Origin of the sequence: Methylobacterium sp. Leaf102, from assembly GCF_001422425.1 — a bacterium.
In the GTDB taxonomy this organism is placed as follows: domain Bacteria; phylum Pseudomonadota; class Alphaproteobacteria; order Rhizobiales; family Beijerinckiaceae; genus Methylobacterium.
Genome location: NZ_LMMX01000001.1, coordinates 57,466 through 113,789 on the forward strand (window position 1 = coordinate 57,466; position 56,324 = coordinate 113,789).

Consider the following 56,324-nt stretch of genomic DNA (forward strand, 5'->3'; position numbering starts at 1 on the left):
CTCTCGATCGGCTTGGAGAACGCCGAAGATCTCATCGCCGACATCGATCAGGCACTGGCACAGGTCGGCTGAATTCGTCTCGCGGTCCGCTCCTCATCTGCGCACACCTCGTGCTCCATGGGCGACGAGGATCGCAGCCTTCTTTCCATGCTCCCGATGGTGACCGGCACCGGCAAGCGGCGCGTCAGCCTTCCGAAAGGGTGGAAGCCGAGACTGATCGAGCAATACCAGCCTACGTCCGCCAATCACCCTCGACGATGACGCCCGCCGTTGAGGGCGCGAAGGGCGCCGCGCAAAGTGCGTACGTCCTGCTCCGTCATCGCCATGCGGTGCAGCATGTCCCGCATGTTGCGGGCGATGATCTCGCGCTTCTCCGGCGGATAGAACCCGGCCGTCGCCAGGCTGTCCTCCAGGGTCCCGACGAGGGACGCCATAGCCTCGCGGGTCGCAGGCGGCGACAGCATCTCGCCCGAGAACGGCAGCTTCGCGAGCCCCGCCGCACGGCGCCATTCGTAGCCGACGAGGAGGACCCCCTGGGCGAGGTTGAGAGACGGGAACTCCTCCGTCACCGGGAACGTCACGATGGCGTCGGCGAGGGAGACTTCATCGTTGCTCAAGCCCGCCCGTTCTCGCCCGAACAGGATCCCGGTCCGCTGGCCGGCGCGGGCAGCGACGTCGCGCATGGCGTCCTCGGGCCCCACGACGCGTTTCATCTGCCCGCGCTCGCGCGCCGTCGTAGCTAGGACATAGTGAAGGTCGGCGATGGCCTCCGCGACGGTGTCGAACACCGCCGCACCATCAAGGATGTGGGTCGCGCCCGAAGCCGCCTCGCGCACACCCTTCTTCGGCCAGCCATTCTTCGGCGCAACAAGCCGGAGTTCGGACAGGCCGAAATTTGCCATGGCACGCGCGACCATGCCGATGTTCTCGGCCAGCTGCGGCTCGACGAGGACGACGACAGGCGCGCTCGGCATCGGACTAGATTTTCCCGTCGAGACCCATCTGGTAGTACTTGTGAATGATCTTGTCCTGGTTCTCCAGAAGCCAGTCGATGGACGGCTCGTTGGACATCGCCTTGCGGATAGCCTCCGTCATCCCCTTCCGCTGGATTTCGAACAGGGCCTTGTGATCGACGGTCTCGGCCTCGATCACACCGGGGCTCAGCCAGACCGAGCAGATGATCCCGAGATCGTTGGCTCTGTCTTTGGGAATGTAGCCGAGCCGCACAGCGTCCAGCACCCCATTGGCGATGGCGAACTGCACGGTGCCCATGAGGATCGAGGTGTATTTGCTCTCGGTCACGCTGACCTTGGACACGCACAGGGTCACCGGCCGGACCATGATGTCCGTATTCAGCAGCGCAAAGACGCGGCTGTGTCCCACCACCTGATCGCCCGTCAGTGTAGCGAGCGCGGTGCCGACGGGCCCATCGAGTTCCCCGATGATGACTTCCGGCTCGGCGGCGGTGTTGGGCGGGCCACCCGCGACCAGGGCCTCGCCGGCTCGCAGGATGATGCGTTCGCTCATGGGCTTTCCCGTTCCGTCTCGTTGCGTGATGGTAGCCAGATCCCCCCTTGCGCACCGAATGTCCAGCCCCGGCCCCCACCTGACAGATGCCGTCCCCTGTCACGGCGTGATGGGTCCCTGGCGGCTTTCGCCGTTGGAACGCCCGCGCTATGACCCTGCCCGCGGCCGCACGGCATTTGCATGGGGCCCCTCGGGATTTTTGCGGAAGGCCTGACACGCGATGGATAAGATCAAGGTAGCCAAGCCCGTCGTCGAACTCGACGGCGACGAGATGACCCGGATCATCTGGAGCGAGATCAAGACCAAGCTCATCCATCCCTATCTCGACCTCGACCTCGAGTACTACGATCTGGGAGTCGAGCACCGCGACGCCACGGGCGACCGGGTGACCGTCGAGGCGGCCGAGGCGATCAAGCGCCACGGTGTGGGCGTGAAGTGCGCCACCATTACCCCCGACGAGCAGCGGGTAAAGGAATTCAACCTCAAGGAAATGTGGAAGTCGCCCAACGGCACGATCCGCAACATCCTCGGCGGCGTGATTTTCCGCGAGCCGATCATCTGCAAGAATGTGCCCCGCCTCGTGCCGGGCTGGACTCAGCCCATCGTCGTCGGCCGCCACGCCTACGGCGACCAGTACAAGGCGACCGATTTCAAGGTGCCGGGCAAGGGCCGCCTGACCATCAAGTTCGAGGGCGAGGACGGCACGGTCATCGAGCGGGAGGTGTTCAACTTCCCCTCCCCCGGCGTCGCCCAGGCGATGTACAACCTCGACGATTCGATCCGCGATTTCGCCCGCGCCTCGATGAACTACGGCCTCAACCGCAAGTATCCGGTCTACCTCTCGACCAAGAACACGATTCTCAAGGCCTATGACGGCCGCTTCAAGGACCTGTTCGAGGAGGTGTTCCAGAACGAGTTCAAGGCCAAGTTCGATGCCGCCGGCATCACCTACGAGCACCGCCTCATCGACGATATGGTGGCCTCGGCCCTCAAGTGGTCGGGCGGCTACGTCTGGGCCTGCAAGAACTACGACGGCGACGTGCAGTCCGACACCGTGGCGCAGGGGTTCGGCTCGCTCGGCCTGATGACCTCCGTGCTCCTCACCCCAGACGGCCAGACCGTCGAGGCCGAGGCGGCTCACGGTACGGTGACGCGGCACTACCGAGAACACCAGAAGGGCAAGGAGACCTCGACCAACTCCATCGCGTCGATCTTCGCATGGTCGCGGGGCCTTGCGCACCGGGCCAAGCTCGACGGAAACGCGGATCTGGCCAAGTTTGCCACGACCCTGGAGACCGTCTGCGTCGATACCGTCGAGGCCGGGTTCATGACCAAGGACCTCGCCCTTCTCGTCGGCCCTGATCAGAAATGGCTCTCGACCACAGGCTTCCTCGACAAGGTCGATCAGCACCTCAAAGCCGCGATGGCCTGATCCGAAGCCGAGCGCGGCCCTGCATCGGGCAGGGCTGCGTTTCAGGCGTTGGCGGCATTCCGCTTGCGCGTCTCGGCAGCTTTTTTCGCCGAGGCCGAGCGCTGTTCCGCCGTACGCGCTGCGGACCCCTTGCCACCAATTTCGCCGCCTTTCCTGGCAGCCGGATGATCACTCGAGCGGCCGCGGCCGGCTCCGCCAGGCTTCTTTCCACCACCGTCGTCCTTGTTCACGGTGGCCCAGGCACGAGCCTTGGCTTCATCCTCCGGAACACCGCGGGCCTCATACGACTCCGCGATGTGGTCGGCTTTACGCACTTGCTTATCGGTGTAGCGCGACTTGTCTCCCTGCGGCACCGCCTTGTCTCCTTCCGTCGCTCCCCGCCCCAACGACGCTCCCTGATCCACCAAGCGAAGATGACGCAACAATCGGGCTTTCGAGAATGCCTGACCTTCACGAACTCAACTCGCCTATCGCATCTTCGGTTCACTGCAGGGCTATGTCCGATAGCATGCGTGCGTAGACGACAAGCGGGACGATGCGAACGAAGCACCGTCCCGGACCCACATCAATCCTTGCGCGCGCCGAAGCGGACGCTGTCGATGTTGGCGCGCTCGAACGCCTGCATCACATGCTGGTACGAACGCTCCATCTCGGTCACCTCGGCGTCCTCGACCTCCTCGGGCTTGAGCACAAACATAAGCATCGAGCGACCCGTGACATCGTAGCGTTCGCCGATCGGTACGCTGACCACTTCCTGACTGTCAGGCAGATTGGTGTCGAGGAGGCGCGTCCACGCGGAAGCGCCTATGGTTGCCGGCAAAGTGAACGACACGAGATCGTGGTAGGCATTGTAGAGCAGCAGCAACGTGGCGTCGCCGCCCCGACGCTGGATACCCGAGACCTGCGCCCGGCCGTCGAGAACGACCGCCAGTGACCGAGCATCACCCTGCGACCAGTTCTCCGGCGTCATCTCAGTGCCGGCCGGGGTTAGCCACGTCACGTCGCGTACACCGAGTTCCTCGTCGAACTCACCGGTGAGGAACCGCCCACGGGTGAGAATCGGCAACGATTCACGAAGAATCATCAGCCGCTGCGTGAACTCGGTGAGGTCGCGCTCCTCTGGGCCGATGGCGCCCCAATCGAGCCAAGAGATCTCGTTGTCCTGACAATAGGCATTGTTGTTGCCGTTCTGGGTCCGGGCGAACTCGTCACCAGCGAGCAGCATCGGCGTGCCTCGAGACAGAAACAGCGTCGCCATCATGTTGCGCATCTGGCGCAGGCGCACGGCCCGGATTTCCGGATCCTCTGTCGGCCCTTCCACGCCGTAATTGTTGGAGAGGTTGTGGGAGTGCCCGTCTCGGTTGTTCTCCCCATTCGCCATGTTGTGCTTGTCGTTGTACGAAACCGTATCGTTCAGCGTAAAACCATCATGGGCGGTTAGGAAGTTCACCGATGCCCAGGGCTTGCGCCCTCGCTTGTTGAATTTGTCCGCTGAGCCAGTGATTCGGGACGCAAGCGACGGAAGCAAGCCGAGATCCCCCCGCCAGAAGCCGCGAACGTCGTCACGGTACCGGTCATTCCACTCGGCCCAGCCGGGTGGAAAACCACCGACCTGGTAGCCGCCGGGGCCGCAATCCCAGGGCTCGGCGATCAGTTTGACGGAATTGAGTACGGGATCCTGGCGACAGGTATCGAGGAAGCCGCCCCCTTCGTCGAACCCATGGGGCTCGCGGCCGAGGATCGTCGCAAGATCGAACCGGAATCCGTCGACACGCATCTCGGTCGCCCAGTAGCGTAGCGAGTCGGTAACGAGTTGCAGAACCCGCGGGTGGGAGAGATTGAATGTATTCCCGGTGCCGGTGTCGTTGATGTAGTAACGCGGCTCCTTGGGCATCAGGCGATAATACGAAGCGTTATCGACACCTTTGTAGGAGAGCGTCGGCCCCTTCTCGTTGCCCTCCGCCGTGTGGTTGTAGACGACATCCAAAATCACTTCGAGACCGGCGCCATGCATGCGCGCGACCATCTCCTTGAATTCGGAGAAGGCAAAATCAGGCACTGCCGAATAACGCCGGGCTGGGGTGAAGAACGAGATCGTGTTGTAACCCCAGTAGTTCACCAGGTCTTTTTCCTGGAGATAGTCGTCCTGCACGAAGGCGTGGACCGGCAGCAACTCGACGGACGTGACGCCAAGGCTCTTGATGTAATCGAGCACCGCCGGTGTCCCAAGACCTGCATACGTGCCGCGCAGCTTCTCCGGAACGGCCGGATGAAGCTTGGTGAAGCCTTTTACGTGCGTCTCGTAGAAGATCGTCTTCTCCCACGGCACATGCGGCTTTCGGTCCCGCCCCCAGGTGAAGGCCGGATCGATCACCCGGCTACGGCGGGTGAACGGCGCGGAATCGCGCTCATCGTAGGTCAGGTCGTCGCCTGTCTCCATCTGGTACCCGAACAGGGCCGGGTTCCAGGTGATGGAGCCAACGAGACCTTTGGCATATGGGTCGATGAGCAGCTTGTTGGGATTGAAGCGGTGACCGGCTTTCGGATCGTATGGACCGTGTACGCGGTAGCCATAAATGGTACCTGGCCTCGCATCGGGTAGATACCCGTGCCAGATCTCGTCCGTGTACTCCGGCAGTTCGATGCGCTCGAGTTCCTGTTCGCCCGCATCGTCGAACAAGCAGAGCTCGACCTTCGTGGCATGGGCCGAGAACAGGGCGAAATTCACCCCAAGCCCATCCCAATTTGCCCCCAGCGGATAGGGTGAGCCTTCCTTGATACGCGAGCGGGTGGCGGACGCCTTGCCCGTCTGAGAAAAATCGTCGGCCATAACTGCTCCAGGGACGGCGCCCTGCCCGATGCGGCGCTCTCATCGGGCACGTCGGCACGCCAAAACCGAAACGGGAACGCTCACGCTTCCCTCGAAGGTCCGCGCCCGAGAAAACTTTTTGCGTTGCGAAGCCTGGCGCGGGGCACCATTCTGGGGTCGAGGGTGCATCACGGAGTTCGGCGGGATCGATCGCTTCCCGATGCATCGCCTCACCCTCCCATGGGGTACTCAACGATGACCGACCAACCGAACGGCCTGCAAACCATCGCCGACCGGTACGGAGTAAGCCTCGACGCCATCCGCCATCTCGTCGATGCCTTACAGGCCGGAAACGGCACCATGGCACAGTTCAACCACCGCGAACTCGGCGGCTTCGGTCAGTGGTCGTCGGGTGGCATGACGATGATCGGCAACATGTTCGACGCGGAGCTCAAAGCCCGCGTCGGTGCATTGTGCAGCACTCTGGCCGAAGCCCTGCCGGCAGTCGGCTTTCCAATCACCAGCGTCACGTCGGAAGCCTGGTGGCCGCAGCACCTCGGACGGCCCGCGACTTCGGGCTCCCAAAACGGTCTGCGCTATGCTTATTTTCCGCATGCCCAACGCCTCGCCATCGCGATGGATGGGAATGTCATTCTCTATGGAACGGCAGGGCAGCACATCACCGGGGTTTCGCAGCAGCAGGGTGGCACTGGCGGCCTACGGTTCTCCGGTCCTGACGGGGCCATTCCTCTCGAATCCCTGCGTCGGATCGACGACGATCGTGGCGAATCGTTCGTTTCCTCATCGACCTCCACCGAACCCGACACGCCCGTCCAGCGAGATACCACCCTTCAGCCCAAGCCGTTCACGCCTGAACCCATTCATCGGGTGGAAGCGGGCCCGGCGCGCGCGCAATCCCCGGCCGACGAGGTTCTGACGACCCTGGAACGACTGGCCGAACTCCAACGCAAGGGAGTGCTGACGGAAGCGGAATTCTCGTCCAAGAAAGCAGAGCTGCTGGCGCGCCTCTGATGGGTGTCGATGTCCTGCGCCGACGTGTCCACAGCCAGCAGGTTGCATGCGGGTCGCCACCGGCTCGCCGAGTCCCATGTCTCCTCGATGGGACTCTCGCGCGACTTCATCGATGTTCGGACGATCTATCACGAGGCGGCAGTCACGACGTTTCCGCGCGGCCGTGAGATCTTGGATCGCTTCCCCGACGCACAGCGCATCCAGGTACCGTCACATTGGAACATCCCGGACCTCCACGGCAACGCCGGCTCGGTTGACGATTGGGTGCGGATCAAGCGCTCGACACTTGTCCTGGGGGTGAAGAAGGGGCTGGCCATGCGTCCGAATGGGCGCAGTGCTCACTTCATTGCCCCTTCGACATCGAACGGCTGCGCTATGGCGTGCGCCTATTGTTATGTGCCGCGCCGTAAGGGATTCGCCAATCCGATCTCACTGTTCGTCAACGTCGAGGCGGTTTGTGCCGCGATCCGTCGGCATGCCGAGCGTCAGGGGCCCTTGTCCGCGCCGGACAGCGTCGACGCCGCCCTCTGGGTCTACGATCTCGGCGAGAACGGCGATCTTTCGGTCGATGCCGCGATCAGCGACACCGTGCGCGACCTCATCGGCCTGTTCCGCGCATTGCCCAACGCAAAGGCGTCCTTCGCAACCAAGGCGGTGAACCGCGACCTTCTCGCCTACGATCCGCAGGGAAAGACCCGCATTCGGTTCTCGCTGATGCCCGAGCGCATCGCCCGTATCGTCGACGTCCGCACGAGCCCGATTCGAGAGCGGATCGCCGCCATCGACGACTTCGTGGCCGCCGGTTACGAAGTCCATTTGAACTTCTCGCCGGTCATCCTTTACGAAGGCTGGGAAGCGGACTGGGCTGAGCTCTTCACAGCGATCGATGATGGGATCGGGCGCGCAGCGCGGGCGCAGGTGAAAGCCGAGATCATCATGCTGACCCACAATGCCGATCTGCATGCGGTCAATCTGGGTTGGCATCCCAAGGCCGAGGATCTCCTCTGGCGCCCCGACATTCAGGAAGCCAAGATCTCCCAGGGTGGGGGTACCAATCTGCGCTACCGCACAGGCTGGAAAGGCCGGTGGCTCGCCCGTTTCACCGCACTCCTCAGCGAACGGATGCCGTACTGCACCGTCCGCTACGCATTCTGACCATCCGTTTTGAAGCCCGGCCCTGGAGAGCCTTCAGCCATGACCCATGAAGCCCATCTTCTCGACGCCGTCACGCTGGCCCACGGCAATGTGCTCGCCGAAGGCCGTCCGTATGGGGCCGTGATCGTGCGGGACGGGGCTGTCCTCGTACGCGCCGTCAATCGCACGGCCGAGACGCGGGATCCGACTGATCATGCCGAGATGGTTGCGATCCGGGAGGCGAGCCGCATTCTGGGATCGGCAAAGCTCGACGATTGTGTCGTCTATGCCAGCGGACGTCCCTGTCCGATGTGCCATGCCGCCATGCGACTCGCAGGCATCCGCGAAGCCTACTTCGCCTATACAGCGGAGGAGGCCGAAACCTACGGCCTCATCAGTGCGGGCATCTACGCCGAACTCTGTCGCCCCTTGGCTGACCAACCGATGCAGGTGACGCATCACCCGGTACCCGCCGAAGATCATCCGTACGCGGCATGGCGAGAACGCCAAAAGACTAGAGATTAAGTCATTGGCTTTGTAAGTTGCCGGCGCTAGCCTGGGGCCATGACAGAGAACGATCTTCGCGAATCGCGCGCTGCGCTGATCCTGTTGGCTGTGACGGTTACCGCAGTGCTGATCTTCGGTGCAGTGACGATACTGATGCAGCTCTGACCGGAATAGACTCGGCTGCGCTCAATGCGTCCAAGGCGCCGTACGATTGAACTTGAAGTTATCGGAGTAGGACAGCCCCTTCCGAACGATCGGTTTCTGAGGCTCCTCGACCCGGTAGGATAAGCCGGCACGCGCGGCATAGGCGATGGCCTCGTCGCGCGTCTCGAACTCCAAGCGGACCTGCTGGAGCATATCCGAGGAGCTCGTCCATCCCATCAGCGGGTCGGTCTCACGCGGTGCGCTTTGGTCGAATTCGAGGACCCAAACCTTCGTGCGGGCGAGCCCTGACTGCGACGCGTCCTTCGCAGGTTGATAGATCCGGGCGCTCGACATCGGACGATTCCCAACGGTCTCGGGTTACCAGTCGAAAAATGGTCGGGGCGATAGGATTCGAACCTACGACCCTCTGGTCCCAAACCAGATGCGCTACCAGACTGCGCTACACCCCGACGCGTTCTCGACGCCCTTGGCTCTTAGGAGCTTTGCGTGTTCCCGGCAAGGATGGAAGCGGTCAGGCGAGAATATCGAGGACACGCTTCTCCATATCGAGCGAGGAGCGGAGCATCACGGTGTTCAGGGAAACGTCCGTCTTGGCCGCGAGAAGCTGCATCGCCGTGGTCGACAGATCGACCTGTGCCGCCGCAGGCAGGCTCGTGCCGATCCTGGCGATCCCCTCCGCGGCTTGGGCGAACCGTTGGGTGGCCGCCGCTATGCCGCCGCTGCTGATCGACACCGCACTGATCATGTGCCGCTCCTCGCTTTTCCCGGACGCCCCCCATCAGGCTGCGGCTTCAAGGCCGACAACCTGCGGCGGTTGGAGAACTCATTGGTCTCGGACAGAAAGGTGCACGGACCTCGTTAAGCGAAGCGATCCGGGACGCATCGGATTCTAATGATTCGGTGGAAAAAACGTCTCACATCGACTGGGCAGCGGGTTAGATGATCGACCAGCAAGTCCGGTCCTTCGAGCCGCATAGGGAACGCTGGACCATTCCGAAATCGAACTCCGGAGCAAAGCCGGACGTCACAGGCACGATCGATGCCCCTTTCGATGGTGACGACGATACTGATCGATTCACGATCGAAACGGACGGTTCTTCCTGTTGACTGTCGTGTTGACTGAATGTCCAACGGTCCCGAGCGCGTACGCAACGGGAGCACGCACCGGCCGCAACGATACGGCGGCGCGAGCCCCATTGCGGACCGCGTCAGGCAGCGTCGGCCCGGCGCGGCAGCGTCCAGTTCGGCCGTATGAAGTGACAGGTGTAGCCGTTCGGAATGCGCTCCAGGTAGTCCTGGTGCTCTGGTTCGGCCTCCCAGAATGGCCCGACGGGCGAGACTTCAGTCACCACCTTGCCGGGCCATAACCCGGATGCATTGACATCGGCGATGGTGTCTTCGGCCACTGCCTTCTGCGCTTCGCTCTCGTAGAAGATCGCCGATCGGTAACCCGGTCCCCGATCGTTTCCCTGCCGATCGACCGTGGTCGGATCATGAATCTGGAAGAAGAACTCCAGAAGCTTGCGATAGCCGATCACCTCAGGGTCGAACAGGATCTCGATCGCTTCGGCATGACGGCCGTGATTGCGATAGGTTGCGTTCGGCACCTCACCGCCGGAATAACCGACCCGCGTCGCGATGACGCCCGACTGTTTACGGATGAGGTCCTGCATCCCCCAGAAACAACCTCCTGCCAGCACAGCGCGCTCGGTGGTCATGCATGGGTTCCTTCCATCTGGGCGGCAGGCTGCCGCCGCTACTCAGATGGTGAATCGCGTGGTCGTTTCCAGCACCCTAGGCACCGACCGTGGCATCGCGGCAAGAACGGAGGCGCTCTGAACCGCTCAGGCGGCGCGGACCCTGGCGAGGAACCGCTCGACCTCGGCACTGAGATGGCCGGACTGACGCGACAGGTCGGAGGCCGACGCAAGAACCCGAGTGGCGGCCGTACCGGTCTCCTCGGCGGCCGACGCGACAGCGGCGATGTTCACCGTCACCTCGCCCGTACCCGCAGCCGCCTGGGAGACGTTTCGGACGATCTCCTGGGTTGCTTCACCCTGTTGTCCCACGGCCGCCGCAAGCGAGATCGCGACGGTGCTGATCTCGCCGATTCGACCGCGGATCCCGGCGATGGCGGTCACGCTGTCTCCCGTCGCCCCCTGGATGCGGGCGATCTGGCTGCCGATCTCCTCGGTTGCGCGTGCGGTTTGACTCGCGAGCTCCTTGACCTCCGCCGCGACCACCGCGAATCCGCGTCCGGCCTCGCCAGCTCGCGCCGCCTCAATGGTTGCGTTCAGGGCAAGAAGGTTGGTCTGCGACGCGATATCGGCGATGAGTTTGACCACGTCGCCGATCCGGGCGGTGGCGCCACTGAGATCTTGCACCAGGGCGGCGGTTGCACCAGCCTCGCGCACGGCGACCTCCGCCAGGTGGGCCGAGCCCTGGACCTGCCGTCCGATCTCTTGGACCGTCGAACCGAGTTCTTCCGCCGCGGCCGCCACGGTCTGAACGTTGATGGCAGCCTCTTCGGCCGCCGCTGCGACGGAGACGGACCGAGTGCCCGCCTGAGTCGCCGTCGCGGTCATTGTCTGAGCCGTCGCCTGGAGCTCGGCTGCAGCGCTTCCCACCGAACCGACGATTCCACCGACCGCCCGTTCGAACGAATCGGCCATGTCACGCATGCCTTGCCGGCGCTGGGCCTCGGCTCCGGCACGCGCCAAAGTGGTCTCCTCCTCCAGATGCTTCATGCGGATGAGACCGTCCTTGAAGACCTGAACGGCGTCGGCGATGCGGCCGATCTCGGTGCCATTGCCCTGGTTCGGGATCACGGCGGTGAGATCGCCTTCCGCGAGCGCGGTCATTGGCCGGACGACGGCACCGATCCCGCCGGAAATGCCTCGAATGATGAAAACTGCGAGCAAGATCGACAGGACGAGCCCGCCTCCGACCACGGTCAGCACGATGGTTTCAGTTCGCTCGAACGCCTGCTCGCTCGCGAGGCGTGATTGTGCGGCGAGGCTGCTGTTCAAAGCGGCCAACTCGTTGGATGTGTCGATCGACGAGCGTTGGAGTTCGGAGGCTTTGCCCTGGAGGCGCTCGAAAGCATCCTCGTTCAAGCCTCTGCGTGACAGCGCCAGGATCTCCGTGACCTCAACCCGATAGGCAGCCCAATTGGCTTTGATCCGGTCGTACAAGACTCGCTCTTCGGGCGAACTGATGAGAGCCGCGTACTCCCCGACCACCTTCGCCACATGAGCCCCACGCTCATCAAGCTCGGTGTCGGCCCGCTTCTTGGAATCCGGGTCGAGGAGCGCGCTGTGGCGATAGACACTGATAGCGTAACGCGCCATCCAGGATGTAATTTCGCCAGCCTTCGCCACGCTCGGCAAAGAATCCGACTGAACCTGCACGAGATAATCATTGATGGTACGCGTGGCCTGCAGCGCCACCACCCCGATACCGGTCATGAGAACGATTACGATCGCGAAAGCACCGATCAGACGAGTCCGGATCGACAATCTGAATTGTGTCATCGATATTACCCGATCGATTTCGGAAAGAGCATCGATCTGGTCTAACCATGAGAAATGAAGATTTTCTGAAATCGGTCGCGACTTTGACTGCCATTAAATCGCAGGCCGCACCTTTAATTTGAATAAACCCAGCATTTGAATGCAAGATACTTCCAGGCTGGCTAGGCAAGCCGCGTGCTTTGTGCGTCGCGCACTCGGCGTCGCTCGGACATCCGTGCAATGTGTCGGGTCGGCGGACCTTTCGGATCAGCCGAGGAACAACCCGGCCGGAGCCGAGAGTTCTCAGGCTTCTTCCGCGTCGTCCGATCGCCGCCCACCACGATAGCCCGAGGCGAGAACGTAGAGTTCGCTCGAATCGGCACGGCTGGCATTCGGCTTGACATGCCGCACACTGGCGAAATCGCGCTTCAGATCAGCGAGAAGGCTGCCTTCGGTACCGCCTTGGAAAACCTTCGCAAGGTAAGACCCACCGGGGGCGAGAATCTCACGGGCGAACTCGGCGGCCGTCTCGGCCAAACCGATGATGCGCAGGTGGTCGGTCTGCTTGTGACCGGTGGTATTGGCAGCCATGTCAGACAGGACCAGGTCTGCCGGCCCGCCAAGCAGGCCGGTGAGCAGTTGTGGTGCCGCAGGGTCGAGAAAGTCGAGGGTGATGAACTCGACACCGGCCATGGGCTCGATTTCGAGGAGATCGATCCCGACGATGCGACCGGTGTCGCCGACGATCTTAGCCGCCACTTGCGACCAGCCGCCGGGGGCGGCGCCCAGATCGACGATACGCTGGCCGGGCTTCAGGAGTTTGAAGCGCTCGTCGATCTCGATGAGCTTGAAGGCGGCCCGCGAGCGATAGCCCTCGCGTTTCGCACGGGCGACATAGGGATCGTTCAGCTGGCGCTCCAGCCAGCGTTTCTGCGAAGCCGTACGACCGCGCCCGGTCTTCACCCGTTGCTTGAGTTCGCCGCGCAACCCTGCACCGGCACCACGCCTGTCACTCACCGGTAACCCCCACGGCGCCACACGCCGTCCTCACGCATCATGTTCATCAGGAGCCCCTCGCGAAGGCCGCGATCGGCGATCCGCAGGCGATCGGATGGGAACGCCCGCCGGATTGCTTCCAAGATCGCACACCCCGCCAGCACCAAGTCGGCCCGGTCACGCCCGATGCAAGGATTGTCCGCCCGCTGGTCGAGACGCGTGTCGAGGAGGTCGTCGATGGCGCCCCCGACCTCGCCGTCGCTCATCCACAGGCCATCGACGCGGCGACGCTCGTAACGGGCGAGGCGCAGATGCATGGCCGCGAGCGTCGTCACCGTTCCCGACGTGCCGAGCAGGTGGAAGTGCCGGGCATTGGCGGCGGGCGCCGCACGGATCGCGAAGCGGGCGAGCATGTCGGCCACTTCTTCCACCATGCCTTCGAAGGTCAGGCGCGTCACGTCGGCGCCGCCGTGACGCTCCGCGAGAGTGACCACGCCCACCGGCAGGGAGTCCCAGGCGCGGATGCGCAGGGTCGGGTCGGTGGACGGGTTCGTGGCCGCGCCGTCGAGCCATGCGATCTCCGTGGAGCCGCCGCCGATATCGAAGATCACCACCGATTCGGCATAGGGGTCGGCCAAAGCCGCGCAGCCCGTGACCGCGAGGTAAGCCTCTGTCTGACGATCGACGATCTCGAGATCGAGACCGACCTCGTCGCGTACGCGCTCGACGAAAGCCGCGCCGTTCACTGCGAGCCGGCAGGCTTCCGTGGCGATGATCTTGGCGCGTACGACACCGCGCGCCTGCATCTTCGCACGGCAAACACGAAGGGCATCAATGGTACGCTCGATGGCGGGCTCACTCAGGCGGTCGGCATTTCCGAGGCCTTCGCCGAGGCGTACGATGCGCGAGAACGCATCGATGACTCGAAACCCGTGGGATGCGGGCTCGGCGATAAGGAGACGGCAATTGTTGGTGCCGAGATCGAGGGCGGCGTAAGCGTTCCGCCGCGGCGGCCGGTGGGTGGTGGCCTGCGTTCCGGATCGTTGCATTTCCCCCGGCGCGACCGTGGGGGTGATCGGGCCGGCCATGGAGCGGGCCGGGATGGTCGCGGCACTCTCTTCCCGCATCGGCTGTGCCGAAGTCCTTCCGCGTGATCCCAGGCGGAGAGCCGGATCATCATTCAGGCTCCACGCTACAGGTGTCGCGGGCAAACTGCAAAGCCCTGGATTCGTTGCGCGGATCGCCCTTGGCGCGGCGCTTCTGCGTCGGTCAGGCTACGCCTTGCCGGCGGCGGCGAGCCGCGGCACTGGCCGCAGCAGGCTCTTGACCTGGGAGAATGGGCGCGGCCGGTGGATCACCTCGTCGAGGCGCGACCAAAGGGTCTTCGGGGAGAAGGGCTTGGCGATGATCTCGTTGACGCCGAGCGAGATCGCACGGTCGACCACGTTGCGGCGCGGCTGAGCGAGCATCAGAATGATCGGGACCGTCGGAGAAGGCGATGTGGTCGGTGTGCGGGCGAGACGAATGAACTCTTCACCCGAGAGAATCGCCAGATCCCAATCGATGATGGTGATGTCCGGCTTGCTCTCTGCCAGCACCCCGAGCGCCTCGGCCCCGTCGGGAGCCTCGAGGACGCGCTTGATGCCGACGCGCATGAGCATGTCCCGCACAATACGGCGGATGTACAAGCTTTCGTCCACGACCAGGGCGGACAGGTCCGGAAACGTTGGTGTGGCGATCATGCGGCAGCATTCGGCTCCGGTCCGCTCACTCGGATCGGCCCGGCATCACCCTTAACCCACGAGCCTTTTCGCTTTCCTAACGTCGGACCCAAATCCGCCCGCGTTCGACGTACAAGGGCGATCGGAACCAAACCTTCCCACAGTCTTTCTGCACCCACCCCGATCCGCTACGCATTTTGCCGCACAAAATTAAGGGAACCGTCGCTCGGGCGCCGAAATGGACCTTGCGAGAGTGGCGCGTTTCAGTCAGGACTAAGGCGTTATTCTTGGTCACCGCTGCCGGGGGTAATGATAGTGCGGAGCGTGGGCTGTCTGGGATGGCGCGCACGCGGTATTCACAAATGATGGTCGGCGGACGGTTTTTGCGAGCTTTCTATGGGACGTGGTCGTGATTTCAGGGGGCCGCAGAAGCGCGGCTTCGATGAGGGTGGAGCCGAGCCGCGTTGGCCCGATCAGGCTCCGCCGAGCGGCGGTGGCTACGGTGGCGGCTTCGGCGGTGGCGGCGGCTTCGACCGCGCCCCGTCGCGCGCGGCGGCAGCCCCCTCGGGACCGGAGCGCGATGCGACGGTCAAGTGGTTCAACAAGGAGAAGGGCTTCGGTTTCGTCGAGCTGGCTGACGGCTCGGGCGATGCCTTCCTCCATATCCGCGCCGTCGAAGCCGCAGGCCATGCCGACCTTCTGCCCGGCACGCGCCTGACGGTCCATACGGCCCAGGGCCAGAAGGGTCCGCAGGTGACCGACGTCACCAGCGTCGACACCTCCACGGCCGAGGCGGCCCCCATGCGCGATGCGCGTCCGCCCCGTACCGGCGGCTTCGGCGGCGGCGACCGCTTCGGCGGCGACCGTGGTGGTTATGGCGCCCCCGCCGGTGGCGGCGATCGCTACGGCAGCGCTGGCGGCGGCGACCGTGGCGGCGGACGCTTCGCCAGCGGCCCCTCCACGGAGATGAGCGGCACCGTGAAGTGGTACGATCCGGCCAAGGGCTTCGGCTTCGTGTCGGTCAACGATGGCGGCAAGGACGTTTTCGTGCACCGTTCAGCCCTGTCGCGCGCCGGCCTCGAATCACTGGCCGAAGGCCAGCAGGTCGTGCTCGGTGTTGTCGAGGGTCAGAAGGGTCGTGAGGCTCAGAGCATCAACGTCGACGATTGATCCGTGAGCCCGGCCGTCCTTTGGCCATGGTTCCAAGTTCAGTTCGAGCGAGCGGCGGTCCCCCGGGGCCGCCGTTTCGCGTTTCAGCCCCGAAATTCCAGGTGGAGAGACCATGCGAATCGTCCCGCTCAGCCTGATCTGGCTCGCGGCCCTGGCCGTCCCGGCCTGGCCGGAAGACTTTACCGGTGCCTATGCGGGCGTGAACGCAGGTTATGCCTTGTCCGGTCGGGACCGGACCGACGCGGGACCCGGTCTCCTCGCTCCGGATGGCGCCCGCGCCCAGGAGATGCCGCCGAGCGCGCAGCAGGCGTCGGAGGCGTTGCGCGTTCGGAACCTGAAGGATCGCCCCTCTCTTCCCCGTTAGACATCGGCCAAGCGTGGATGCCGGGTCTCGGCAAGGGCCGATGCGAAACGGCGCCCACCAAACCCACGCCTCGCGAAGGAACGCCCGACCAACGAAAAGGGCCGCCCCATGGGGCGGCCCTTTTCACATCGGGGGCGATCCGGGCGGATCAGCGCGAATAGAACTCGATCACGAGGTTCGGTTCCATCTGGACGGGGTAGGGCACCTCGCCGAGGTTGGGGATGCGGGTGACGCGGGCGGTCATCTTGGCGTGATCCACCTCGATGTAATCCGGTACGTCACGCTCGGCGAGCTGCGATGCCACGACGACGATTTCGAGCTGCTTCGAGGAATCCTTGACCTCGATCACGTCGCCGGTCTTCACGAGGTAGCTGGCGATATTCACCCGCTGGCCGTTGACCTTGACGTGGCCGTGGTTGACGAACTGGCGCGCGGCGAACGGGGTCGGCACGAACTTGGCGCGATAGACCACGGCGTCGAGGCGACGCTCGAGCAGGCCGATCAGGTTCTCGCCCGAATCGCCCCGGAGACGGATGGCCTCGGCGTAGTAGCGGCGGAACTGCTTCTCGGTGATGTTGGCGTAGTAGCCCTTCAGCTTCTGCTTGGCGCGCAGCTGAGTGCCGAAGTCGGACATCTTGCCCTTGCGGCGCTGGCCGTGCTGGCCTGGGCCGTACTCGCGGCGATTGACGGGGCTCTTCGGGCGGCCCCAGATGTTCTGGCCCATGCGGCGATCGAGCTTGTGCTTCGCCTGAATGCGTTTTGACATCGCGGTTCCTCTCGCAACGGAGATCTATCGAGGAACGCGCCCTCCTCTTTCCGGACCGGCCCTATGGCCTGACCCGGAACGACAGAGCGGCCGAAGCCGACTCACGGGTGCGCTTGAAAACGTTTCGGGGCCCCTCGTCGGGACCCCGTCACGTGCGTTTCCCTAGAGTAGGGCCGTGCCCTCGTCAATGCCGAGCCGGCTTCGTCGTCGGGAAAGTGCTCTCACTGGAGCCCGAGGGGCATCGCCTCGACGGCGACGGAGGTGACGTCGCGCAGGGCGAGGGAGGCCCGCAGGGGCTCGGTGAGCCCGGCGCCGCCCGTGAAGGCGCCGAGTATGGAGCCAGCGCGGTGTTCCATACCACGCGGCGGCGCGCCGAGGAGCTGCGTCACCCGGCGGGCGATGGCAGGAGCGGGGTCGATCCACAGGACCGGCCACGGCGCCAGGGCCTGGAAGCGGGCCAGCAGCAGGGGGTAATGCGTGCAGGCGAGGCACACCACGTCGGTGCGGCGCCCGTCGTCGCCGATACTGAAGCACGGGGCGATCTCTGCGGAGAGCCGCGCATCGTCCACGGGGGTACCGGCAAGCTCCGCCTCGGCGAACCCGGCGAGGTTCGGGGCCCCCACCAGGGTCACGGCGCAGGCCGCGGCATAGGATTCGATGAGTTCGTGGGTGTAGGTGCGCGCCACCGTGCCGGGGGTGGCGAGCAGGCTGATCCGGCGCGAGCGCGTCGCTTCGGCGGCTGGTTTAATTGGTGGAACGACGCCGACGAACGGAATCGTGAAGCGCTGGCGCAGGGCCGGCAGGACGAGGGTCGAAGCGGTGTTGCAGGCGATGACCACGAGGTCGGGCCGGTGGAGCGCGACGAGGCGGTCCATCACGGCGAGCACCCGGTCGACGAGGGCTGCTTCGTCCAGGCGGCCATACGGGAAGGCGGCGTCGTCGGCCGCGTAGACGTAGGCCGCGTCCGGGCGGGCGCGGCGCACCTGCTCCAGCACAGTGAGGCCGCCGAGTCCCGAATCGAACACGAGGATCGTCGGGGTCGGGTTCGCGCCCGTCGCCACGGGAATCGTGGCCGTGCCCGCCATGAGATTGTTCCGCATCCGAACCTGGTCCGACGTCCCACCCAAGGGAGCAAGTGTCGATGGCGCCCGGTTAAGAGGATGTGACCACGGCACGAAAAAGGCGATCGTCCTCGAACACCGCGTCGCAAGCTTGACGAACCGCGACGAACCGACCGGCCCGGCGGCCGTTGCCGAATGTCGCGTCCACCATATGTTCCGAAACCACGAGCTTCTGGAGACATCGGCATGGCAGCGACCGCAGCGTTTCGCGACACCGGACCTGCGTTGTCCGGCCGCCCCGCTTTCCCGCCCCCGAATCTCGGTTCCAAGCCCGTCGACCGCACGGCCTGGATCGCTGCCTTCCACCATGTCCGTGACGAGACCGAGCGCCGGGCCGCCCCCCTGTCGCCGGAGGACCAGCAGGTCCAGTCCATGGCGGATGCGAGTCCGACGAAGTGGCACCGCGCTCACACGACGTGGTTCTTCGAGCAGTTCCTGCTCCGAGCGCACCTGCCGGGATACGCGCTCTATGACGAGCGCCTGCACTACCTGTTCAACTCGTACTATGTCGCCGCCGGTCCGCGTCAGCCCCGTATCCTGCGCGGCCTCATCACCCGGCCGACGACCGCGGAGGTGGCGGGCTACCGGGCGCATGTCGATCGCGCCGTGGACGCGCTTCTCGCGCAGGCCTCGGCGGCGGCCCTCGAAACGCTGCTGCCGATTCTTGAAATCGGGCTCTATCACGAGCAGCAGCACCAGGAATTGCTGGTCACTGATATCCTGCATGCCTTCGCGCAGAACCCCCTTGGCCCGGCCTACGACGCGGACTGGCGTTTTCCTGCGCCATCCGCCGCGTCGGGCAAGGTCGACCTGGCCCGGGGCATCACCCGGATCGGGCATGGCGGCGAGGGGTTCTCGTTCGACAACGAATCACCCCGGCACGACGTGCTGATCCAGGGCGGCACCCTCGATCGCGCGCTCGTGACGAACGCCGAATGGCTCACTTTCATGGCCGATGGGGGCTACACCCGGCCCGAACTCTGGCTTTCCGACGGCTGGCTCGCGGTCCAGGCCGAGGATTGGAACGCGCCGGGCTACTGGCGCCAGGACGAAGCCGGCTGGGCTTCCATGACGCTCGCCGGAATCCGGCCCATCGACCCGTCCCTGCCCGTCAGCCACGTGAGCTACTACGAGGCCGACGCCTACGCGCGCTGGGCCGGACGCGACCTGCCCACGGAGTTCGAGTGGGAAGTGGCGGCCCGCGACGGTTGCCTCGCCGATGCCTTCGGCTCCGTCTGGCAATGGACCCGCAGTGCCTACACGGCCTATCCGGGCTACCGGCCCGTGGACGGGGCGCTCGGCGAATACAACGGCAAGTTCATGTCGAACCAGTTCGTTCTGCGCGGCTCGTCGGTGGCGACGCCCGAAGGCCATGCCCGCGTGGGCTACCGGAACTTCTTCTATCCGCATCAGCGTTGGCAGTTCACGGGCCTGCGCTTGTCCGACATCCGCATCTGAACTGAAGCCCGCGTCCCGGAGACTCCAGCGTTGACCATCAATCCCGTCTTCACGAACGCGAAGCCCCTGGCTGCCCGGGACGCCCGCCAGCAATTCGAGGACGACGTCGTCGCCGGCCTCTCGGCGCCGCAGAAATTCCTGTCCGCGAAGTATTTCTACGACGCGGCCGGGTCGGACCTGTTCGAGGCCATCACCCGCCAGCCGGAGTATTATCCGACCCGTACGGAACTCGGCATCCTCGATACCAGAGGTGCCGAGATCGCCGCATGCCTCCCGGCTCGGGCCAATCTGGTCGAGCTCGGCAGCGGCTCAACCGTGAAGGTGCGTCGCCTCCTGGTGCACCGGCCGGACCTCGCCGCCTACGTGCCGGTGGATGTCTCCGAGACGTTCCTGCACAGCGAGGCCGAGACCCTGGCCGCCGACTTCCCGAACCTCGCCATCGCGCCCGTGGCGGCGGATTTCACCCGCGCCTTCACCCTGCCGGACGGGCTGTCGCACGATGCCGTCGCGGGGTTCTTTCCCGGCTCCACCATCGGCAATTTCGAGCCGCCCCAGGCGACGTACCTGCTGGCGCATTTCGGCCGGGTGCTCGGGCCTGGCGCCACCCTCATCGTCGGCGTCGACCTCGTGAAGGACAGGACCGTGCTGGAGGCGGCCTACGACGACGCGGCTGGGGTGACGGCGGCGTTCAACTGCAACCTGCTCATTCGCATCGCGGGCGAACTCGGGGCGATCCTCGACGTCGAGGGGTTCGGCCACCGGGCCTTCTTCAACGCGGACGCGTCGCGCATCGAAATGCATCTTGTGAGCCGGCGGGCGCAGACGATTCACCTCGCGGGCCACACCTTCGCCTTCGCCGAGGGCGAGACGATCCACACGGAAAACAGCTACAAGTACACGCTCGACAGCTTCCGGACCCTGGCTGTCGCGGCGGGCTGGATGCCGCAGGCCGCCTGGACCGATGCCGAGGGTCTGTTCTCGATCCACGCCCTGACGCGGGCGTGAGAAGTCGCGCCTGAAATTTCGTCCCGGACATCGTATCCGCGAAGAGACCTCAGCTGCGCTTCTCCATCATCGCCTTGACCTGCATCAGTTGATCCCAAACCTGTCCCGGCGACGTGCCCAGCGCGTCGAAACCGGCATTGATTCCCCAATAGAGTCCCACGACCATGATCGGGACGAGGATCCAGCCGAGAATCTCCTCTCCCCTGTGGCGACGGCGGCGGCGCGCGCGTCGATCGTCGCGCCGTGTCGCAGCAGGCGCGGACTGATGTTGTACCGGCGTGAGGGGGCCCTCATGCAGATCGCTCATTCGGATGCCCCCTGATGGTTGACTGGACCACACGCACCGTGCGCTGAACCGAAGCGCCGGCGCCTCAAGGCCCGCTTGCTAACCATCGCAAGCCCGCGTGTCGACCGCTTGAATCGAGGTGCCGTTCGCCTTCCTGAAACAGCAGCGGGACCGGCCGGCACGACCCGACCGATCCCGCTCCATGTCTCGACGGCTCAGGCTTTGACCAACGGTACTTTCGGCACGGTGCGAACGTTTCCGGAGCCCCCGTTGCCGGACCCGTCGTCCTTCTTCCGCGGGGAGACCTTGGCCCGCGTGCGCTTGTGCTTCTTGACCGCGTTGGTCACGTCTTTTTCGGGCTTCGGGGTCACCGGACCGGCCGGGAACTCGAAGCCCAGGGCCTGCTTCTCACCCTCCTCGGGCGTCTTCACCACCACCCGTACGGCACCGCCGTCCTTGAGGCGTCCGAACAGCACCTCGTCGGCGAGCGGCGTCTTGATTGTGGACTGGATAAGGCGCGCCATGGGGCGGGCACCCATGGCATCGTCGTAGCCGTGCTCCACCAGCCACTCGCGCGCCTCGTCGGACAGTTCGATGGTGACGTTGCGGTCGGCGAGCTGCGCCTCGAGCTGGAGGACGAACTTGTCCACCACCTTGGAGACGACCTCCTTCGGCAGGTGACCGAACGAGATGATCGCGTCGAGACGGTTGCGGAATTCCGGCGCGAACAGCTTGTTGATCGCCTCCACATCGTCGCCCGTGCGCTTGGTCTGGGTGAAGCCGTAAGCCGACTTCGCCAGATCGGAAGCGCCCGCATTCGTGGTCATGATGATGATCACGTTGCGGAAATCGACCTGCTTGCCGTTGTGATCGGTGAGCTTGCCGTGGTCCATCACCTGCAACAGGATGTTGAACAGGTCCGGATGGGCCTTCTCGATCTCATCCAGCAGCAGCACGCAATGCGGATGCTGGTCGATGCCGTCGGTCAGCAGGCCGCCCTGGTCGAAGCCGACATAACCGGGGGGCGCGCCGATGAGGCGGCTCACCGTATGACGCTCCATGTATTCCGACATATCGAAACGCAACATCTCGACGCCCAGGGAGGCCGCGAGTTGCTTGGCCGCCTCGGTCTTGCCCACACCCGTGGGGCCGGCGAAGAGGTACGAGCCGATGGGCTTGTCGGGATCGCGCAGGCCGGCGCGGGCCAGCTTGATCGCCGAGGTCAAGGCCTCGATGGCGCTGGGCTGGCCGTAGACGACGCGCTTGAGACTGTCAGTGAGGTTCTTCAGCACCACCGCGTCGTCCTTCGACACGGTCTTGGGCGGGATGCGCGCCATCGTGGCGATGGTGGCTTCGATCTCCTTGACACCGATGGTCCGCTTGCGGCGCGCCTCCGGCACCAACATCTGCGAGGCGCCGGTCTCGTCGATGACGTCGATCGCTTTGTCGGGCAACTTACGATCGTTGATGTATCGCGCCGAGAGTTCCACGGCCGCCTTCACCGCCTCGGTGGTGTACTTGAGCTTATGGAATTCCTCGAAGTACGGCTTCAGCCCCTTCACGATCTCGATGGCGTCCGGGATCGACGGCTCGTTGACGTCGATCTTCTGGAACCGGCGCACGAGGGCGCGGTCCTTCTCGAAGTACTGGCGATATTCCTTGTAGGTGGTCGAGCCGATGCAGCGGAGCGAGCCGTTGGCCAGTGCTGGCTTCAGGAGGTTCGACGCATCCATGGCCCCGCCCGAAGTGGCGCCGGCGCCGATCACCGTGTGGATCTCGTCGATGAACAGCACCGCGTTGGGGTGCGCCTCGATCTCCTTCATCACCTGCTTGAGGCGCTCCTCGAAGTCGCCGCGATAGCGGGTGCCGGCGAGCAGCGTGCCCATGTCGAGGGAGAACACCGTGGCGTCGATGAGGACTTCCGGCACCTCCTTGTGGATGATCTTGCGCGCCAGCCCCTCGGCGATGGCGGTCTTGCCGACGCCGGGATCGCCCACCAGCAGGGGGTTGTTCTTCTGACGTCGGCACAGAATCTGGATCGTGCGTTGCACCTCGGTCTCACGGCCGATGAGGGGATCGATCCGGCCGTCGCGGGCCTTCTTGTTGAGGTTGATGCAGTACGCCTCGAGGGCATCACCCTTCTTCTTCGGACGGGCGTCGTTGTCCTCTCCGCTCGGGCGTTCGGCTGCGGATTCCTCTTCGGCACCCCGTACGGGCTTCGGCTCGGACGACCCGGGCCTCTTGGCGATCCCATGGCTGATGTAGTTGACCGCGTCGTAGCGGGTCATGTCCTGCTCCTGCAGGAAATAGGCGGCATGGCTCTCGCGCTCGGCGAAGATCGCCACGAGCACGTTGGCCCCCGTCACTTCCTCACGGCCCGAGGACTGCACGTGGATCACCGCGCGTTGGATCACGCGCTGGAAGCCCGCCGTGGGCTTGGCGTCCTGGCGTCCATCGCCGATGAGGTTGGCGAGTTCGGTGTCGACGTACTCGACGAGGCTACGCTTGAGCGTGTCGACCTCGACGTTGCAGGCCCGCATGACTGCCGCGGCGTCCTGATCGTCCACAAGGGCGAGGAGGAGGTGCTCCAGCGTCGCGTATTCGTGCCGCCGCTCACCGGCGAGCGCCAGGGCGCGGTGGAGAGCTTGTTCAAGGCTGCGAGAGAAGCTGGGCAAAGCGTGGCCTCTGTGTGGGGGTGCCTATTTCTTTTCCATAACGCACTGGAGAGGATGTTGGTGTTTGCGGGCGAAGTCCATCACCTGCGTCACCTTGGTCTCGGCGACCTCATAGGTAAATATGCCGCATTCGCCGACACCATTCTGGTGTACGTGCATCATGATCTGGTAGGCGTCTTCCTGAGATTTGTTGAAGAACTTTTCGACGACGTGCACGACGAACTCCATCGGCGTGTAATCGTCGTTGAGCAGCAGAACGCGATACAGACTCGGGCGCTTCGTCTTCGGCTTGGTTCGGGTGATGATCGCCGTGCCGGACCGGCCGTCATCGCCGTTCCCCGGATCGTCGGGATTCGAGGCCGCCCTTGGCTCGGGTCGGAGCGGCGCATCGCGTGCGTTGCGATAATCCTCGCGCCGTTGCGTCATGGCTATGCCCTGCTTCAGGACGTCGGACATCTGAATCGCATCGACCCCATGAGGCGGCACGGCACCGTCGAGACACCCCGTCTCGCGAGCCGTGCGGGTGGCGAACACAATCTATAGGGCGATGGGCGACTTCGCCAGTCGGCTGCGCGCACTTGTCCGCTGGCCGACCCCGGCTCGGGGTCGAGGCAAGCGAAAAAAAGCCCCACGCGTCTGTGACGCGCGGGGCCGATGGAACGATGGGTCCGGGAGGACGATCAGATGGTCGCGGGCAGCTTTGCACTGGAGCCCTGGGGCTTCATCGTACCGGCGAGGCCGGAATAAAGGTCGCGCATGACTTGGGTCTGGGTCATCAGGCGCTCGTACGAGCCCTTGAGGTAGGCGGCCTGGATTTCGAAGACGGCCTGCGGGGTGCGCGCGGCGGCGAGCTTCTTCATGGTGGCACTGCCCTCTGCAAGGGACTGGCGGGCATAATCCGCCCACTCGATGCTGGCGCTTTGGTTCGCCTTGGCCACGGCCGTGAAGCCTTTGATTGCGGTGCCCAAGCCAGCCTTGTCGTCGGCGCCAGCCTTGAAGAGGGCGGAGGTCTTTTCGAACGCTTGCGTCATCATGTTCATCGTCTGGCACTGCCCTGGCGGGCATCCCCTTGGCATCGACATCGGTCTGCCGCGGACAGCGGCCCGCCAGGCGCGGACCGCCGGCTCCGCTTATTTGTGCGATGCAATATAGAACGTCAAGGGTTATGATGCATCGCAATATAACTGGCAAAATCCAGCGCACCTCATTAACCCGGCCGTAACTGCATCCACCTAGCCTGATTGACAGATGTTGCGGGGTAACGGTGGCGCAGATGCCTCCCCGCCCCGATGTTGCGGTGCAAGCCGGCCCCGTGCCGTGCCTGTCGAGGCAGTGAGTCGTGATGCGTAGCGTTCCCAACCACGCGATGGCCGACCCCGCGCGAGCCCCGCGTCCGGGCCTGAAGCGATCCCTGCCCGCGTTGCTCGCGGCGGCGGCGGTCCTGGCCACGATGGCCTCCCCCGCAGAAGCCAAGCGGCGCGCCCATCATCGTGGCGGCGGCGGCTATAGCCCGCCTTACGCGGCGATGGTCGTCGACGTGAAGACGGGCAAGACCCTGCACGCGGTCAACGAGGATTCCCTGCGTCACCCGGCGTCCATCACCAAGGTGATGACCCTCTATATGCTCTTCGAGCAACTCGAGCGCGGTCGCTACACCCTCGAATCGCCCCTCACCATCTCATCCTTCGCCGCGTCGCAATCACCGTCGAAGCTCGGCCTGCGTCCCGGTTCGACCATCTCCGTCGAAGACGCGATCAAGGCCATCGTGACGAAATCGGCCAACGATGTGGCCTGCGCCATCGGTGAAAACATCGCCGGGTCCGAGCCGCGCTTCGCCGAGATGATGACCGCGAAGGCGAAGGCTCTCGGCATGGGCCGGACCAATTACGCCAACGCGTCGGGCCTGCCGGATTCCGATCAGATCACCACGGCCCGCGACCTTACGGTGCTCGCCCGTGCCATCCAGGATCGCTTCCCCCGCTACTACCGCTATTTCCAGACCCGCTCCTTCGCGTTCCGTGGTCGCGTGATCGGCAACCACAATCGTCTCCTCGGCAATGTCCAGGGCGTCGACGGGATCAAGACCGGGTACACGCGCGATTCCGGCTTCAACCTCATGACGGCTGCCCGGCTCGACGACCGCCAGATCGTCGCCATCGTCCTCGGCGGCAAGTCCGGGGCGAGCCGCGACAAGATCATGGCTGATCTCGTGCGAGCCAACCTTCCCCGCGCTTATGCGGGCAACCGCCAGACCCCGGCCACGATCGAGGTCGCCGAGCGCGCGCGCCCTGCCGTGGTGGCCGACGGCGCTTCGCGCACGCGCACGCAGATGGCATCGGCGGACGACGAGGATGTCGAGACGACCGCCTCGACGGCGCAACCCCTCGACATTTCCCCGAGCCGGGCAACCACCACTCCGGGTAGCGCCGGCGTCAAGGGACGCCTGCCGGCCAACGCCCAGGCCTACGCCCCGACGGCACCGGGTTCTCCGTTTCCGATGGGCGTGAAGAGCCCGGCGCGGCTCGCCTCCGTCGACGGTCCGCGCACGGAATCCGCGCCCAAGACCGTCTCGGGCGCCAAAGTGACCCCCACCGCCTGGGTGATCCAGCTCGGTGCCATGGACGACGAGGACAAGGCGAAATCCATGCTCGCCGAGGCGCGCAGCCGTGCCGGCGGCTCCCTGTCCCGGGCTGCGCCCTACACGGTGAAGGTCGAGCACGGCGGCGCCACCCTGTACCGCGCGCGCTTCTCGGGGTTCTCCGAGCAGGATGCGGCCCAGGATGCCTGCAACACGCTGAAGCGCAGCGGTTTCAGCTGCTTCGCCACCCGAAGCTGATCCATCCGCGGATTCGTCGATCCCGTCCGGATCGGCGCTCGACCCGAACCGTCCCTCGCGGCGGCGCGGGGCCGGCTCGTCATGCCGGCAGACACGTCCCTACGATCCCTCTGGCACGCGCGTGGAGTATCAGCGATGTCGGTTCGTCAGCCTGTCTCGGGCCGCGTTGACGCGCGCCGCCTGCTCGGCCGTCCCCCCCTGGTCGGGATGGAGCCGCTTCATCAGCGTTCGGTGAGCCGTGCGGACGTCCTCCAGGGACGCCCCGCGCTCAAGCCCCAGGACCTCATAGGCCTGCTCCTGCGTCATCGCCCCTGGGTCCGCCGGACGGCGCGACCGCGGGTCGGCGTCAGCCTCAGCGTGTTCACGCCGGCCGGCGTGCCGGCGGTCGAGATCCGCCTGTAGGGGAAGCTTGCCGCGGACCCGCCGCGACAGCGCGCTCCACCGGTGGCGCAGGCCGGCGTCACCCTCGAGGAGCCAGAGACCCGCGACGACGAGGATCATCCCGAGCTCAGGCCGGCCCCGGACCAGGACCAGTCCGGCCGCAGCCAGGGCCGCGTACCCCCCGATCCGCCGCAGGAGCCGCGTCGTGGCGGCGGGCGAACGGCGCAGGGCGTTTCGGCCGAGCCACCACATCAGCAAGAGGCCGAAGCCCGCGAGCAGCAGGGTCATCGGGCGCTTCCGTACTCGGCGCCAACGCGGCCCCCGACACGCAGACGCACGCCCCCGACATCGCGAAACCCATCCCCATCGGGCGGCCTGGCCGTCGGCAGGGTCGAACAGCCCGGCCGGTCCGGCAGGCGCACGCCCTCCGGCGCATCCTGCGGACAGGGCAGCCGCGCCGCGCGCGGTCGTGCCCCCTCCCCCGCCTGTGCGCTGGAGTTCAACAGAATCAGTGTGAGGATCGCCAGAAGGCGAGGGTCAGGACGCATCGGCCGCTCTCGTGATCTTCGACCTTAGACCATTCGCGCGTCCAAATGACATGAAGGGCGGCGTCACCTGTCAGCGTCGCGCTTCGGCGACATCCGTCGTGGTGACGCGGACGCGCCGAGGACGGCCGTCGCGCTCGACTGTGAGATCCATGGTGGCGTCGATGCCTGCGGCCGCCATGGCGGCGGTGAGGTCGGCCAGGCGATGGATCGGCCGATCCCCGGCCGCCACGATGACGTCGCCGATGGCGCCCGTCTGTGGATCGACGCCGCGCAGGCCGGCTTGCGCCGCCGGCGACCCCCGGATCACCCGTACCACCACGACCCCGTCGATTCCCAGGCGGGCGGTGACCGATTCCTGTCCGGCGATGATGCCGATACCTGGATTGCGCGTGCGCCCGTTCCGGATGAGTTCGGGCACGACGCGGTTGACCACGTCCACCGGGATGGCGAAGCCGATGCCGGCGCTGGCCCCGGACGGCGAGAAGATCGCCGTGTTGACGCCGATGAGGCGCCCGGCCGAATCGAGAAGGGGCCCGCCGGAATTGCCCGGATTGATCGCCGCATCCGTCTGGATCACACCCGAAAGTTCACGGCCCTCGGCCGTCGGCAAGCGGCGCTGGAGTGCACTGACGACGCCGGTGGTCAGGGTGTGGTCGAGGCCGAACGGATTGCCGATGGCATAGGTGGCTTGGCCGACCTTGAGGTCGGCGGAGGTGCCGATGGCGAGCGGCGGTGGGGGCGTGGTGCGGCCGAGTCGGAGTACGGCGAGGTCGTAGCTCGGCGCGGCCCCGACGATGCGAGCCGGCACCACCACCCCGGAGGAGAGCCGCACCGAGACGGAGCCGCCCCCCTGCGCCGCAGCGGCCACGACGTGGTTGTTGGTGACGATGTGCCCGCCCGCATCCCATACGAAGCCCGTGCCCGTTTGCGATCCGCTGCCCTCCCGCTCTCCGCCATCCTCGGACTCCGCGCCGAGGAGCGCACGCCCCTGTGCCGCGGCCTGTGCGAAGACATGAACCACGGACGGGCTCGCTTGGGCGAAAAGCGCAACGGTGGCGGTCTCCACCGATGCCAGATCCCCCCGAGCCGTGATGGCGCGTGGGGTTCGTGCCGCGAACAGGAAAGCCGTCACGTAGGGCTGCGCCACGAGGAGCGCGAGCAGGACGAGCGCCGCGCCCGCCGCCATTCGCACGAACCGGTCCGCCATCACCATCCTCTTCCAAAAAATGGGAGAACCCATTTGCTGCACTGCGGCATTAACCGCTCGGTGACGCCTCTAGGGTCAACTGATGCTCAAGCGCAGGGACGATCCGGGTGCGTTCGCACACCGTTCAATTCCAAGGCGACAGCTACAGCCTACCTATAGGGCAGACCCAGAGAAGACCCGTATCCCGACAAAGCGGTATCTCCAAAGCAGCAGCGGACGCAGCGAGGCTCATACCGTCGGTCTGAGCCTGCGTCGAAACGGACGCAACCTCCAGGATTTCGCCCGAAAAGATCGCAAAGCCGCCCCAGAGATGCTGCCATTGCCAATCACTTTCCGCAGCGGCCGTTCAGGTTGCCCCCCTTACAACGGGTGAGACCGAACAGCCGGCATCGCGGGGAGCGACCCTCTCGATCAAGGAACAGGACCCATGGAAACCGAAGCCCTCGAACGTCCCGCCGATCTGACCATCTGGCGGACTGCGCCGATCCCGGCTCCTCTCGCTCAGCCCGAGCGCTACGACACCCTGCGCGAGGCCATCAAGGCCGCCGCCGGCGCCCTCACCGATCCTGCCAAGCAGCCTTGGATCATCACCGAGGAAGGCGAAATCCTTTCCCCGAACTGGATTCGGACGTACCTCAACTGAGATGATCGGCGACGCTACCGGCCTTTGCATTGGCCGGCCTTCCCCGCGAGCCGACCGCCGGACTTCCCGCGGCCGGCTCACGAGGGTGACGAGCACATAAGACGCGATCATCAGACGGTCCCACGAGCCGAACTTCCCCCAAGGGTACCACTTCCCATCCGGCGCGCTGGTCGGGATAGCGCCAGACCCGTGCGATGTAGAAGCCGAGGTAGAAGCCGAGGCTGGCATAGGAGAAGCCCGTGAAGGGCGGGACGCATGAGAAGCGTGGAACCCTGGCCTCCGGTTAGATCCAGGATCCGACCCCGGTCTCGGAGATTTTCACGACGGTTCCGATCACGTGATACGGGGCGATGACTTTCGCCTCCTCCCAGGTTTCCCTCCGCACTGCGAGCATCGCGATCCAGATCTTGACCACCGCCAGGGTGAGGGCATCGTAGCGGTGCAGCGAAGCGTCCGCCGGATCGAACAGGACGCTCGCGATAAGCGGCATCCAGATCGAGCCCCCGGAAGAGGCAGGCCCGGGCCTGCTTCACGCCGAACCTCAAGCTCGGACACGCCTCCGACGAGGGGACTTTGTGCCTGCGCCCTAGCTCCCAGCCCTGCCTCGGTAGCGGTAAAATGGGTGAGCACTGGCCACAGCCGAGCGGCGCCGTGATCCAAATCGAAACTTGAATCGTGATCTCAGCGACATTTGCCGGTCTGGGCGGCCGCCGTATCGGACACAGGGCGCTCATCGCGCGTGGCTGGTTCACACAGAAAAAAAGGCCGCTCCGAAGAGCGGCCCGAAGTCTAGGGAGGAAACGCCCAAGAAGGGCAACGGGAGCGCGACGCCATCGCGCTCCCGCAATGCACAAACTAGTGTGCGCCGCACAAAACGCAAGTGTTTTCGGAGGATTTGCTCAGCTTTTCCCTGAGGCCGTCCTTCGCTCGCGAGCGGCGCGGGTGCCGGCTACGCCTCAGCCAGCAGACGGGCGATCTCGGCCCGCAACGGACCGCCGAGGTCTTGGCGTTCCAAAGCGTAGGCGAGGTTGGCCGTGAGGAAACCGAGTTTCGAACCGGTGTCGTAGGTCCGACCTTCGTAGCGCATGCCGAAAAAGTCCTGCGACTGCGCCAGCTCGATCATCGCGTCGGTGAGTTGGATCTCGCCGCCAGCGCCCTTCCTGCCATGGGACAGCACTTCGAAGATTTCCGGCTGAAGGATGTAGCGACCCGAGATGATGAAATTCGACGGGGCGGTGCCCTGCTTGGGCTTCTCGACCATACCGGTGATCTCGAAGGTCTGACCGAAGGTGTCGCCGACGCTGACGATGCCGTACTGGTGGGTCTCCTCGGGGGCGACCTCCTCGACGGCGATCACGTTGCCGCCGTGGCGTTCGTAGGCCGACAGCATCTGTTGCATGCAGCCGCGGCTGAGCATGTCCGGCAGGAGAACGGCGAAGGGCTCGTCGCCGACGATCTCGCGGGCGCACCATACGGCATGGCCCAGGCCGAGGGGTTCCTGCTGGCGGGTGAAGCTGGTTTGGCCAGCCGCGGGCAGATCGCGCTTCAGGTCGTCGTAGGCCGCCTGCTTTCCGCGCTCCAGGAGCATCCGGTCGAGTTCGAACGAGATGTCGAAATGGTCCTCGATCACCGCCTTGCCGCGCCCGGTGACGAAGATGAAATGCTCGATCCCGGCTTCGCGCGCCTCATCGACGACGTGTTGCACCACGGGGCGATCGACGACGGTGAGCATCTCCTTCGGCATCGCCTTGGTCGCGGGAAGGAATCGGGTCCCGAGGCCAGCGACGGGAAGAACGGCCTTGCGAATCGGTTTCATCGAGCGGGACCCGGTATCGAATGGGGTGGGACGAGCCTCGGAGGCGTCGCACGACAGCATCCCGAGACCGGTCTTACAGCGTGACCGTGAGACGGCATAACCGATGCGAAGGTTTTACGATATATCGGGTGTCCACGGTCCTGAGCAGGTTCGCATCGGCCAGCCAACGCCTCACCCGCTTAAGAGTTGGTGGACCGGAGGTTTTCGATGCAGACCCGGTGACCACTCTTGCGCAATCTGCTTGGGGATGTCGGCATGGCTGTTCTGGTGACGGGTGGGGCGGGCTATATCGGTAGCCACATGGTTCTGGCCCTGCTCGACGCAGGTCATGAGAGTGTCGTGGTGCTCGACGATCTCTCGACGGGCTTCGACTGGGCCCTGCCGCCGGAAGTGACCCTCGTCACCGGTGATATCGCCGATCAGACACTGGTGGCCGGCATCATCCGCGAACATGGCATCGACGCCTTGGCGCATTTCGCCGCGCGCATCGTCGTTCCGGATTCCGTCGCCGATCCCCTGGGCTACTACCTCGCCAACACGGTCAAAACCCGCGCCCTCATTGAGACGGCCGTGCGTGAAGGCGTCCGCCACGTCATCTTCTCGTCCACGGCAGCCGTCTACGGCGAGCCCGATATCGTACCCGTGCCGGAAGATCTCACGACCGCTCCGATCAATCCCTATGGGCGTTCCAAGCTCATGAGCGAGTGGATGATCGCCGATGCCGCGAGGGCGCACGGCTTCACCTACGTGATTCTGCGCTACTTCAACGTCGCGGGTGCGGACCCGCGCGGACGCACCGGACAGTCGACCCCGAACGCGACCCATCTCATCAAGGTCGCGACGCAAGCCGCCCTCGGTCAGCGCAGCCACCTCGACGTCTACGGCACCGACTACCCGACGCCGGACGGATCGTGCCTGCGGGACTACATCCAGGTCTCGGACCTCGCCGAGGCGCACCGAGTCGCCCTCGACCACCTGCGCGGCGGCGGCGAGAGTCTGACTATGAATTGCGGCTACGGCCAGGGCTACTCCGTCCTCGACGTCATCGAGGTGGTCAAACGCGTGTCCGGCAAGGATTTCGAGGTTCGGCTGTGCCCGCGCCGTCCTGGCGACCCGGCGCGGATCATCGCCCAGGCGGACCGGATCCGGGGGTTAGGCTGGACGCCGCGCCATGCCAGCCTCGAAGGGATCGTCGGCCAAGCGCTCGCCTGGGAGGATGCCCTGACGAAGCGCAACCGCACGTGACGGGCCTTCGCCTCGCCGTCGTGCTTCTGTTCGCGGCCTGCGGTACCGCGAGGTCCGAGCCCACGAAGCCCACTCCGAAGCTGCCCGCAGCGGAGAAGCCTCCGGCGCCTACGGACCTCCGTGCCTTCATCGAAGCACTGCGCCCCGACGCCCTCAGCCGCGGGGTCTCGCCCAGGACCTTTGCCGCAGCCTTCTCCGGCGTGACCACGGCGGACCCGGATGTCCTCGCACGGACCCGGCGCCAGGGCGAGTTCGCCCGTCCCGTCTGGGAGTATCTCGTCGGCGCGGTCTCTCCGGGCCGCATCGCACGTGGACAGGCACAGGCGGCGCGCCTCGCCCCCACCCTCGCGGCGATCGAGGCACGCTTCGGCGTACCGCGCTGGATCGTCCTGGCATTCTGGGGGGTCGAGTCCGATTTTGGCGCCAGCGCCGGCACGGTGCCGACGGTCCGGGCGCTCGCCACCCTGGCTCAGGCGGGATTCCGCGGCACCCTATTCCGAGATGAACTCCTGGCGGCGCTCACGATCCTGGAACGCGGCGACATCGCGCCGTCCGGGATGAAAGGTTCCTGGGCCGGGGCGATGGGGCAAGTCCAGTTCCTGCCCTCGAGTTTCCTCGCCCATGCCGTCGATTTCGACGGCGACGGCCACCGAGACATCTGGGGCTCGCAGGCCGACGCCTTGGCCTCGATCGCGAACTACCTGAAGTCCCTCGGCTGGAATCCGGCCCTCTCCTGGGGTTATGCCGTCACCCTGCCGCCGGGCTTCGACCTGACAGCCTACCGAGCCGACCTGTCGGACTTTGCCCGGCGGGGCGTGCGCCGAACAGATAACGCGCCCCTGCCGCCCTCGGGAAACGCCAGCCTTTTCCTGCCCGGAGGCCTCGGGGGGCCGGTCTTCCTGATCACCGACAATTTCGAGGTGGTGCGGGCCTACAACACCTCCGACTCCTACGCCCTCGCCGTCGGCCACCTCGCCGACCGTCTCGCCGGGGGACCTTCCCTCGTCGCGCCATGGCCGAGCGACGCGGCCCGCCTCGACAAAGCCGGCCTCCAGGCCCTGCAGACGGGCCTGTCCGCCCGAAAGCTCTATGCCGGCGAGCCCGACGGCCGGGCCGGGCCGAAACTGCGCGAGGCGGTACGCCGCTATCAGATCGAGCAAGGATTGCCGGCCGATGGTTACGCGACACCCGCGCTCCTCGAACACCTGAAGCACCGTCCCTGACGACGTTGCCCTTAGACCGAGGGCCCGTCCTCGGTTAGGATTAGGTCTACCGCACCGGCCCGTCCGGTTCTCGAGAAGGTTCGTCATGACGCTGCCGGCACCTCGCGCGGCTTGGTCCTCCCTCGTCGGCCTCGTCCTGCTCCTCGGTGCAGCTCCGCCCGCCGCTGCGCAATGGGGCGATTCCTACGACGCGCCTTCGCGAAGGGCGCGGGAGTATTACCGCGACGACGGCGGCTATGGCGCCCGGCAGTCGAACCGTCGTTACGCGCCGCCGCCGCAGGAAGCACCGCGCCAGTTCTATTGGCCGTGGGAGGACCGGCCCCAGCAGGCACAGCCGGCGCCGACGCCGACCATTCGTCCGACGCCGCGGCCGCGCACGCCCACCTATGCCGACGATCCCCGTGCGGTCCGGCGCAAGCCGCGCCCGGCGCCGGTCATCGCGCAGCCGAAGCCCACCGTGCCCAAGGCCGAGCCCGCCACCCGGATCGCGGTATTCGGGGATTCCCTGGCCGGCTCCCTCGGCACCGGACTCACCGATGTGTTCGAGGACAACACCGAGATCGGCATCGTCGACCGATCGCGCGCCGACAGTGGCCTGGTACGCAAGGATATCGTAGATTGGCCGAAGGCCGTCGAGGACACGCTCAAGTCCACTCCGAAGGTCGCGTATGCGCTGGTGATGGTCGGTGCGAACGACCGTCAACCGATCCGGGATGGCGACCAGACCATCGAGCCCCTGAGCGAACGTTGGCGCCAGATCTACGGGGAGCGCGTCGAAGCCCTGGTGAAGGTGTTCTCCGACCACAAGATCCCGCTGATCTGGGTCGGAGTGCCGCCGATGCGCAGCGAATCCCTCACCAAGGATCTCGCCGAAATCAACGATATCGCCCGCGAGCGCGTTACCAAAGCGGGTCAGACCTACGTCGATATCTGGCCGGGTTTCGTCGACGACCGCAACCGCTACGCCGCCACGGGGCCGGATCTCGACGGACAGGAGGCGAAGCTGCGCGCTGGCGACGGCGTCCATTTCACCAAGGCCGGTGCGCGCAAACTCGCGCACTTCGCCGATGTCGAGTTGAAGCGGATGATGGGGACGAGCGCGACGCCGGCCGTCCCGGTCGCGACCGCTCCCGCTGTACCGGCCGAGGGTGAGGCTCCTCGCCTCGACGATGCGGCGGCCATCGACCGCCAGATCACCGCCATGCTGCCGAGTCTCCCAGAGCCACCCGGCATCCCGGCCCTGCCGGTCAAACCGGCCGCCGGGCCGGTGATTCCGCTTGGAAGGGCTGAACTCGCGCCTGGAGGAACGCTTGTCAGCGGGCGGCCCCGCGACGCCGATCCATCCGGCAACGTCGAGCGGGCACTCCTACGGGGTGCCGCACCCGTGACGCAACCGGGACGGGCAGACGACTTCCGCTGGCCGCCGGGCTGAACCGGCGACCCTGCTTTCCTATCGCGGCAGGACGCTGGCGCCCATGAGCGCCTCGTCGATGGACCGCGCGGCCTGCCGGCCCTCGCGGATCGCCCACACCACGAGAGATTGCCCACGGCGCATGTCGCCGGCGACGTAGATCTTTTCGTTCGAGGTCCGATAATCGACGGTGTCGGCAGTGACGTTGCCACGCTTGTCCATGGTCACACCGGATTCTTCCAGCAAGCCCTTACGAACGGAGCCGGCGAAGCCGATCGCCAGGAAGACGAGATCGGCCGGCAGCACGAACTCGCCGCCCGGGACGGGCTGGCGCTTCTCGTCGACGCGGGTGCAGACCACGCCGGTGAGCTTGCCCTTCTTGCCTTCGAGACGCAGGGTCGCCGCCTGGAACTCGCGCTCGGCCCCTTCGGCCTGGCTCGAAGAGGTTCGCATCTTCGTCGGCCAGTACGGCCAGACCGAGAGCTTGTCCTCGCGCTCCGGCGGACGGGGACGGATATCGAGCTGCGTCACAGACAGGGCGCCCTGGCGGAACGAGGTCCCGACGCAATCGGACGCCGTGTCGCCGCCGCCGATGACGACGACGTTCTTCGCCGTTGCGAGGATCGGCTGTTCGCCGTTGCCCGGCATCGGCTCCGCCCCGACCCGGCGGTTGGACTGGACGAGGAACGGCATGGCGTAGTGCACGCCGATCAGGTCCTGACCCGGCAGCTGCGGGTTACGCGGGTCTTCTGCGCCTCCGGCGAACAGAACCGCGTCGTGCTCGGCCGAGAGCTCGTCGAGGGGCTTCGTCACGCCGACATTCACGCCGTAGTGGAAGCGGACGCCCTCCGCCTCCATCTGCTTCACACGCCGATCGATATGGCGCTTCTCCATCTTGAAGTCGGGGATGCCGTAGCGCAGCAGGCCACCGGCCTTCGGCTCACGCTCGAAGACATGGACCTCGTGGCCGACGCGAGCGAGCTGCTGCGCCGCGGCCATGCCGGCGGGACCGGACCCGATGACCGCAACCTTCTTGCCGGTCTTGTGGCTGGCCGGCTCGGGCTTGACCCATCCGTTGTTCCAGGCGCGATCGGCGATGGCCTGCTCGATGGTCTTGATCGCCACAGGCTGATTCTCGAGGTTCAGCGTGCAGGCCTCCTCGCAGGGCGCAGGACAGATGCGGCCGGTGAACTCGGGAAAGTTGTTCGTGGAGTGCAGGTTGCGCGCCGCCTCCTCCCAATCCGACTGGAACACGAGCTCGTTCCAGTCCGGAATCTGGTTGTGGACCGGGCAGCCGGTATCCCCGTGGCAGAACGGAATGCCGCAATCCATGCAGCGGGCCGCCTGCTTTTTCAGGTCATGCTCGTCCAGCGGCAGCGTGAACTCACGAAAATGCCGCACGCGGTCGGCGGCGAGCTGATACTTCTGCTCCTGCCGGTCGAATTCGAGGAAACCCGTGACCTTGCCCATCGTCTGACTGTCTTTCGCGAGTCTGTCTGATCCGTCGCACGGAAAGCGGCCGGATCGGCCTGTTCCGCTTTCTTCCTCCGAACCGGCTTCTTCGCCAGTTCGCTTCTCATGTCGTTCGCCCGGTCGCGCAAACCGCCACCCTCTGGGTAGGATCACCCGAGCGACGATCGTGTCGGGTTACGACACGGGTCTGCAGTGCGGAGCCTACTCGGCTGCCACAGGCATCCGCGCCATTTCCATCTCGCGCAGTGCCCGGCGGTACTCGACCGGCATCACCTTGACGAACTTGGTGCGGTAGCCGGCCCAATCATCCAGGATCTCCTTGGCACGCGGGGAGCCCGTGTACTTCAGGTGGTTGGTGATGAGTTGGCTCAGGCGCTCCTCGTCGTGGCCCGACATGTCGGCAAGGATATCGACGCGGCCCTTGGTCTCGAGATCGCCGTCCTGATGGAAGCGACGCATCAGGTCGTCCTCCTCCTCGATGGGCTCGAGATCGACCATGGACAGATTGCAGCGGGCCGAGAAGGAGCCATCGGCATCGAGGACGTAGGCGATGCCGCCCGACATGCCGGCCGCGAAGTTGCGCCCGGTCTCGCCAATGGAGACGACGACGCCGCCGGTCATGTACTCGCAGCCATGGTCGCCCATGCCCTCGACCACCGCGATGGCGCCGGAATTGCGCACGGCGAAGCGCTCGCCGGCCGAGCCCCGGATGTAGGCCTCGCCCGCGATGGCGCCGTACAGCACGGTGTTGCCGGCCATGATCGTGTGCGCGGACGGCGCCCGCAGAGCGTCGGACGGGCGGATGATGAGCTTGCCGCCCGACAGGCCCTTGCCGACGTAGTCGTTGGCATGGCCCGTCAGCACCACGGTGACGCCTGCGGCGAGCCAGGCACCGAAGCTCTGACCGGCGGTGCCCGACAGGTTCACCCGGATGGTGTCGTCGGGAAGCCCCTCGTGGCCGTAGCGCTTGGCCACGGCGCCGGACAGCATGGCGCCGGCGGTGCGATCCGAGTTCTTGATCACATCCTCGACCACGACAGCCTCGCCGCTCTCGAGCGCCGCCCTGGCACCGGCAATGAGGCGCCGATCCAGGACGTCGTCGATGGGGTGCTTCTGCTTCTCCGTATGCCGGATCGCCACGTGCGCCGGCACGTCCGGACGGTGGAACAGCTTCGAGAAATCGAGGCCCTTCGCCTTCCAGTGCTTGATCACCTCGAGGGTATCGAGGAAGTCCGCCCGGCCAATGAGGTCTTCGAGCTTGGTGTAGCCCATGGCCGCCATGAGCTCGCGCAACTCCTCGGCGACGAAGAAGAAGTAGTTGACCACATGCTCGGGCGTGCCCTTGAAGCGCTTGCGCAGGACGGGGTCCTGCGTCGCCACACCCACCGGGCAGGTGTTCAGGTGGCACTTGCGCATCATGATGCAGCCGGCGGCGATGAGCGGCGCGGTGGAAAAGCCGAACTGGTCGGCACCGAGCAGCGCCGCGACGAGAACGTCGCGACCTGTGCGGATGCCGCCATCGGCCTGAAGCACCACGCGGCCCCGCAGGTGGCTCAGCACAAGGGTCTGCTGGGTCTCGGCGAGACCCGTCTCCCACGGACCACCGGCGTGCTTGATGGAGGTGAGCGGCGCCGCGCCCGTGCCGCCATCGAATCCCGAGATGGTGATGTGGTCGGCCCGTGCCTTGGCGACACCAGTCGCTACGGTGCCGACGCCGACTTCCGACACCAGCTTGACCGAGACGTCGGCATCCGGGTTGACGTTCTTCAAGTCGAAGATGAGCTGGGCGAGATCCTCGATGGAATAGATGTCGTGGTGCGGCGGCGGCGAGATCAGGCCGACGCCCGGGGTGGCGTAGCGGACCTTGGCGATCTTGGCGTCGACCTTGTGACCGGGCAGCTGGCCGCCTTCGCCGGGCTTGGCGCCCTGCGAGACCTTGATCTGCATCATGTCGGCGTTGACGAGATATTCCGTCGTCACGCCGAAGCGGCCGGACGCCACCTGCTTGATCGCCGAGCGGCGCGAACGCCCATCGGCCATGGGCTTGAAGCGCTCGACCTCCTCGCCGCCCTCGCCCGAATTCGAGCGGCCGCCGAACGAATTCACGGCGATGGCCAAGGTTTCGTGTGCTTCCTTCGAGATGGAGCCGTAAGACATGGCGCCCGTGGCGAAGCGCTTGACGATGTCGACGGCCGGTTCGACCGCCTCGATGGCGACGGGCGCTCGGCCGAGCTCGGCCGCCTGCTTGATGCGGAACAGGCCCCGGATGGTCTTGAGGTGGCTCTCCTGCTCGTTCACGAGGCGGGCGTATTCGCGGTAGCGGTCGGGAAGGCCGAGGCGCACGGCGTGCTGGAGCGTCGCCACGGAATCCGGCGTCCAAGTGTGGCTCTCGCCGCGCAGGCGGTAGGCGTACTCGCCGCCCACATCCAGCGCCGTGCGGTAGACCGGTGCATCGCCGAACGCGTCGGTGTGACGGCGCGCCGTCTCCTCGGCGACCTCGGCCATGCCGATGCCCTCGATGGTGGTGGCGGTTCCGAAGAAGTCCCGCGCGACGAAGGCCGAGTTCAGGCCGATGGCGTCAAAGATCTGCGCACCGCAGTAGGACTGGTAGGTCGAGATGCCCATCTTGGACATGACCTTGAGCAGGCCCTTATCGATGGACTTGATGTAGCGGTAGACGATCTCGTCCGGGGTCAGGTCCGGCGGGAACTCGTCCTTCATCGCGATCAGCGTCTCGAAGGCGAGGTAGGGGTTGATCGCCTCGGCGCCGTAGCCGGCGAGACACGCGAAGTGGTGCACTTCGCGTGGCTCGCCCGATTCCACCACGAGACCCACGGAGGTGCGAAGCCCCTTGCGGATGAGGTAGTTGTGTACGGCGGCCGTGGCGAGGAGCGCGGGAATCGCGATGCGATCGGGGCCGACGCCGCGATCCGACAGGATGATGATGTTGTAGCCACCGCGCACGGCGACCTCGGCCCGGTCGCACAGGCGGTCGACGGCGCCCTCCATGGCGGCCGCCCCGGTCTCGGCCGGGAAGGTCATGTCGAGGGTCTTCGTGTCGAACCGGTCCTCGAAGTGCGAGATCGAGCGGATCTTCTCGAGATCCCCGTTGGTGAGGATCGGCTGCCGGACTTCCAGGCGCTTCTTGCGGGACGCGCCTTCCATGTCGAGGAGGTTCGGGCGCGGACCGATGAACGAGACGAGGCTCATGACAGCCTCCTCGCGGATCGGGTCGATCGGCGGGTTGGTGACCTGCGCGAAGTTCTGCTTGAAGTAGGAGTAGAGCGACTTCGGCTTGTCCGAGAGGGCCGAGAGCGGCGTGTCGGTGCCCATGGAACCCACCGCCTCCTGGCCGGTCACGGCCATGGGCGCCATGAGCAGCTTGAGGTCTTCCTGGCTGTAGCCGAACGCCTGCTGGCGATCGAGCAGCGACACGTCCGAGCGCGAGGCGCGCGGGATCACGGGCTTCAGGTCCTCCAGCACGATCTGGGTGTTCTTCACCCACTCGGCATAGGGGTGGGCTGCGGCGAGCTCGCTCTTGATCTCCTCGTCGGAGACGATGCGGCCCTTCTCCAGATCGATGAGCAGCATCCGGCCCGGCTGCAAACGCCAGGACTCAACGATCTTCTCGTCGGGGATCGGCAGCACGCCCATTTCGGAGGCGAGCACCACGAGGCCGTCGTCGGTGACGAGGTAGCGCGCGGGACGCAGGCCGTTGCGGTCCAGCGTCGCGCCGATCTGGCGGCCGTCGGTAAAGCACACGGCGGCCGGACCGTCCCACGGCTCCATCAGGGCGGCGTGGTATTCGTAGAACGCCTTGCGCTCCTCGTTCATGAGCGGATTGCCCGCCCACGCCTCGGGGATGAGCATCATCATGGCGTGGGCCAGCGAGTAGCCGCCCTGCACGAGGAATTCGAGGGCATTGTCGAAGCACGCGGTGTCGGACTGGCCCTCGTAGGAGATCGGCCACAGCTTCGAGATGTCGTTGCCGAACAGCTCGGAATCGACGCTGGCCTGGCGCGCGGCCATCCAGTTGACGTTGCCCCGCAGGGTGTTGATCTCGCCGTTATGCGCGACCATCCGGTAGGGGTGCGACAGGCGCCAGGTCGGGAAGGTGTTGGTGGCGAAGCGCTGATGCACGAGGGCGAGGCCCGAGACGTAACGCTCGTCCTGCAGGTCGCGATAATAGTCGCCGAGCTGGGTCACCAGCACCATGCCCTTGTAGACGATGGTCCGGGTCGACAGCGAGACGGGATAATAGACGTCGGCCCGCGGGTCCTTGAGGCCGTAGACCTTGTTCGAGATCACCTTGCGAACGGTGAAGAGGCGGCGCTCGAAAGCGTCCTCGTCCGTGATGGCGGCCGGGCGGCCGATGAAAACCTGGCGGTGGTGGGGCTCGGTCTCCTTGACCATCACCCCGAGGTCGCTCGGGTCCACGGGAACGTCGCGCCAGCCGAGCAGCGGCAGGCCCTCCTCGGCCAGGGCCTTCTCGACGATCTCCTCGATGAGCCGCCGCGCCTCGTCGTCCTTCGGCAGGAAGAACTGGCCGATGCCGTAATGGCCCGGCTCCGGCAGGGTGATACCGAGCGTGGCGCACTCGGCCGTGAAGAAGGCATGCGGAATCTGCGTGAGGATGCCACAACCGTCGCCCATCTTCGGATCGGCGCCCACGGCGCCGCGATGGTCGAGGTTCTTCAGGATTTGAAGCCCTTGTGCGACGATGGCGTGGGTCCGGCGATCGTGCATGTCGGCGACGAAGCCGACACCGCAGGCATCGCCTTCGCGGGCAGGATCGTACAACCCCTGAGCCTTGGGCAGCGCCTGATCCCGCACGACGAGGGGCGCACCGCCGTCTCGGGTGGCTGGAATGGACGCCTGAAGCGCCCCGAATTCAGCAGATGCGACCACGCTCACCATTCCTCGCCTCCGACGTGCTCGCTTGCGAGCATGTTTCGTGCCCAAGCGCCAAACGGCTCCCGGGTGCATCCTCTCGACAACGTCGGCTCTCAGCGGATCTGTTTGTCAGCGGGACTTCGGTGAGGAAGCGCCCGCGACCCGCGGGCACGACGCCGGCTTGGTCTCAAGCCACGCGGACCCGAATCGCCACGATAGCGATCGTCTTCGAATCTCGTTTGTTCGCCGGAAACGTCACCCGCGGAGATCCTTGGCCATCCAGGAAGTCACTACCCCGGAAATGGGACAGCGTTGCTGTCCTAACGACGGAAAGTGACAGATTTTAAACGCTCCAGCAAGGCCCGTTCTGACGGCTTGTAAGCCTTTTCCGCGCGCGCGAACGTTTCACGGCCCGCTCCGTTGCCGCAGGTACGGGTTTGGATCGAGTCCTGCTTCGGCATACCCCGACAGAAACCCGCCTCGAAGCCCTCGCATTCCCGCCCCAATCCCACGCTTAACAAGACCTTGCCGGGCACAAGCGGCATGCGGGGGCGAGGCCCTGGCGGAGACCCACCGGAGGACCCGCGCCAACAGCGGGCCTCCGGATCGAACCTTCTGAACGAGGCCTCATGATCGTGCGTGGTCAGAACCAGCGCAGCAAGCCCCGTCCGCGCGCGTCAATGCCGCGCCTCTCAAAGATACTGTGCGGCCTCACCCTGTCCGTCTTCGGATCGGGAATCGCCATGGCGCAGTATTTTGACGACCGCGACATGCCGATGCCGCCGCGCGCCGTGGTGTGGCGACTGAACGACCGCGGATTCACTGCCGTCACCCGACCCCAATTCGACGGTCGTGCCTACGTCGTCGAAGCCGACGACCCCTATGGCGAGCGCGTGCGCGTGTTCGTCGATGCCCACGATGGCGCAATCCTTCGTCGCCAACGTCTGAACGTCGCCCTCGCCTCGCCGCCGGTGCGCGTTGCGCGGCCGGCGCCGGGATACGGTTGGACCGAGGAGGAGGCGGTTCCGCGCCGTCCCGTCCGTGAAGCGGAGCGAATCATACCGCCCAGCACCGTTCCGAACGCACCGCTTCGCCGCGCGCCGCTCGATGCCGTTCGGGTGGGCCGAGCCGAACCCCTGGACCGCAATCCAATGGGCTTGAATCCCGACGCGCCGTCGCAAGCTCAAATCCCCCCCCAAGCTCCGGGCAAGGTGGTCCGGCTCAATCCTCCGCCGAAGCCGGCCGCTACCCGGATCACCCCGCAGGCACCCCGCCTGTCCGAGACGCCTTCGTCAAAGCCGGAAGTGCGGGAGCCGGCGGCTGCCTCCCTCGAAGCCCCGAAGTCCGTGACGCCAGCGACGAACGCCACTGCGCCGACACCAGCTGCCGTGCAGCCGCAAATCGACGCGAAGGCGCCTAAAGCGTGGAAGGACCCACCCGCGGATCAGAAGAAGTCGGTTCGGGTGATCGGCGGCGCCACCATCGTGCCGGGGGCAACACCGCCGAGCGAGCCAGCCAAAGACTGACGTCCCCCAGTCAGCCGGCGTCGCTCGCGCCGGCGCCCTGAAGCGCGGGGTCCCGGGTGGCAGCGCGCACGGGGCTCTCTGCCTGAGGCTTCTCGGTGATCGCCTGGAGTGCGAGCGGATCGAGCCCACTCCCTTCCGTGGGGCCGAAAGCGACGAGGGCGTGGCGCATCTTGGGAGTCCAGAACGCCACGATGTGCTTGTGGATGCCGGCAACAGCCTCGTCGTCCGGATACGAGCGGAAGAAGGTGGCGATCTGGTTCGCCATGCGGACGAGTTTCTGATCGGATGTCATGGCGCTCATGGGGACGCTCGCGTCGTTTGCGTTGCAGGATCGATCAGAGAGACGGGGCGAGGATCAAACGCTCGCGACCGTGAAAGACCGTGAGGGTGTCGGAGCGGGCGATAGCGCAGAGGGTCATGCCGTGCAGCCGCGCCCGGTCGATGGCCAGCGATGTCGGAGCGGAGATGGCAACGAGGATCGACGCGCCGAGGCTGGCCGCCTTTTCGACCATCTCGAACGAGCAACGGCTCGTGATCACGAGGAAACCGGTCGCCGGGTCGATCCGCTCGCGCATCAGAGCGCCGATGAGTTTGTCGAGGCCGTTGTGACGCCCGACATCCTCCCTTACCGCGAACAGGGACCCGTCGAGATTGGCCCAGGCGGCGGCGTGAACCGCGCGGGTCCGACGATTCAGCACCTGTGCCTCACCGAGTGTGGTGAGAGCCCGTTCGATGGCGGCGATTCCGACACTGCCCGCCCCATCGACGCGAGCTTCGGCCATGGGAAGTGCGGAGAGATCGTCGATCCCGCATACGCCGCAACCGGTCCGGCCACTGATGGCACGTTTGCGGGCAAGGTGCTCACGAAGGCGCCCCGGAGCGAGGTCGACGAGGAGACGCAGGCCCCCATCGGCGATCTCGACCGTGACGTCCCGGATCTCGCCGGCCGAGGCCACGATGCCCTCCGTGAGGCTGAACCCGTAGGCAAAATCCACGAGGTCGGCCGGCGTCGTCATCATCACCGCGTACGGCACGCTGCCGTAGACGAGGTTGACCGGCATCTCGACAGCGAGGTCGCGCTCGCCCGGCCGGGCGGCGGGATCGTCGTACGCGACGACCAAGGTCTTGACGCGCCGGGCGGTCTCGGCCGGCGCGTCGTTCTCGTTCAGGTCCTGGCTACTCGGCAGCATTCAACTGGGTCGCGATACGGGTCAGGGAGAAGTCCTCTTCATAGAACTTCGCCTGCCAATCGGAAGGCCGGTTGGTGCGCCGGACCTGCACCGCCGTCACCTTGTACTCGGGGCAGTTGGTGGCCCAGTCCGAGTAGTCCGTGGTGATGACGTTGGCGCCGGTCTTGGCATGGTGGAACGTGGTGTAGACCACGCCCGGTTGCATCCGCTCGGAGACCACGGCCTTGAGGGCGATGTCGCCCGAGCGGCTTTCCAGCGCCACGAGGTCGCCGTCGACGACGCCGCGCACCTCGGCGTCGAACGGATGGATCTCCAGCACGTCCTCCTCGTGCCAGCGCGAGTTCTCAGTGCGGCGGGTCTGAGCGCCGACATTGTACTGCGACAGGATACGCCCGGTGGTGAGGATGAGCGGGAAGCGCGGACCCGTGCGCTCCTCGGTCGGTACGTACTCGGTGATCATGAACTTGCCCAAGCCCCGCACGAAACGGTCGACGTGCATCATCGGCGTGCCACGCGGCGCCGCGTCGTTGCACGGCCACTGGATCGAGCCGAGCTCGTCGATCTTGGCGAAGCTCACACCCTTGAAGCTCGGGGTGAGCGAGGCGATCTCGTCCATGATCTCGGACGGGTGACTGTAGTTCATTGGGTAGCCCAGGGCGTTCGAGAGCAGCATCGTGCCCTCCCAGTCGCCAACGCCGGAGAGCGGCGGCATCACCTTGCGCACGCGGGAAATACGGCGCTCGGCATTGGTGAAGGTGCCGTCCTTTTCAAGGAACGAAGCGCCCGGCAGGAAGACATGGGCGTACTTTGCCGTCTCGTTGAGGAAGATGTCCTGGATGACGATGCACTCCATCGCCATCAGGCCGGCGGTGACGTGGTGCGTATCGGGGTCGGACTGGGCGATGTCCTCACCCTGGATGTACATGCCCTTGAAGGCGCCATCGACGGCCTCGTCGAGCATGTTGGTGATGCGCAGGCCAGGATCCTTGTCGAGCGAGACGCCCCACAGGGATTCGAAGGTCTCGCGGGTCGCGTCGTCGGAGACATGACGGTAGCCCGGCAGTTCGTGCGGGAACGAACCCATGTCGCACGAACCCTGGACGTTGTTCTGACCGCGGAGCGGATTCACGCCTGCGCCCAGCATGCCGATGTTGCCGGTGGCCATGGCGACGTTGGCCATGCCCATGACCATGGTCGAGCCCTGGCTGTGCTCGGTCACGCCGAGACCGTAATAGATGCCGGCCGCGCCACCCTTGGCGTAGAGGCGAGCGGCGCCCCGGAGCTCGGCCGGATCGATGCCGGTGAAGCGCTCCTGGGCCTCGGGCGAGTGGCGCTCGTCGGCCACGAACCGCGCCCAGGCCTCGAAGTCGCCGAGATCGCAGCGCTCGCGGACATAGGCCTCGTCGATAAGCCCCTCGGTGACGATGACGTGCGCCATCGAGTTGATGAAGGCGACGTTGGAGCCGGGCTTGAGGGGCAGGTGGAAGTCGGCTTTGACGTGGGGCGACTTCACCAGATCGATTTTTCTCGGGTCCGCGACAATGAGTTTTGCCCCTTCTCGGAGGCGCTTCTTCATCCGCGAGCCGAAGACAGGGTGGCCGTCGGTGGGGTTGGCGCCGATGACCAGGATGACGTCGGAATGCGCCACCGAGGCGAAGTCCTGGGTGCCGGCCGAGGTGCCCAGCGTCGACATCAGGCCGTAGCCGGTAGGCGAGTGGCAGACGCGGGCGCAGGTGTCGACGTTGTTGTTGCCGAAGGCGGCCCGGACCAGCTTCTGGACGAGGTAGGCCTCCTCGTTGGTGCAGCGCGACGAGGTGATGCCGCCGACCGAATCCTTGCCGTATGTCTTCTGGATGCGCTTGAACTCGGACGCGGCGCGGTCGATGGCGACCTCCCACGACACTTCCTGCCAGGGGTCCGTGATCTTGTCGCGGATCATCGGCTTGGTGATGCGGTCCTTGTGGGTGGCGTAGCCGTAGGCGAAGCGTCCCTTCACGCAGCTATGGCCCTCGTTGGCCTTGCCGCCCTTGTAAGGAACCATCCGCACCACGCGGGTGCCCTGCATCTCGGCCTTGAACGAGCAGCCGACGCCGCAATAGGCGCAGGTGGTGATCTCGGAGTGATCGGGCTGGCCGTGCTCGATGATCGACTTCTCCTGGAGCGTCGCCGTAGGGCAGGCCTGCACGCAGGCGCCGCAGGACACGCACTCGGACTCCATGAAGTTCGTCGGGCCGGCGGCGACGCGGCTGTCGAAGCCGCGGCCCTCGATGGTGAGCGCGAAGGTGCCCTGCACCTCTTCACACGCGCGGACGCAGCGATTGCAGACGATGCACTTCGACGGATCGTAGGTGAAGTAGGGGTTCGAGGTGTCCTTCGGCAGGTACTGGTCCGAGGACGGCTTGACGTGGTTGGCGCCGTCGTAGCCGTAGCGCACGTCGCGCAGGCCGACCGCGCCGGCCATGTCCTGCAACTCGCAATCGCCGTTGGCCGCGCAAGTCAGGCAGTCGAGGGGGTGATCGGAGATGTAGAGCTCCATCACGCCCTTTCGGAGCTTGGCCAGCTTGTCCGTCTGCGTCGAGACCACCATGCCGTTCTCGGCCGGGGTGGTGCAGGAGGCGGGGGTACCGCGCCGGCCCTCGATCTCCACGAGGCAAAGGCGGCAGGAGCCGAAGGCTTCCAGCGAATCGGTGGCGCAGAGCTTGGGGATCTGCGTGCCGGCGTGCATGGCGGCGGCCATGACGGAGGTGCCGGCCGGCACTGTGACGTGCATGCCGTCGATGGTGAGCGTCACGGTCTGCTCGGACACCCGGATCGGGGTGCCGTAATCGATCTCTTTGATGAGGGCCATGGGTCGCGCCTCCTTACTCGGCGGCGACGGACATGTGTCCGCCACGCTCGAAATCCTCGGGGAAATGGGTGATCGCGCTCATGACGGGCATTGGGGTGAGCCCGCCCATGGCGCAGAGCGACCCGTCGGTCATGACGTCGCAAAGGTCTGAAATGACGGCCAGATTGCGCTGCGTGTCCGTGCCGGCGATGACCTTGTCCATGGTCTCCACGCCGCGCGTCGCGCCGATGCGGCAGGGGGTGCACTTGCCGCAGGATTCCACCGCGCAGAACTCGAAGGCGAAGCGCGCCTGCTTGGCCATGTCCACGGTGTCGTCGAACACCACGATGCCGCCGTGGCCGACGAGGCCCTTCTTGGCCGCCATCGCCTCGTAATCGAGGGGCGTGTCGAGGAGGTGATCGGGAAAGTAAGCCCCGAGCGGGCCACCGACCTGAACCGCGCGCACCGGACGGCCGCTCTGCGTGCCGCCGCCGAAATCCTCGATGATCTCCCGGAGGGTGATGCCGAAGGCGTACTCGATGAGACCGCCATGCTTGATGTTGCCGGCGAGTTGGATCGCCAGCGTGCCGAGCGACCGGCCCATGCCGTATTCGGCATAGGCCTTGGCGCCGTGCTCGAGGATGTAGGGCACGGCCGTGAAGGTCATCACGTTGTTGACCAGTGTCGGCTGGCCGAGGAAGCCCTTGAGCGCCGGGATCGGCGGCTTGGCGCGGACGATGCCGCGACGGCCTTCGAGGCTCTCCAGCAGCGAGGTCTCTTCGCCGCAGATATAGGCGCCGGCGCCGAGGCGCACTTCGAGGTGGAAGGCTTTGCCGGAGCCCATGACGTCGGCACCGAGGAATCCGGCCTTCACCCCGTTGGCGATGGCTTCCTTCAGGGTCGCGAAGGCCTGCGGGTATTCCGAACGAAGGTAGATGTAGCCGCGCGTAGCGCCCGTCGCGATGCCCGCGATGGTCATGCCCTCGATGAGGTTGAAGGGGTCGCCCTCCATCATCATGCGATCGGCGAAGGTCCCGGAATCACCCTCGTCGGCGTTGCAGACCACGTATTTCTGGTCCGACGCGGCGAGCATCACCGTGTTCCACTTGATGCCGGCCGGGAAACCGGCGCCGCCGCGCCCGCGCAGGCCGGACTCGCGCACCTCGGCGACGATGCCGGCGGCATCGAGCTTCAGGGCCGCTTCCAGACCCCTGTAGCCACCGTGCGCCCGGTAATCCTCGACGGAGACTGGATCGACGACGCCGCAGCGCTGGAAGGTGAGGCGATGCTGGCGGGCGAGGTAGGGGATCTTCTCGGGGTCGCCGAGGCGCAGGGGATGCTCCCCGCCGTCGACCAGGCCGGCGTCGAGCAACGCATCGACATCCCCGGGGGTGACCGGACCGTAGGCGATGCGCCCGTCCGGCGTGCCGACCTCGACCATCGGCTCGAGCCACAGCATCCCACGAGATCCCGTGCGGACGATGGTGACATCGAGGCCCCGGCGCTCGGCACCGGCGAACAGGGCGCGGGCGACGCGGTTGGCCCCGAGTCCCAGGGCCACGGCATCGCGGGGAACGTAGAGGGTGATGCTCATGACTTCACCTCGGCGAGGGCCGATTCCAGGGAGTCGGCGGTGAGCCGGGCCAGGGGCTCGTCGTCCACGAGGGCGCCGGGGCCGTTGGCGCAGAGGCCGAGGCAGTAGACCGGCTCGACGGTGACCTGCCCATCCGAAGTTGTGCCGTGCCAATCGATCCCGAGGCGGGCGAGGATGTCGGCGTGGAGCTTGTCCGAGCCCATGGCCTGACAGGCCTCGGCCCGGCACAGCTTCACCTGATGCTTGCCCGACGGGGCGCGGCGGAAATCGTGGTAGAAGGTGATGCAGCCGTGGATCTCGGCGCGCGACAGGTTCAAGGCGTCGGCGATGAGCGGTACGGCCCCCTCGTCGACGTAGCCGAAGGTTTCCTGAAGGGCGTGCAAGATCGGAAGGGTCGCCCCTTCGAGATGAAGATGTTCGGCGATGATCCCGGCGGCGCGGGGCTCGCTCCAGGGCTCGTTCGGCAGCATTGTTCCACCCGGTTTATCTTGTTCTCGTTCCAAGGTGGTATATCACCGAGCTTGAATCAATCGCGCCTTTCCGTTGGTCGACAACAGATTTTTGTCAAAACTCGATTGTGCAACGCAAAAACTCATAGCGACGGCAGAGATCGCCGCGACGGCAAACCTCACAGAGAGGCAATATCCTGCGCGATGGTGGATGCGGCGGCGCGGGCCTCGACGATCAGGGCGGCGCAGAGCGGCGTCATCGGTTCGCGCTCGGGCACGACGAGGCCGATGAGGTGGCTGACGTCGGGCTCGACGATGGGCACGGCCCGTACCCGCTCGCTGAGGCGGAAGCTGTCGGCCAGCACTGCCGGCATGATGCTGGCCCACTTCGCGGTCCGGACATGGGTGAGCAGCACGATCATCGAGTTCGATTCGAGGAGCGGCGCCGAAACCCGCCCGACATTGGTGAGGTGCCGGTCGATGATCCGGCGGTTCTGCATGTCGGGGGTGAGGAGGCAGAGCGGGATGCGGGCCACCTCCTCCCATGTCACCGAGTCCCGGGCGCCGAACACGCCGTCCACCGCCGTGAGCAGCCGGTAGCGCTCGCGGTAGAGCGGCACGGCGGTGAGGCGTCCCAGCGGCTCGTTCTCCAGGTAGGTGATGCCGGCATCGATCTCGAGATCGGCGATGAGGCGGCCGATCTCGCCCGAGGTGGTGGAGTGCACGGAGAACCGTACCTCGGGGTGGCGCATCCGGAACGGCGTCGTCAGGGCTGCGACGATGGGCGTAGCCGTGGGGATCGCGGCGAGCCGCAGGGTCCCGGACAGGCCGCGCCGGAGGCTCGCCACCTCCTCCCGCATGGCACGGGCATCCCCGACGATGCGGCGCGCCCATTCGAGCACCCGCTCGCCCTCCGGGGTGAAGCCCTGGAAGCGTGAGCCGCGCTGGACCAGCATGACGCCGAGGCGTTCCTCGAGCTGCTTCACGCCGGCCGACAGGGTCTGCTGCGAGACGTTGCAGACCTGCGCGGCCCGGCCGAAATGACGCTCGCGGGCGAGAGCGAGGATGAATTCGAGGCGTTCGATCACGGACCGGCACGAACCTCCCTGACGACGGGACTCCCCTTTGGGGGAACGCGCGCATCGCGCGGGTCCGACCCGGCGTAACCCGCTGGAATGCCGCCGATGCGACGCTGTTGCGGTTGCGCCCCCACAATCCATGTGGTCTGACACGCCGATCGGCATTCAAGGTGGGCAAAATCCGCGGGATGCCGCAACACCCGCAGAACGCACTTGCGCTTTCGTCTAAATATAGCAAGAGGCGCGGGGACAATCGATCACGTCATGGGGAGCCGAGAGAGGCAGATGCGGACGACGCAGGCGCAACACCGGTCATCATGGGGGCTTGCCGCGCTTGGCGCCGTCCTCGTCTCGTCATCCTCCGCGTTGGCGGCGGGCATCGGTCAACCCGTGCCCTGGCAGATGGACCGTCAGGTCCCGGTCACCGAGAATGCACGGGACATCCACACGTTCGAGCAGGGCATGCACTGGCTCTCGTTCGGCATCTCGCTCTTCGTGCTGGCGCTGATCCTGTATTGCGTCTTCCGCTTCAGCGAGAAGGCGAACCCGACGCCCTCGAAGACCACCCACAACACACTCATCGAGGTGGCCTGGACCATCGTCCCGGTGCTGATCCTCGTCGCCGTCGCGATTCCCTCGTTCCGCCTGCTGCGCACGCAGCTCTCGGACCCGAAGGCCGACGTGCTGGTGAAGGTGATCGGCCACGCCTGGTACTGGTCCTACGAGTATCCGGCCGTGGAGAACGGCGGGGGCTTCACGTTCGACGCCAACCTCGACGAGGACAAGCAGCCCAAGCTGCTCGGCACCGACAACGACATGGTCGTGCCGGTGAACAAGATCGTGAAGATCCAGGTCACCGCTGCCGACGTGCTGCATTCCTGGGCGATCCCGTCCTTCGGCTTCAAGATCGACGCCATCCCCGGCCGCCTCAACCAGTTCTGGTTCAAGGCCGAGCGCGAGGGCACCTATCACGGTCAGTGCTCCGAGCTCTGCGGCGCCCGTCACGCCTACATGCCGATCACGGTCCAGGTCGTGAGCGACGAGGCGTACGCGAAGTGGCTCGCCGAGGGTAAGACGAAGTTCGCTCGGATCGACAACGACACCTCGAAGTTCGCTGCGGCCCGCTGACGGGTCCGGCCGGACCAGGCGCGAAAGGCGCCCGGTCCGGCCTCGTTTCATGAGATTCAAGAGAAACCTGGACTGAGGTCTATCCATGGCTAACGCCGCAGCACATTCGGGGCACCACGACGCCCACGCCCACGATCACAAGCCACCGTTCTTCTCCCGCTGGTTCCTGTCCACGAACCACAAGGACATCGGCACTCTCTATCTGCTGTTCGCCTTCTGCGCGGGCATCATCGGCGCGTTCCTCTCCTTCGGCATCCGCATGGAGATGGAGGAGCCCGGCCTCCAGTATTTCGCCAACCCCGGCACCTACAACGTGTTCGTGACCGGCCACGGCCTCATCATGGTGTTCTTCATGGTGATGCCCGCCCTCATCGGCGGCTTCGGCAACTGGTTCGTGCCCCTCATGATCGGCGCGCCCGACATGGCGTTCCCGCGCATGAACAACATCTCGTTCTGGCTGACGGTGGCGGGCTTCCTCAGCCTCGTCTGCTCGCTGTTCGTCGAGGGCGCTCCGGGCTCCAGCGGCGCCGGCACCGGCTGGACCGTCTACCCTCCGCTCTCCAGCGCCGGACATCCCGGCCCCGCCGTCGACTTCGCGATCTTCGCTCTCCACCTCTCGGGCGCCGGCTCGATCCTCGGCGCCATCAACTTCATCACCACGATCCTGAACATGCGCGCGCCGGGCATGACCCTGCACAAGATGCCGCTGTTCGCTTGGTCGATGCTGGTGACCGCGTTCCTGCTGCTCCTGTCGCTGCCGGTTCTCGCCGGCGCGATCACCATGCTGCTCACCGACCGCAACTTCGGCACGACCTTCTTCGATCCGGCCGGCGGCGGTGATCCGGTGCTCTACCAGCACCTGTTCTGGTTCTTCGGTCACCCCGAAGTGTACATCATGATCCTGCCGGCCTTCGGCATCGTCTCGCACATCATCTCGACCTTCTCGCGCAAGCCGGTGTTCGGATACCTCGCCATGGCCTACGCCATGGTGGCCATCGGCGTCGTCGGCTTCGTCGTGTGGGCACACCACATGTACACCGTCGGACTGTCGCTCCAGACCCAGTCCTACTTCGTGTTCGCCACCATGGTGATCGCGGTGCCCACCGGCGTGAAGATCTTCTCGTGGATCGCCACCATGTGGGGCGGGTCCATCCGCTTCACCGCCGCCATGCACTGGGCCGTCGGGTTCATCTTCCTGTTCACCGTCGGTGGCGTCACTGGCGTCGTGCTCGCGAACTCGGCCGTCGATAAGTACCTGCACGACACCTACTATGTCGTGGCGCACTTCCACTACGTGCTCTCGCTCGGCGCGGTGTTCATCATCTTCGCCGGTGTCTACTACTGGTTCCCGAAGATGACCGGCCACATCATCCCCGAATGGGCCGGCAAGCTGCACTTCTGGCTCGCCTTCATCGGCGCGAACGTACTGTTCTTCCCGATGCACTTCCTCGGTCTCGCCGGCATGCCGCGTCGCTATGCCGACTACCCGGAGGCGTTCGCCGGATGGCACAAGGTCTCGACCTGGGGCGGGCACATCTTCGCCCTCGGCATGGTGGTGTTCTTCATCGGCGTGGTTCTAGCGTTCCGCTCCAGCCGACGCGCCGCCGACAATCCCTGGGGTGAAGGTGCGACCACCCTCGAGTGGACGCTGTCGTCGCCGCCGCCCTTCCACCAGTTCGAGACGCTGCCCCGCATCGTCGACGAGCCGGGCCACTAAGAGAAAAGCCACAGCTTTTCGGATTGCGAGGACCGCGCCAGCGGTCCTCGCTCTTTCCCGGATGCCTTCCCACCGAACTCGCGGGCGGGCATCCCGAAAAGGGCGGCGCCAGGACGTCACACTCGATGACGGCGCGATCCGAAGCCCCATTCGCTACGACAAACTCAATCAGGTCCCCATGCAGGTCCCCATGACGAGCCTGTCGAACAGCCTATCCGCTGACGCCGAGCCGCAACCGGTCATCATGGCCGTCGGCGGCGAAGTCTCCGACTTCTTCGCCCTGTTGAAGCCCCGGGTGATGGTGCTGGTGATCTTCACCGCACTCGTCGGCATGGCGGTATCGAACGTCCACATCCAGCCGGTGGTGGGTACGATCTCGCTGCTCATGATCGCGGTTGGTGCCGGCGCCTCCGGCTGCCTCAACATGTGGTGGGATGCTGACATCGACGCGGTGATGACCCGGACGGCCAAGCGCCCGATTCCGGACGGGCGCATCCAGCCCAACGAAGCCCTGGCCTTCGGCATCGTCCTATCCGTCGGCTCGGTCCTTGTTCTCGGCCTCGCCTCGAACTGGCTCGCCGCCGGGCTCCTCGCCTTCACCATCGTGTTCTACGCGGTGTTCTATTCCATGTGGCTGAAGCGTGCGACGCCACAGAACATCGTCATCGGGGGTGCCGCAGGCGCCCTTCCCCCGGTCATCGGTCAGGCCGTCGTCACAGGCTCCGTCGGCATCGAGTCGATCGTCCTGTTCCTCATCATCTTCATCTGGACGCCGCCGCACTTCTGGGCGCTGGCCTTGATCAAGTCCGGCGAATACGCCAAGGCCGGCATCCCGATGATGCCGAACGTGGCCGGGCCGCAATCGACCCGCCGCCAGATCATCTACTACTCCCTCGTCCTGTTCCCCATCGGCCTCGCCCCGGTCTTCCTCGGCTTCGGTGGACTGCTCTACGGCGTGACGGCGCTGCTGGGTGGCCTCGGCATGCTGGCTTTCAGCGTTCACGTTTTCCGCAATCGGGAGGGCGAGGCAGAGCGCAAGGCGGCGCTCGGCATGTTCGGCTTCTCGATCCTCTACCTCTTCCTACTGTTCTCCGCCCTTCTGGCCGAGCACAGCCTTGGCCTGTTTCGGACGGTGATCGCGTGAGCGGCCTTCAGAACCAGCCGCGGCCGTTGACGCCGGAGGAGGCGCAGCGCCGGCGCAAGCGTTCCCTCGCCATCGCGGCCGTCCTCTTCACCCTCGTGGCGATCTTCTACGTTCTGACCATCGCGAAGCTCGGACCTCAGGTCCTCAATCGCGCGCTCTGACGCGTGGCGAGGGAGACACCATGACCGATCGCACGAATCCCTCCCGCAAGGCCGCCGTCACGGCGTTCGCCTGCGCGGGCCTCGCCTTCGGAATGATCGGCCTCGCCTTCGCGTCGGTGCCGCTCTACGACATGTTCTGCAAAGCAACGGGCTTCGACGGCACCCCGCGCAAGGGCATCGCTCAGGTGGCGGCCGCCACCGACGACGGCATGCTGGTCCGGTTCGATACCAACGTATCCTCCAGCCTGCCCTGGCGCTTCCAGGCCGAGGCCGCCGAAGTCACGGCCCGCCTGGGCGAAACCAAGACCGTTTTTTTCAAGGTGAAGAACACCGGCACCGTACCATCCACCGGCATCGCGACCTTCAACGTCCAGCCGGCGCTGATGGGCGCGTTCTTCGTCAAGATCGAGTGCTTCTGCTTCAATGAGCAGACCCTGCAGCCGGGCGAGACCATGGACTTCCCGGTGGTGTTCTACATCGATCCGGCCGTACGCCAGGATTCGAACACCGCGCACCTCTCGGAGATGACACTGTCCTACACCTACTTCGCGTCGAAGAACGGTCAGCCCACGGCCGCGCTTGCGACAACGGGCGGCACGGGAAAGAAGTCGAATTTCTGACGCAGCAAGCGTGACAAGAGCGCGCCCGGCCGATTAAGGGTCTGAGCGTGGAAGCCGGGCATCCGGTCGAGCCGAAACAATGAGAGAGCCCGGGGCCGTCACGGTCGGGGCCCAGGGGTCAGGAGAGACGTTAGATGGCCGAGGCGCACGCCAAGAACCACGATTTCCACATTCTCGCCCCGAGTCCGTGGCCGCTCATCGGCGCCTTCTCCGGCTTCCTGATGGCGTTCGGGGCCGTCTTCTGGATGAAGAGCCTCACCATCGGCACCCTCAGCCCGGGTCCGTACATCTTCGGTGCCGGCACCATCGGCGTGCTCTACACCATGTACGCCTGGTGGAAAGACGTGGTCCACGAGGCCAACACCGGCGATCACACCCGCGTGGTGCAGCTCCACCACCGCTACGGCATGATCATGTTCATCGCCTCGGAGGTGATGTTCTTCGCCGCGTGGTTCTGGGCCTATTTCGAGGCCGCGCTCTACACCGCCGACCCCATCCAATCGACCCGCGTCGATTTCACTGGCGGAACGTGGCCGCCCAAGGGCATCGAAGCCTTCGACCCTTGGCACCTGCCGCTTCTCAACACCCTGATCCTGCTGACCTCGGGCACGACCATCACGTGGGCGCACCACGCCCTGCTGCACAACGACCGCAAGGGCCTGAAGTATGGTCTGTGGCTGACGATCATCCTCGGCGTGCTGTTCTCGGCCTGTCAGGCCTACGAGTACGCCCACGCCCATTTCGGCTTCTCGGGCAGCATCTACTCGGCGACCTTCTTCATGGCGACGGGCTTCCACGGCTTCCACGTCATCATCGGCACCATCTTCCTCGCCATCTGCCTCTACCGTGCGTATCTCGGTCAGTTCACCGTGAAGCAGCACCTCGGTTTCGAGTTCGCCGCTTGGTACTGGCACTTCGTTGACGTGGTCTGGCTGTTCCTGTTCGCCTCGATCTACGTCTGGGGATCTGGCATCGGACACGCCGCCCACTGATCGTGAGCGGCCCTCGGCTGCATGGGAGATATGAAAGGGCGGCGCGAGCCGCCCTTTCGCGTGTCGAGACCAACTCCTATCCCCATATCCAAATCGAGCCGATGCTCACCCGGGCTCGAGGAGTACGAATCTTGGACGCTACGCGGCCGCTTCCCCCACCGATTCCCACAGGACTGCGCGGGCGCTGCCCGCGCTGTGGGGAAGGTCACATGTTCGACGGCTTCCTCACCTTCGCGCCGTCCTGCGAGGCCTGCGGTCTCGACTATTCCGGCTTCAATTCCGGCGATGGTCCGGCCTTCTTCGTCATGTCCATCGTCGGTACCATCGTGGTCGGCCTCGCCCTGTGGATGGAGATTTCCTACGAGCCGCCGATCTGGGTCCACGCCGTCGTCGCCGGGTCGCTCTCCATTGGTCTGAGCCTCGCCATCATTCGGCCTCTCAAGGGCGTGCTCGCGGCCCTTCAATTCGCCAACAAGGCCGAGCAGGGACGCTTTCGCTAGTGTCGGCCGTTCGACCTGGGGCCGTGCGAGCTCTGATCGCG

At 65.6% G+C, this 56,324-nt stretch carries 53 protein-coding genes and 1 tRNA gene (2 of these 54 only partly in view); 23 read left to right on the forward strand and 31 right to left on the reverse strand.

Features of this window, described 5'->3' with window-relative positions; genetic code table 11:
* Nucleotides 1–72, forward strand: the 3' portion of a protein-coding gene (locus tag ASF27_RS00225; RefSeq protein WP_056171601.1) for an aminotransferase class I/II-fold pyridoxal phosphate-dependent enzyme. 1,224 nt of this gene lie to the left of the window's left edge; the window shows 72 of its 1,296 coding nt (coding positions 1,225–1,296); its start codon lies beyond the left edge, outside the window; its stop codon occupies nt 70–72.
* A 173-nt stretch (nt 73–245) separates the two neighbouring features.
* Here ASF27_RS00225 and ASF27_RS00230 read toward each other — a convergent pair whose 3' ends face one another.
* Both ASF27_RS00230 and ASF27_RS00235 read right to left on the reverse strand, forming a co-directional pair.
* Complete coding sequence (locus ASF27_RS00230) at nt 246–974, reverse strand: RNA methyltransferase (protein ID WP_056356861.1); 729 nt, start codon at nt 972–974, stop codon at nt 246–248.
* 4 nt (nt 975–978) lie between these two features.
* Entirely contained in the window at nt 979–1,527 is a 549-nt protein-coding gene (locus tag ASF27_RS00235; RefSeq protein WP_056171605.1) for a formaldehyde-activating enzyme, read from the reverse strand.
* Between the two features lie 220 nt (nt 1,528–1,747).
* On the opposite strand from ASF27_RS00235, the gene ASF27_RS00240 reads away from it, so the two are divergent.
* Nucleotides 1,748–2,959 (forward strand): NADP-dependent isocitrate dehydrogenase, encoded by a 1,212-nt coding sequence (locus ASF27_RS00240; protein ID WP_056093930.1) that lies wholly within the window; start codon nt 1,748–1,750, stop codon nt 2,957–2,959.
* 41 nt (nt 2,960–3,000) lie between these two features.
* On the opposite strand, the gene ASF27_RS21310 is transcribed toward ASF27_RS00240, so the two are convergent.
* Together ASF27_RS21310 and glgX are read right to left on the reverse strand one after the other, a co-directional pair.
* The gene (locus ASF27_RS21310) at nt 3,001–3,312 is read right to left on the reverse strand and encodes a plasmid stabilization protein (protein WP_082478724.1); all 312 of its coding nucleotides are present in this window, start codon (nt 3,310–3,312) and stop codon (nt 3,001–3,003) included.
* A gap of 212 nt (nt 3,313–3,524) precedes the next feature.
* Nucleotides 3,525–5,789, reverse strand: coding sequence for a glycogen debranching protein GlgX (glgX, locus tag ASF27_RS00245; RefSeq protein WP_056171607.1), 2,265 nt, complete (start codon nt 5,787–5,789; stop codon nt 3,525–3,527).
* A 234-nt stretch (nt 5,790–6,023) separates the two neighbouring features.
* Between glgX and ASF27_RS00250 the strand changes: the two genes are divergently transcribed.
* The 3 genes from ASF27_RS00250 (at nt 6,024) to ASF27_RS00260 (ending at nt 8,459) form a co-directional block, all read left to right on the forward strand.
* Nucleotides 6,024–6,800, forward strand: a complete 777-nt coding sequence (locus ASF27_RS00250) for an SHOCT domain-containing protein (protein WP_056356866.1) — start codon at nt 6,024–6,026, stop codon at nt 6,798–6,800.
* 87 nt (nt 6,801–6,887) lie between these two features.
* A complete protein-coding gene (locus ASF27_RS00255; protein ID WP_056356869.1) occupies nt 6,888–7,955 on the forward strand; it encodes a spore photoproduct lyase family protein in 1,068 nt (355 codons plus the stop codon).
* Nucleotides 7,956–7,994: 39 nt separating this feature from the next.
* Nucleotides 7,995–8,459 carry a nucleoside deaminase gene (locus ASF27_RS00260; protein ID WP_056356873.1) on the forward strand — a complete coding sequence of 155 codons (465 nt, stop codon included), beginning with the start codon at nt 7,995–7,997 and terminating at the stop codon, nt 8,457–8,459.
* Between the two features lie 168 nt (nt 8,460–8,627).
* On the opposite strand, the gene ASF27_RS00265 is transcribed toward ASF27_RS00260, so the two are convergent.
* The 8 genes from ASF27_RS00265 to ASF27_RS00300 all read right to left on the reverse strand — a co-directional run bounded on the left by ASF27_RS00265 (nt 8,628) and on the right by ASF27_RS00300 (nt 14,856).
* Nucleotides 8,628–8,939 carry an ETC complex I subunit gene (locus tag ASF27_RS00265; RefSeq protein WP_056356876.1) on the reverse strand — a complete coding sequence of 104 codons (312 nt, stop codon included), beginning with the start codon at nt 8,937–8,939 and terminating at the stop codon, nt 8,628–8,630.
* Nucleotides 8,940–8,978: 39 nt separating this feature from the next.
* Nucleotides 8,979–9,055, reverse strand: a tRNA-Pro gene (locus ASF27_RS00270).
* A 62-nt stretch (nt 9,056–9,117) separates the two neighbouring features.
* A complete protein-coding gene (locus ASF27_RS00275; protein WP_056356882.1) occupies nt 9,118–9,351 on the reverse strand; it encodes a hypothetical protein in 234 nt (77 codons plus the stop codon).
* A gap of 463 nt (nt 9,352–9,814) precedes the next feature.
* On the reverse strand, nt 9,815–10,324 hold the full coding sequence (gene msrA, locus ASF27_RS00280; RefSeq protein WP_056171617.1) for a peptide-methionine (S)-S-oxide reductase MsrA: 510 nt from the start codon (nt 10,322–10,324) through the stop codon (nt 9,815–9,817).
* Nucleotides 10,325–10,450: 126 nt separating this feature from the next.
* Complete coding sequence (locus tag ASF27_RS00285) at nt 10,451–12,139, reverse strand: methyl-accepting chemotaxis protein (protein WP_056356887.1); 1,689 nt, start codon at nt 12,137–12,139, stop codon at nt 10,451–10,453.
* A gap of 282 nt (nt 12,140–12,421) precedes the next feature.
* Complete coding sequence (locus tag ASF27_RS00290) at nt 12,422–13,135, reverse strand: RlmE family RNA methyltransferase (protein WP_056265849.1); 714 nt, start codon at nt 13,133–13,135, stop codon at nt 12,422–12,424.
* Nucleotides 13,132–14,241 carry a Ppx/GppA phosphatase family protein gene (locus ASF27_RS00295; protein WP_056265853.1) on the reverse strand — a complete coding sequence of 370 codons (1,110 nt, stop codon included), beginning with the start codon at nt 14,239–14,241 and terminating at the stop codon, nt 13,132–13,134. The genes ASF27_RS00290 and ASF27_RS00295 overlap by 4 nt, the downstream gene beginning before the upstream one ends.
* Nucleotides 14,242–14,388: 147 nt before the next feature.
* Nucleotides 14,389–14,856, reverse strand: coding sequence for a response regulator (locus tag ASF27_RS00300; RefSeq protein ID WP_056171626.1), 468 nt, complete (start codon nt 14,854–14,856; stop codon nt 14,389–14,391).
* 375 nt (nt 14,857–15,231) lie between these two features.
* Between ASF27_RS00300 and ASF27_RS23350 the strand changes: the two genes are divergently transcribed.
* Nucleotides 15,232–16,005: a cold-shock protein gene (locus ASF27_RS23350; RefSeq protein WP_056171628.1), complete on the forward strand. Its 774-nt coding sequence runs from the start codon at nt 15,232–15,234 to the stop codon at nt 16,003–16,005.
* Between the two features lie 112 nt (nt 16,006–16,117).
* Nucleotides 16,118–16,369, forward strand: a complete 252-nt coding sequence (locus tag ASF27_RS00310; protein ID WP_056356890.1) for a hypothetical protein — start codon at nt 16,118–16,120, stop codon at nt 16,367–16,369.
* Nucleotides 16,370–16,517: 148 nt separating this feature from the next.
* Here the strand turns inward: ASF27_RS00310 and rpsD are convergent, their stop codons facing one another.
* Together rpsD and murI are read right to left on the reverse strand one after the other, a co-directional pair.
* Nucleotides 16,518–17,135 carry a 30S ribosomal protein S4 gene (gene rpsD, locus ASF27_RS00315; protein ID WP_056086744.1) on the reverse strand — a complete coding sequence of 206 codons (618 nt, stop codon included), beginning with the start codon at nt 17,133–17,135 and terminating at the stop codon, nt 16,518–16,520.
* A 221-nt stretch (nt 17,136–17,356) separates the two neighbouring features.
* The gene (gene murI, locus ASF27_RS00320; RefSeq protein ID WP_244480910.1) at nt 17,357–18,220 is read right to left on the reverse strand and encodes a glutamate racemase; all 864 of its coding nucleotides are present in this window, start codon (nt 18,218–18,220) and stop codon (nt 17,357–17,359) included.
* 222 nt (nt 18,221–18,442) lie between these two features.
* On the opposite strand from murI, the gene egtB reads away from it, so the two are divergent.
* On the forward strand, nt 18,443–19,714 hold the full coding sequence (gene egtB, locus ASF27_RS00325) for an ergothioneine biosynthesis protein EgtB (RefSeq protein WP_056356904.1): 1,272 nt from the start codon (nt 18,443–18,445) through the stop codon (nt 19,712–19,714).
* 66 nt (nt 19,715–19,780) lie between these two features.
* The gene (gene egtD, locus ASF27_RS00330; RefSeq protein ID WP_056303125.1) at nt 19,781–20,719 is read left to right on the forward strand and encodes an L-histidine N(alpha)-methyltransferase; all 939 of its coding nucleotides are present in this window, start codon (nt 19,781–19,783) and stop codon (nt 20,717–20,719) included.
* A 49-nt stretch (nt 20,720–20,768) separates the two neighbouring features.
* Here egtD and ASF27_RS00335 read toward each other — a convergent pair whose 3' ends face one another.
* From ASF27_RS00335 to ASF27_RS00350, 4 genes are all read right to left on the reverse strand, one after another.
* On the reverse strand, nt 20,769–21,026 hold the full coding sequence (locus ASF27_RS00335) for a hypothetical protein (protein WP_056265863.1): 258 nt from the start codon (nt 21,024–21,026) through the stop codon (nt 20,769–20,771).
* 194 nt (nt 21,027–21,220) lie between these two features.
* The gene (gene clpA, locus ASF27_RS00340) at nt 21,221–23,680 is read right to left on the reverse strand and encodes an ATP-dependent Clp protease ATP-binding subunit ClpA (protein WP_056356906.1); all 2,460 of its coding nucleotides are present in this window, start codon (nt 23,678–23,680) and stop codon (nt 21,221–21,223) included.
* Between the two features lie 24 nt (nt 23,681–23,704).
* Nucleotides 23,705–24,106, reverse strand: a complete 402-nt coding sequence (gene clpS, locus ASF27_RS00345; RefSeq protein ID WP_056172158.1) for an ATP-dependent Clp protease adapter ClpS — start codon at nt 24,104–24,106, stop codon at nt 23,705–23,707.
* 254 nt (nt 24,107–24,360) lie between these two features.
* The gene (locus tag ASF27_RS00350; protein ID WP_056172160.1) at nt 24,361–24,711 is read right to left on the reverse strand and encodes a phasin family protein; all 351 of its coding nucleotides are present in this window, start codon (nt 24,709–24,711) and stop codon (nt 24,361–24,363) included.
* Nucleotides 24,712–25,046: 335 nt separating this feature from the next.
* Here ASF27_RS00350 and ASF27_RS00355 point away from each other — a divergent pair, with 335 nt between their 5' ends.
* Nucleotides 25,047–26,516 (forward strand): D-alanyl-D-alanine carboxypeptidase, encoded by a 1,470-nt coding sequence (locus ASF27_RS00355; protein WP_056171641.1) that lies wholly within the window; start codon nt 25,047–25,049, stop codon nt 26,514–26,516.
* 129 nt (nt 26,517–26,645) lie between these two features.
* On the opposite strand, the gene ASF27_RS21315 is transcribed toward ASF27_RS00355, so the two are convergent.
* The 3 genes from ASF27_RS21315 to ASF27_RS00365 form a co-directional block, all read right to left on the reverse strand.
* Nucleotides 26,646–27,185, reverse strand: coding sequence for a J domain-containing protein (locus ASF27_RS21315; RefSeq protein WP_082478726.1), 540 nt, complete (start codon nt 27,183–27,185; stop codon nt 26,646–26,648).
* Complete coding sequence (locus tag ASF27_RS21320; protein ID WP_082478727.1) at nt 27,182–27,445, reverse strand: hypothetical protein; 264 nt, start codon at nt 27,443–27,445, stop codon at nt 27,182–27,184. The genes ASF27_RS21315 and ASF27_RS21320 overlap by 4 nt, the downstream gene beginning before the upstream one ends.
* A 70-nt stretch (nt 27,446–27,515) precedes the next feature.
* Entirely contained in the window at nt 27,516–28,652 is a 1,137-nt protein-coding gene (locus ASF27_RS00365) for a trypsin-like peptidase domain-containing protein (protein ID WP_056357795.1), read from the reverse strand.
* A 427-nt stretch (nt 28,653–29,079) separates the two neighbouring features.
* Here ASF27_RS00365 and ASF27_RS00370 point away from each other — a divergent pair, with 427 nt between their 5' ends.
* Nucleotides 29,080–29,295, forward strand: coding sequence for a hypothetical protein (locus tag ASF27_RS00370; protein WP_056171645.1), 216 nt, complete (start codon nt 29,080–29,082; stop codon nt 29,293–29,295).
* A gap of 283 nt (nt 29,296–29,578) precedes the next feature.
* Here ASF27_RS00370 and ASF27_RS22950 read toward each other — a convergent pair whose 3' ends face one another.
* Together ASF27_RS22950 and galU are read right to left on the reverse strand one after the other, a co-directional pair.
* Complete coding sequence (locus tag ASF27_RS22950; RefSeq protein ID WP_056356908.1) at nt 29,579–29,785, reverse strand: DUF817 family protein; 207 nt, start codon at nt 29,783–29,785, stop codon at nt 29,579–29,581.
* Between the two features lie 459 nt (nt 29,786–30,244).
* Nucleotides 30,245–31,111 carry a UTP--glucose-1-phosphate uridylyltransferase GalU gene (gene galU / locus ASF27_RS00380; protein ID WP_056171649.1) on the reverse strand — a complete coding sequence of 289 codons (867 nt, stop codon included), beginning with the start codon at nt 31,109–31,111 and terminating at the stop codon, nt 30,245–30,247.
* 255 nt (nt 31,112–31,366) lie between these two features.
* On the opposite strand from galU, the gene galE reads away from it, so the two are divergent.
* From galE to ASF27_RS00395, 3 genes are all read left to right on the forward strand, one after another.
* Nucleotides 31,367–32,356 (forward strand): UDP-glucose 4-epimerase GalE, encoded by a 990-nt coding sequence (gene galE / locus ASF27_RS00385; RefSeq protein WP_056171650.1) that lies wholly within the window; start codon nt 31,367–31,369, stop codon nt 32,354–32,356.
* Between the two features lie 80 nt (nt 32,357–32,436).
* Nucleotides 32,437–33,579: a lytic murein transglycosylase gene (locus ASF27_RS00390; protein WP_056357797.1), complete on the forward strand. Its 1,143-nt coding sequence runs from the start codon at nt 32,437–32,439 to the stop codon at nt 33,577–33,579.
* 85 nt (nt 33,580–33,664) lie between these two features.
* The gene (locus tag ASF27_RS00395) at nt 33,665–35,011 is read left to right on the forward strand and encodes an SGNH family hydrolase (RefSeq protein WP_056356911.1); all 1,347 of its coding nucleotides are present in this window, start codon (nt 33,665–33,667) and stop codon (nt 35,009–35,011) included.
* A gap of 18 nt (nt 35,012–35,029) precedes the next feature.
* On the opposite strand, the gene ASF27_RS00400 is transcribed toward ASF27_RS00395, so the two are convergent.
* Nucleotides 35,030–36,460: a glutamate synthase subunit beta gene (locus tag ASF27_RS00400; RefSeq protein ID WP_056265875.1), complete on the reverse strand. Its 1,431-nt coding sequence runs from the start codon at nt 36,458–36,460 to the stop codon at nt 35,030–35,032.
* A 204-nt stretch (nt 36,461–36,664) separates the two neighbouring features.
* On the reverse strand, nt 36,665–41,332 hold the full coding sequence (gltB, locus tag ASF27_RS00405; protein ID WP_244480911.1) for a glutamate synthase large subunit: 4,668 nt from the start codon (nt 41,330–41,332) through the stop codon (nt 36,665–36,667).
* Between the two features lie 653 nt (nt 41,333–41,985).
* Between gltB and ASF27_RS00410 the strand changes: the two genes are divergently transcribed.
* The gene (locus tag ASF27_RS00410) at nt 41,986–42,882 is read left to right on the forward strand and encodes a hypothetical protein (RefSeq protein WP_244480889.1); all 897 of its coding nucleotides are present in this window, start codon (nt 41,986–41,988) and stop codon (nt 42,880–42,882) included.
* Between the two features lie 10 nt (nt 42,883–42,892).
* Here the strand turns inward: ASF27_RS00410 and ASF27_RS00415 are convergent, their stop codons facing one another.
* The 6 genes from ASF27_RS00415 to ASF27_RS00440 all read right to left on the reverse strand — a co-directional run bounded on the left by ASF27_RS00415 (nt 42,893) and on the right by ASF27_RS00440 (nt 50,030).
* Nucleotides 42,893–43,183, reverse strand: a complete 291-nt coding sequence (locus ASF27_RS00415; RefSeq protein WP_056171658.1) for a formate dehydrogenase subunit delta — start codon at nt 43,181–43,183, stop codon at nt 42,893–42,895.
* 34 nt (nt 43,184–43,217) lie between these two features.
* Nucleotides 43,218–44,072, reverse strand: a complete 855-nt coding sequence (gene fdhD / locus ASF27_RS00420) for a formate dehydrogenase accessory sulfurtransferase FdhD (protein ID WP_056356916.1) — start codon at nt 44,070–44,072, stop codon at nt 43,218–43,220.
* Complete coding sequence (gene fdhF, locus ASF27_RS00425) at nt 44,059–46,920, reverse strand: formate dehydrogenase subunit alpha (protein ID WP_056356920.1); 2,862 nt, start codon at nt 46,918–46,920, stop codon at nt 44,059–44,061. Before fdhF ends, fdhD begins: the two co-directional genes overlap by 14 nt.
* Nucleotides 46,921–46,933: 13 nt before the next feature.
* Entirely contained in the window at nt 46,934–48,493 is a 1,560-nt protein-coding gene (locus ASF27_RS00430) for a formate dehydrogenase beta subunit (RefSeq protein ID WP_056171662.1), read from the reverse strand.
* Nucleotides 48,490–48,963 (reverse strand): formate dehydrogenase subunit gamma, encoded by a 474-nt coding sequence (locus ASF27_RS00435; RefSeq protein WP_056171665.1) that lies wholly within the window; start codon nt 48,961–48,963, stop codon nt 48,490–48,492. The genes ASF27_RS00430 and ASF27_RS00435 overlap by 4 nt, the downstream gene beginning before the upstream one ends.
* A gap of 158 nt (nt 48,964–49,121) precedes the next feature.
* Nucleotides 49,122–50,030, reverse strand: a complete 909-nt coding sequence (locus ASF27_RS00440) for a LysR family transcriptional regulator (RefSeq protein WP_056171667.1) — start codon at nt 50,028–50,030, stop codon at nt 49,122–49,124.
* A gap of 276 nt (nt 50,031–50,306) precedes the next feature.
* Here ASF27_RS00440 and coxB point away from each other — a divergent pair, with 276 nt between their 5' ends.
* The 8 genes from coxB to ASF27_RS00480 form a co-directional block, all read left to right on the forward strand.
* Entirely contained in the window at nt 50,307–51,149 is an 843-nt protein-coding gene (coxB, locus tag ASF27_RS00445; protein ID WP_056171669.1) for a cytochrome c oxidase subunit II, read from the forward strand.
* 85 nt (nt 51,150–51,234) lie between these two features.
* Nucleotides 51,235–52,866 (forward strand): cytochrome c oxidase subunit I, encoded by a 1,632-nt coding sequence (gene ctaD, locus ASF27_RS00450; protein ID WP_056171670.1) that lies wholly within the window; start codon nt 51,235–51,237, stop codon nt 52,864–52,866.
* Nucleotides 52,867–53,056: 190 nt separating this feature from the next.
* Complete coding sequence (locus ASF27_RS00455; RefSeq protein ID WP_056172166.1) at nt 53,057–54,010, forward strand: heme o synthase; 954 nt, start codon at nt 53,057–53,059, stop codon at nt 54,008–54,010.
* The gene (locus tag ASF27_RS22620) at nt 54,007–54,171 is read left to right on the forward strand and encodes a hypothetical protein (RefSeq protein WP_056171672.1); all 165 of its coding nucleotides are present in this window, start codon (nt 54,007–54,009) and stop codon (nt 54,169–54,171) included. The genes ASF27_RS00455 and ASF27_RS22620 overlap by 4 nt, the downstream gene beginning before the upstream one ends.
* 20 nt (nt 54,172–54,191) lie before the next feature.
* Complete coding sequence (locus ASF27_RS00465) at nt 54,192–54,791, forward strand: cytochrome c oxidase assembly protein (RefSeq protein ID WP_056171674.1); 600 nt, start codon at nt 54,192–54,194, stop codon at nt 54,789–54,791.
* Between the two features lie 134 nt (nt 54,792–54,925).
* Nucleotides 54,926–55,783, forward strand: coding sequence for a cytochrome c oxidase subunit 3 (locus tag ASF27_RS00470; protein ID WP_056356923.1), 858 nt, complete (start codon nt 54,926–54,928; stop codon nt 55,781–55,783).
* Between the two features lie 101 nt (nt 55,784–55,884).
* A complete protein-coding gene (locus ASF27_RS00475; RefSeq protein WP_056172168.1) occupies nt 55,885–56,283 on the forward strand; it encodes a DUF983 domain-containing protein in 399 nt (132 codons plus the stop codon).
* Between the two features lie 23 nt (nt 56,284–56,306).
* Nucleotides 56,307–56,324, forward strand: the 5' portion of a protein-coding gene (locus tag ASF27_RS00480; RefSeq protein ID WP_244474307.1) for an SURF1 family protein. The gene runs 714 nt beyond the window's last position; the window shows 18 of its 732 coding nt (coding positions 1–18); it begins with the start codon at nt 56,307–56,309; its stop codon lies beyond the right edge, outside the window.

Coding starts and splice junctions, on each gene's coding strand:
- ASF27_RS00230 (WP_056356861.1), bottom strand. CDS start 974: ATGCCGAGCGCGCCTGTCGTCGTCCTCGTCGAGCCGCAGCTGGCCGAG.
- ASF27_RS00235 (WP_056171605.1), bottom strand. CDS start 1,527: ATGAGCGAACGCATCATCCTGCGAGCCGGCGAGGCCCTGGTCGCGGGT.
- ASF27_RS00240 (WP_056093930.1), top strand. CDS start 1,748: ATGGATAAGATCAAGGTAGCCAAGCCCGTCGTCGAACTCGACGGCGAC.
- glgX (WP_056171607.1), bottom strand. CDS start 5,789: ATGGCCGACGATTTTTCTCAGACGGGCAAGGCGTCCGCCACCCGCTCG.
- ASF27_RS00250 (WP_056356866.1), top strand. CDS start 6,024: ATGACCGACCAACCGAACGGCCTGCAAACCATCGCCGACCGGTACGGA.
- ASF27_RS00255 (WP_056356869.1), top strand. CDS start 6,888: ATGGGACTCTCGCGCGACTTCATCGATGTTCGGACGATCTATCACGAG.
- ASF27_RS00260 (WP_056356873.1), top strand. CDS start 7,995: ATGACCCATGAAGCCCATCTTCTCGACGCCGTCACGCTGGCCCACGGC.
- ASF27_RS00265 (WP_056356876.1), bottom strand. CDS start 8,939: ATGTCGAGCGCCCGGATCTATCAACCTGCGAAGGACGCGTCGCAGTCA.
- ASF27_RS00275 (WP_056356882.1), bottom strand. CDS start 9,351: ATGATCAGTGCGGTGTCGATCAGCAGCGGCGGCATAGCGGCGGCCACC.
- msrA (WP_056171617.1), bottom strand. CDS start 10,324: ATGACCACCGAGCGCGCTGTGCTGGCAGGAGGTTGTTTCTGGGGGATG.
- ASF27_RS00285 (WP_056356887.1), bottom strand. CDS start 12,139: ATGACACAATTCAGATTGTCGATCCGGACTCGTCTGATCGGTGCTTTC.
- ASF27_RS00295 (WP_056265853.1), bottom strand. CDS start 14,241: ATGCGGGAAGAGAGTGCCGCGACCATCCCGGCCCGCTCCATGGCCGGC.
- ASF27_RS00300 (WP_056171626.1), bottom strand. CDS start 14,856: ATGATCGCCACACCAACGTTTCCGGACCTGTCCGCCCTGGTCGTGGAC.
- ASF27_RS23350 (WP_056171628.1), top strand. CDS start 15,232: ATGGGACGTGGTCGTGATTTCAGGGGGCCGCAGAAGCGCGGCTTCGAT.
- ASF27_RS00310 (WP_056356890.1), top strand. CDS start 16,118: ATGCGAATCGTCCCGCTCAGCCTGATCTGGCTCGCGGCCCTGGCCGTC.
- rpsD (WP_056086744.1), bottom strand. CDS start 17,135: ATGTCAAAACGCATTCAGGCGAAGCACAAGCTCGATCGCCGCATGGGC.
- murI (WP_244480910.1), bottom strand. CDS start 18,220: ATGGCGGGCACGGCCACGATTCCCGTGGCGACGGGCGCGAACCCGACC.
- egtB (WP_056356904.1), top strand. CDS start 18,443: ATGGCAGCGACCGCAGCGTTTCGCGACACCGGACCTGCGTTGTCCGGC.
- ASF27_RS00335 (WP_056265863.1), bottom strand. CDS start 21,026: ATGAGCGATCTGCATGAGGGCCCCCTCACGCCGGTACAACATCAGTCC.
- clpS (WP_056172158.1), bottom strand. CDS start 24,106: ATGACGCAACGGCGCGAGGATTATCGCAACGCACGCGATGCGCCGCTC.
- ASF27_RS00350 (WP_056172160.1), bottom strand. CDS start 24,711: ATGACGCAAGCGTTCGAAAAGACCTCCGCCCTCTTCAAGGCTGGCGCC.
- ASF27_RS00355 (WP_056171641.1), top strand. CDS start 25,047: ATGGCCGACCCCGCGCGAGCCCCGCGTCCGGGCCTGAAGCGATCCCTG.
- ASF27_RS21315 (WP_082478726.1), bottom strand. CDS start 27,185: ATGACCCTGCTGCTCGCGGGCTTCGGCCTCTTGCTGATGTGGTGGCTC.
- ASF27_RS21320 (WP_082478727.1), bottom strand. CDS start 27,445: ATGCGTCCTGACCCTCGCCTTCTGGCGATCCTCACACTGATTCTGTTG.
- ASF27_RS00365 (WP_056357795.1), bottom strand. CDS start 28,652: ATGGCGGACCGGTTCGTGCGAATGGCGGCGGGCGCGGCGCTCGTCCTG.
- ASF27_RS00370 (WP_056171645.1), top strand. CDS start 29,080: ATGGAAACCGAAGCCCTCGAACGTCCCGCCGATCTGACCATCTGGCGG.
- ASF27_RS22950 (WP_056356908.1), bottom strand. CDS start 29,785: ATGCCGCTTATCGCGAGCGTCCTGTTCGATCCGGCGGACGCTTCGCTG.
- galU (WP_056171649.1), bottom strand. CDS start 31,111: ATGAAACCGATTCGCAAGGCCGTTCTTCCCGTCGCTGGCCTCGGGACC.
- galE (WP_056171650.1), top strand. CDS start 31,367: ATGGCTGTTCTGGTGACGGGTGGGGCGGGCTATATCGGTAGCCACATG.
- ASF27_RS00395 (WP_056356911.1), top strand. CDS start 33,665: ATGACGCTGCCGGCACCTCGCGCGGCTTGGTCCTCCCTCGTCGGCCTC.
- ASF27_RS00400 (WP_056265875.1), bottom strand. CDS start 36,460: ATGGGCAAGGTCACGGGTTTCCTCGAATTCGACCGGCAGGAGCAGAAG.
- ASF27_RS00410 (WP_244480889.1), top strand. CDS start 41,986: ATGATCGTGCGTGGTCAGAACCAGCGCAGCAAGCCCCGTCCGCGCGCG.
- ASF27_RS00415 (WP_056171658.1), bottom strand. CDS start 43,183: ATGAGCGCCATGACATCCGATCAGAAACTCGTCCGCATGGCGAACCAG.
- fdhD (WP_056356916.1), bottom strand. CDS start 44,072: ATGCTGCCGAGTAGCCAGGACCTGAACGAGAACGACGCGCCGGCCGAG.
- fdhF (WP_056356920.1), bottom strand. CDS start 46,920: ATGGCCCTCATCAAAGAGATCGATTACGGCACCCCGATCCGGGTGTCC.
- ASF27_RS00430 (WP_056171662.1), bottom strand. CDS start 48,493: ATGAGCATCACCCTCTACGTTCCCCGCGATGCCGTGGCCCTGGGACTC.
- ASF27_RS00435 (WP_056171665.1), bottom strand. CDS start 48,963: ATGCTGCCGAACGAGCCCTGGAGCGAGCCCCGCGCCGCCGGGATCATC.
- coxB (WP_056171669.1), top strand. CDS start 50,307: ATGCGGACGACGCAGGCGCAACACCGGTCATCATGGGGGCTTGCCGCG.
- ctaD (WP_056171670.1), top strand. CDS start 51,235: ATGGCTAACGCCGCAGCACATTCGGGGCACCACGACGCCCACGCCCAC.
- ASF27_RS00455 (WP_056172166.1), top strand. CDS start 53,057: ATGACGAGCCTGTCGAACAGCCTATCCGCTGACGCCGAGCCGCAACCG.
- ASF27_RS00465 (WP_056171674.1), top strand. CDS start 54,192: ATGACCGATCGCACGAATCCCTCCCGCAAGGCCGCCGTCACGGCGTTC.
- ASF27_RS00470 (WP_056356923.1), top strand. CDS start 54,926: ATGGCCGAGGCGCACGCCAAGAACCACGATTTCCACATTCTCGCCCCG.
- ASF27_RS00475 (WP_056172168.1), top strand. CDS start 55,885: ATGCTCACCCGGGCTCGAGGAGTACGAATCTTGGACGCTACGCGGCCG.